The following is a 57,671-nucleotide window of genomic DNA, read 5'->3' as shown; positions in this document are numbered from 1 at the left end:
GAAACAGTAAGTTATTTCAAAGGGTCCTCCAAGAAAGCTTTGAGACCTCTAATTTCCCATAATGAAGGATTACAGGTTGGATTTTTGATTAATGTTTTTAGGGAGTCTAATTGTCGATAAGTTCATTACATGCTAAAGTATTAATTCATAATATTAAATTTTATACTTGAATGAAAATTTACTAAACCATATATTTACGTTGGACCAACTGAAAAAACAGAACAAGAAATATAAAAAAAAGAAGCAAAAAAATTTCCTAAAACTACTTTCAGTTTTTGGATAAACTTATCACAGTTGGGGTTTAGGAAACTTTCCCACCAATTTATGGAAATCAACCAAATTGCAAGTTAATTACTTCATTTATACCTTTTTATCGATTAATTCTAATAAATTTCATTAATTCTTTTCAAATATTTATAAGAAATTGTCATATGGAAACCACAATAACTTGATATTCAGACCTACCTAAGATTTTAACGTATACAACAAGATTAGGTTATTAAGCGGAATAATGCTAAATTTTAAAAACATTTGGCGAAATCAGAATTTACTAAAAAATAGAAAATGAGATCTATCCTAATAAGCTATAATAAATAAATGCAACTTGTTTAACTAAACGTTGCATTTGTTGCATTTGTTCAATAATATAAGAGATTTTAATAGATTACTACTTCAAATGTGCTCTTAACATCCACGCCATTTTTTCGTGGGTTTCAATAAATCCGGTGATGTAATCGCTGGTACCGGCATCGTTATATTTTTCCTGAACCGCATCAATACTACCCCTGATAAAATCGATTATAGTATCATGATCAGCCAAGAGTTCTGTTATAAAACCAGCACTGTCATTTTTTTGGTTAGAGACTTCGCTAAGATGCGTAAGTTCCAAAAATTCTTTTAATGTTCCGGGGGCATAATGACCTATCGTACGGATACGTTCAGCTACACCATCCATCAAGTCTGCCAATTGTTGATACTGACCTTCGAAGAAAATGTGCATAGAATGAAAGTCAGGTCCTTCAACATTCCAGTGTGCATTTCTTGTTTTGGTGTACAATACAAATTCATCTGCCAATAATTTACAAAGAATTTCGGCTACTGCCTGTCTGTTTTCGCTTTTAATTCCAATTTGCGTTTTCATTTCTTGATTTATTTATTTATTAATAATACTTTTTTACATAGTCATCCCACCATCAACAGCTATGGCTTGCCCTGTGATATGGGGAGCAGAAGCGATGAATAAAACCGCATCAGCAATATCCCCTGCACTCTGATCCACACCTTGCGGTATCAGTGTTTTCTTGTTACGTTCCCATGACTGACTTTCGGTTTCTCCGGCTTGTTTCCAGCGGTCTGCGATACCACCTTCACCACGCCACATCCCTGTACCAATGATACCAGGGCAAATAGCATTTACGGTAATTCCCGTTTCGGCAACCTCTTTTGCAATACTATTGGTAAAACCAATCACCGCAAATTTAGAAGCTACATAGTGTGATAAATGTGCCATACCCATTTTGCCGGCTATAGAGGCCGTATTGATAATGGCTCCGCTTTTTTGTGGTTTCATGACTTCTAACACCGCTTTAGTACATATAAAAACACCTTTTGCATTTACCGAAAGTACTCTGTCCCATTCATGTTCGTCTATTTCCTCGATACTTCCTATACCCACTACACCAGCGTTATTTACGGCTACGTCTAAACTTCCAAAGGTATTTATTGTTTCACTTACTGCACTTTTTACGGAAGCATAATCTGTTACGTCTACAGCCAAGGCCAAAGCTTTACCTCCAATTGCTTTGATTTCTTTAGCTACTTTTTCTACGAATTCTTTTTTTACATCTGCCAAAGCTACATGGGCACCTTTCTTAGCAAAAGTCAAAGCAATTGCTTTTCCAATTCCGCCACCTGCTCCGGTTACAAATACTGTTTTATCTTTAAAATTGTCCATATTTCATCTTTCTAAGGTTAGCTATCTGTTCTTTATATTACAAATTTACTTCATTATCAGCCAAGTCTATTTGTAGAACGATGACAAAATGATGTAGAAAAGATTTAATCATTCTAAAATCTGTCAGATAACCAATAACTGCATAATGCTGTTCCAGAATGCTGTAGTAATAAAACCAACTAAAATGCTAACTCCGATAATCAGGTTAATTAACCTCGCATTAAGCCTGAATTGTTCTGCAATAATACTGGAAGTAATAAGGGTGGGCATTGCTGCTTCAAATACGCTTATACGTGCAATATCTCCTTTAATTCCTAACAAAATTGAAGCAATTAAAACCAATGCCGGAGCAATCATTAATTTGTATAACATGGACATTGAAATCTGGGAGATTTCCTGTTTCCATCCCTTAAATTTCAATTGTAACCCTACGGAAAAAAGAGCTAATGGTCCTACCGTAGCTGCCAATTTATCAAAGAAAGGTTCAGCTATGCTCAAATCTGTCACCTTAGATAAGATAAGTGCACCCATACAACCTATAAAGGGCGGAAAAGTCAGCAATCTTTTAACCAAAACTGATGCTTTTATTCCTTCTTTATCTGAACGGTTTCCTTTAATTGCTGAAATTATACCTACAGTGGATAAAAGTACAAACATCACTTGGTCGCAAATGATGGCTATGCTTAAATCTTGTTCGCCATAATATGCCATAATCAATGGAAACCCTATAAAAGACGTATTGCTGTAACCTCCAGCAAGCTCAAGTGTACTTCGGGAGCGTTGACCATACCCTTTGTACCGGGAATAAAATTCCATAAAAATCCAGCATCCAGCCCAAACCAATATAGGAGAAAGAGCAGGAAATAACATTTGGCTGCTCCATTCAATCTTAGGAATATATTTAAAAGAAACAGCAGGGAGTGCCAGATATAAAATCCATGTGTTGATTCCCTTATGTGCATCTTGCGGAATTAATTTTGCTTTTCGAAATATCATTCCGGCAATTATGCAGAATGCTATCATCACAAAATTGACCATAATTTCAATAATATTTTAACTATGCAAAATTAGCAGATTGGAATACCGCCATGTATGTATAAAATAAATAAAGGTTTGTATATTTGTGTTATATTAACCTATCTGAAAAATAATTTGTGAAATTTGAAATTTTTAAAGACCCCCCAGATGCCGGTATTGTTGTAAAAGCTTCTTTACTTACGCTTGTTATCCTAATTTCTTATTTTTTAGGTCTTGGGATTAATAAGTTACTACAACTTTCTGATGATTATTTAAGTGGTATATGGTGTGCCGTATCCGCTATTGTGGTCTTTGATGACCTCCCAAAAAATGCTAAAAGTCTGATGAAAGACCGACTTTTGGGCACATTTGTAGGAGTTTTGCTGACAACAATAATAGTTTACTTTACTACAAATCTTTTTTTGTCAATTGGCATTGCATTGTTCTGTACCTGTATTTTTATTTCTGTTTTTAAATGGACAGGAGCGTTAAAAATTGGATGTATTACTGTTATTATTGTTGGATTGAGCACCCATGACAAAGCTTTTGAAATTGTCTGGCGGTCAGGATTAATGCGTTTTCTTGAATCTGTTGCCGGATGTACTCTCTCTCTTGTCGCTACTATCGTCATAGAGCAAATAAAAATAAAAACGAACAAGTAATTTTTGAGAGAGCAAAGCATGACTAAACTAAAACAGTTTTTCCCGTTAGAAATATTAGATTTTGAAGAAGCTTCGTTTCACCTTACGATTCACGGTCAAAATTATTTTGAGCTGGTGTATATTTATGATGGAATGGGGATTCATCAGATTAATCAAAATCATCTTTCATATTGTTCAGGAGACTTATTTGTGATTTCTCCGGAGGATGAGCATAATTTTAAAATGGATACAAAAACCAGGGTCATCTGCATTAAATTTACAGATGACTATTTTAGCAGTAAAGAGCACTGGAAATTTCAAGATTATATGAATAACAATCCTGAAAGCATTATGAACAACAAAATCTTGAAGGAAGTTAAATTAGAATTTAGCCCGGAAATTCATCAAATACTACGAAATACAATTGATAATATACTTCTTTACAACAACTCGCATAATGTTGTTACATCACCTGTCGTTTTTCATCAGGTGCTTTCTGTTTTCGGCATTATAAAGGAAGCTATGCAGGATATGTCGCTTAACGGAAATGACCATTTTCCAGCAAGGGAACAATTGATTTCATATATCCATCAGCACATTTACATTCCTGACAAAGTAAAAATAAAGAATATTGCTTCACATTTCAACATTGCCACTACGTATTTCAGTGCCTATTTCAAACGTAATTTTGATATAAATTACCGAGAATACCTTAATCATTACCGTTTGATGCTTATTAATAAAAGACTGAAATCTGGACAATTTAACATGAGCCAAATTGCTGAAGAATTTGGATTTAATGATGAAAGCCATTTTTCTCATTTTTATAAGAACAACACAGGTCACAGTCCATCTCTTTATGATCTTTCTAAAAAAAAGAAATGACACAAGGAATTATAAAAAATAATTTTATTACAAAATGAGTTCATTAATCGGTCAAAATCTACTTCTCATAGCCAAACAAACCTGCCAAAAGTATAAGAGTAATTATCCTTATTAAATTCACTGTTCACAGCAAAATGAAGAACAATTATGGAAGTAATTGTAACCCTCCAAAAAAAGACAATCTAGAAAAATTTGTGATAAACTGTATTAGTGTTTTCAGTTCATAAAATAAAGAACTCTGGAAAATATCCTGTGACCATCCATGCTCTAATCAAATGTGCAATAATAATGAATTTCCTTTTGAATTTTATAGCACCGGTATGGTACGTTCGTTTTACATTATCAATGAGGATTTTAATAAAAAAGCGATATGACCCTAAAATAAAATTAGGGATAATCGATAGAGAATGAAAACAAAATAACACACAAAATGAATTGTCAATGTCTACTTGATCTTTTCAACAGCTGCTCGAACCTGCTGAAGATCGGGCTGTCTATCTATGCATTCCTGAACGCCCTCGGGATATCTCTCTAAGATGAATTCATTGAAATCCTTACAGCTCCTGAAAATATTGAACTGCTTGTCGTGGATGTTCCATACGATGCCTTTTCCCTTTATGGCGTTCTGTGCAATGGCAGCTCCACCGACTCCCCCCAGGCCATATCCCAGGCCCTGTTTCCATGAATTTGCCAACTCCAGCTCCATATATAGATAGTTATGGCCTCCAAAGAGCACCTGTCATTATAGACGAGTTACCGACAATTTATTTTAGAGGCTTGGACAATCTTATTGCAACGGCGAGAAGTAATAAGGTAGCGGTTTGCTTAGGCTTTCAGGATTTTTCCCAATTAATTCGTGACTATGGAGATAAGGAAGCTAAGGTAATTCAGAACACGGTCGGTAATATTTTTAGCGGTCAGGTCGTGGGCGAAACGGCAAAGAGCCTGTCAGAACGCTTTGGGAAAGTATTACAGAAACGCCAAAGTATGACGATTAACCGAAATGACAAATCAACTTCAATTTCTACCCAATTAGACAGTCTTATTCCAGCTTCAAAAATCAGTACACTTACACAAGGTATGTTTGTCGGTTCAGTGTCCGATAACTTTGACGAACGTATAGAACAAAAGATATTTCACGCAGAAATTGTAGTAGATAACGAGAAAGTTGCTGCCGAAACAAAAGCGTACCAGAAGATACCGGAAATTTTATCCTTTGTCGATGAAAGCGGAGAAGATAATATGAAACGGGATATTGAGAACAATTATCGTCAGATAAAATTAGACATTGTTCATATCGTGGAAAGTGAAATGGAGCGTATAAAAAACGACCCGAATTTACAGCATTTGATACAGGAGGGATAATATTGAATTTTTAAATCATTTATTTTGAAATATTTTAAATTACAGCGTCTTATAAAAGAGAGCAGACTTTTTTATTAACTTTGTTAAGTGAAAAAAATGTTTTCAATATTATTATTGTCTGTGTATTTAATTTCGACAACTGAATTAGGTCAGTTATTGAAGTTTCCTATACTTATAGAGCATTATTTCGATCACAAAGAAAAAAATCCGGAGGTTACTGTTTTGCAATTTTTGGAAGTTCATTACGCCGGGAGCCATCTGGAAAACCATCCACACGATGACGATTATGAACAAGACAAACAATTACCGTTTATCGTACATATCGATGTTTTGAATATCAGTTTTGTACTTGTCCCCCCTTTTAGTTTTGATATAGAAACCAAAAAACTTGTAGGCAAAGAACCCAAAACCTTGCCTTTGGACGATACATTTTCTGATAACAATTACCGTTCTGCCATCTGGCAACCTCCGAAATTCTGTTAATCTTTTTTGATTTCCACGATGAATCCTTTCATCGTGCATTTGCTGTTTGATAATACTTTCATTCGGGCAGTCGGTGTATTTTGTGTCCGCCTGTAGGATTGATCATGTATTCGAAACGTCAAATCTCTTTATTTATCATTTACGATTAACAGAATAAATTATGCTTACAAAAATCATTGAGTTTTCTGTAAAGAACAAACTCATTATAGCATTATTGGTTCTTGGTTTAATCGGCATTGGCTCTTATCAGGTAAGCAAATTACCGATTGATGCTGTGCCGGACATTACCAATAATCAGGTGCAGGTTATTACAATCGCTCCGTCTTTTGGGGCAACCGATATCGAACGTCTGGTTACTTTCCCAATTGAACAGGCGAACTCCAATATTTTCGGACTCAAAGAAATCCGCAGTTTCTCCCGTTTCGGATTGTCCTTGGTTACCATTGTTTTTGATGATGGTATTGATGTGTATTGGGCAAGACAACAAGTGGCAGAGCGGCTGCAACAGGTTCAGAATGAAATTCCGCAAGGTATCGGAACACCGCAATTAGGGCCGATTTCTACCGGTTTGGGCGAAATCTATCAATATGTCGTTCGTCCTAAAGAAGGTTTTGAACAAAAATACGACGTTACGGAACTCCGTACCATTCAGGATTGGATTGTGCGTCGACAGCTACTTCAGGTCAAAGGCGTAGCGGAAGTCAGCAGTTTTGGCGGTAAATTGAAGCAATACGAGATTGCCGTGAATCCCGACCGACTTAATGCTTACGGCATTACCATCAATGATGTTTTTGATGCACTGAATGCCAATAACCAGAACACCGGCGGTGCTTATATCGAAAAAGGGCCAACCGTTCTCTACATTCGGAGCGAAGGTTTGGTGGGCAATATTGAGGATATTCAAAACATTTCCATTACCAATAAAAACAACGATGTACCGCTGTTTATCCAAGATGTAGCTGATGTCAAAATTGGTTTTGCCACCCGTTACGGAGCGATGACTTACAACGATCAGGGCGAAGTTTCGGGTGCGGTGGTGATGATGCTGAAAGGTGCCAACAGTAGTCAGGTCATCAAAGATGTAAAAGCCAAAGTGGCTCAAATCCAGAAAACCCTGCCCGAAGGCGTGGTGATAGAACCCTTTCTTGACCGTACCAAAATGGTGAATAATGCCATCAGCACGGTAGAGAGAAACCTTATGGAAGGTGCTTTAATCGTGGTATTTGTCCTCGTTTTATTTCTCGGAAATTTCAGAGCCGGCTTACTCGTGGCTTCGGTGATTCCACTAGCAATGCTTTTTGCCATTTGTATGATGAACCTTTTCGGGGTGAGCGGCAATCTGATGAGTTTGGGTGCACTGGATTTTGGATTAATCATCGACGGAGCGGTCATTATTGTAGAAGCCGTCCTGCATCAGTTATCCCTCAATCCTAAGTTCAAGAGCCTGCTGAAAATTCCGTCCAATGATATGGATAGTGTAGTTACAGAATCTGCCGGAAGAATGATGAACAGTGCAGTTTTCGGACAAATTATCATCTTCATTGTGTACATTCCGATCCTAACATTGCAGGGGATTGAAGGGAAAATGTTCCGCCCGATGGCAGAAACGGTGGCGTTTGCATTATTAGGTGCATTTCTGCTTTCCCTAACCTACATTCCGATGATGAGTTCGGTTTTGTTGAAGAAAAGAAGTTTAAAACCTTCGTGGTCGGACAGGGTAATGAAGAAAGTAGAAGCGCTTTATTTGAAAACCTTGCTGAAAGTTTTACGCATTCCGAAAACCATTTTTACCATAATCGGGATATTGTTCATCACGGCAATAATTCTGCTAAGCAGAATGGGCGGCGAATTTATTCCGTCTTTGGAAGAAGGTGATTTTGCGGTGGATACCCGCGTTTTACCGGGCAGCAACCTTACCACCACGATTGAAAGTACGCAAAAAGCAGCCCATATCTTAAAAACCCGTTTCCCCGAAGTGGAAAAAGTGGTCACCAAGATAGGAAGTGGAGAAGTGCCTACCGATCCGATGCCAATGGATGCTTCGGATATGATGGTCATTCTGAAAGACAAAAAAGAATGGACTTCCGCCAAAACGTTTTCCGAATTATCAGAAAAAATGAGCAAAGCACTGGAAGATGTGCCCGGTATTACAGTTGGTTTTCAGTATCCGGTAGCGATGCGTTTTAATGAACTGATGACTGGTGCAAGACAGGATGTGGTCATCAAAATCTTTGGCGATAATCTGGATTCTTTGGTGCAAAATGCCAACCAACTCGGTAAAATCATTGAAACGGTAAAAGGTACACAAAACCTTTATATAGAACCGGTTTCCGGGCTTCCGCAGGTGGTGGTAAAATACAATCGTCCCGTGATTGCTCAGTATCATCTTTCTGTTGCAGATGTCAATCGGGTGATTAATACCGCATTTGCCGGACAGAGTACAGGTTTGGTTTTTGAAGGCGAAAAACGCTTTGATATGGTAGTACGCCTGAATGCCAGTGACCGAAAAAACATCAATGATATTCAAAATCTATTGGTTCCAACACCTGCAGGCAATCAGATCCCGCTCAATCAGCTGGCAACCGTAGATGTGGTGGAAGGTCCCAATCAAATTCAACGTGAAAATGCACAACGCCGTATTGTCGTCGGCTTCAACATCAAAGACCGTGATGTGCAAAGCATTGTGGAAGAATTGCAGGGTAAAGTGGACAAACAGATTAAACTTCCGGCCGGCTATTCTATTACGTATGGCGGTTCTTTTGAAAATCTGAACAACGCCAAACAACGGTTGATGATTGCCGTTCCGCTGGCATTGGCATTGATATTTGTCCTGTTGTTTATGGCGTTCAAGTCGATTAAAGAAAGTCTTCTGATTTACACCGCCATTCCGTTGTCGGTCATCGGAGGTGTATTTATGTTGAATTTACGCGGAATGCCTTTCAGCATCAGTGCTGCCGTTGGTTTTATCGCTCTTTTTGGCGTAGCGGTTTTGAACGGTATTGTATTGATTTCAGAATTTAACCGACTGCATAAAAACGGCATTAGAAATATCGTCAGAATTGTGATTGATGGCGGCGAAAGCCGATTGCGTCCGGTATTGATGACCGCAGCCGTTGCCTCCCTCGGCTTTATCCCGATGGCAATAAGCACAGGTGCTGGAGCAGAAGTGCAGCGACCTTTGGCGACCGTGGTAATTGGCGGACTGATATTGGCCACTTTGCTCACCCTTTTTGTCCTACCGCTTTTATATGTCAATATCGAAAATGGATTTAAAATGAAAAAACCAAAATCCAAACATGTCGCCTCTGTTCTGTTGATTTTTATGCTGTTTTCAGGAATAAAAATGAAGGCACAAACCATAATTTCTTTAGATGAAGCCGTGCAAACAGCGTTGCAAAACAATCGCAACCTGAAAAATGAAAAACTGCGTTCGGATTATGCCAAAGCATTGATTAAAACTTCTAATGCCGATATTCCGCAAACCGCAGTTACAGCAGATTACGGACAAATAAATAGTGCATACAACGATATGAAATTCGGGATTTCACAGAGCATCGCTTTTCCAACTGTGTATCAGAAACAGAAAAATTTGCATTCCGAAGAATGGAAAAAAAGCCAGTTGAATGTTTCGCTTAAAGAATTTGAACTGAAAAAAGCCGTCAGCCAAAGTTATTTCCAGATGGTGTATTGGAAAGATAAGGAAAAATTGCTGAATGAAACGTTGCAACTGTACACCCAATTTTTAGACAAAGCCAGTTTGCGTTTAAAAGCTGGAGAAAGCAATATTCTGGAAAAAACAACGGCTTCCAACCAAAAATCGGCAATTGAGATTCAGTTGAAACAAGTGCAGCAGGAAATAAAAACCTTGCAGTTGCAGTTCAGTTGGTTGCTCAATTCCGAAACGGAATATCTTCCTTTGGAAAATTCCAGACCGGTTCTTTTGCTTCAGGAAAATGCTTCGCATCCCTTGTTACATGTATTGGAACAGCAAAAAACGGTTGCCGGCAAACAAACCGAAGTGGAAAAATCCAGACTTCTTCCGGATTTGCAAATCGGTTATAATCTCAATTCGTTCAAAGGTATGGGACCTGATGATAAACTGTATTCTGCTACACCACAGTTTCAGTCAGTGATGGTAGGTGTTGGCATTCCAATATTTTCAGGCGGACAAAAGGCAAGAATTCACGCTTCTAAAGTGGCGGAAAGCATTGCGGAAAACGATTGGCATAATACGGAATTTGCATTAGAGAAAAAACAGCAACAGCTCAAGCAAATGTATCAAACGAATCTCGAAATCATCAACCGTTACGAAACTGATGAACTGAAAAATGCAGACATCATTACCAAAACAGCACAGCAACAATTCATTAACGGAGAAATCAATTATCTGGAATTTGTAATGCTCGTCAATCAGGCAGTTTTGCTCAAAAGCAATTATGCAGATGCCCTATTGAAACTAAACGAAAGCGTGGTTGAACTGAATTATATCACGATTCAGTAGTTGATGAACAGAATATTTTAAACAGTAAACAGAATTTTTCAAATCAATATATAATTAGACAAGAAAATGAAAATATTAAAATTATACGGTTCTTATTTTTTGGTCTTGATAGTACTGCTTTCCGCAGTTCAATGTCAACAAAAACAAGAAACCACCGCCACCAAAACTGCAAATCCGAAAGACGAAAACACGGTTATTTTCACCGATGCACAGTTACACAATACCCCCATTGAAACCGCGGAACTGTCGATGCAGCATATTTCCACCGTATTGAAACTCAACGGTAAAATTGATGTACCACCGCAAAATCTGGTTTCCGTAAGTACACCGCTGGGCGGCTATCTGAAAAGCACCCGCCTTTTGCCAGGGATGAAAGTAGTTAAAGGTCAGGTAATTGCCGTTATTGAAAATCCGCAGTTTGTACAGTTGCAGCAGGATTATCTGATGGCAAAATCCAAATACCACTTTGCCCAACTGGATTATAACCGACAAACTAAGCTCAACCAAAGCCAGGCAAGTAGTGATAAAGTGATGCAGCAGGCACAATCCATTATGAGCGATCAGAAAATTCTGATGAATTCCATTGCCCAGCAACTGAAGTTGGTCAACATAAATCCGGCTAAGATATCTGCCGGAAATATTCAGCAGAGCGTACCTGTCTATAGTACCATCAACGGTTTTGTGAGCAAGGTGAATGTGAATGTAGGCAAATATGTAACGTCTTCGGATGTGCTGTTTAAACTCATCAATCCTTCTGATATTCACCTCAATTTAAAAGTGTATGAAAAGGATTTAGAAATGCTGAAAACCGGGCAACAGATTGTGGCTTATACCAATGTAGATCCTTCAAAAAAATATGCCGGTGAAATTTTGCTGACGAGTAAAGACGTGGACGGAAGCGGCATGGCTGAGGTTAATTGTCATTTTGAAAAATACGATCCTGCACTCATTCCCGGAATGTATATGAATGCCGAAGTGAAAACAGAAAATTCTTTTGCCAATGCTATTCCGGAAGAAAGCGTGGTGGATTTTGAAGGGAAAAGTTATGTCTTTACAGAAACCGGGAAACAGACCTGGAAGATGGTCCCGGTCACATTGGGAATTTCCGAAAATGGCTTTGTTGAAATCCTCAACTTTGCTGATTTTCAAGGTAAGAAAATCGTGGTCAAAAACGCCTATACCATATTGATGAAGTTGAAAAATACCAGTGAAGATGAAGAATAACAGTCAGATAAAATCTGATATAAAAATTTAAAATAATGAGAAATTCAACAAAAATATTTACCCCGCTTCATCGTGGTTTACACTGGGGCACAGCTCTACTAATGACGGTTTTGTTTATCACCGGATTTCTTCGGATCAACTGGATGGGTAAAAAAGCCATTCTGGGAGCTATTGAAAAAAATATGCAAGGCATTGATTTAACCAATGAACAAACCATCGTAACAGTAAAAAGCATTCTGGACCCTATGTGGCAATGGCACGTATATGCAGCGTATGTATTCTTTGTAATCATTGCGGTTCGCATCATTTATATGTTGGTAAAGGGCATTCGTTTTCCAAATCCTTTTTCGGCAAATACATCAGCAAAAGAAAAATTTCAGGGATTTATTTATCTGCTATTTTACTTGTTTGTGATTGTTTCATCCATCACCGGAGCCTACCTGAAATGGTGGAATGGAGACCTGAAAGATACAATGGAAACCATTCATAAATGGGCAATTTACTGGTTTCCGATTTTTATTATTTTGCATTTTGGCGGGATTTGGCTGGCAGAAAAAACAGCTCAAAAGGGAATTGCTTCCAAAATGATTGGCGGAGATGATTAATAAATTTAAGAATGAGACATTTATTATTGATACTCATATTGTGCGTTTATCAATTGGGAATAGCACAAACGGATAGTTTGGTAACAGGTCAAAAGATGGATCAATCATTTGACCACGCCTATCAATTTAAATATAAAAAGCTGATTGTACCTTCTGTTTTTATCGGATACGGAATCCTAAGCCTGACGTCTGATGATCTGAAACAGCTGAACCGTTCCACCCAATATGAAATTGGGGAGCATCAGCCGGATAAAATAAAACTGGATAATTATACCCAATACGTACCTGCAATATTGGTTTATGGATTAAATGCTATTGGACTTAAAGGAAAACATAATTTGAAAGACCGAAGTATTATTTTAGGCACATCGTTGCTGATTTCAAGTGCTGTCGTATTACCTACCAAGCATTTGGTGAGAGAAGAACGACCAGATGGTTCTAATAATTTGTCGTTTCCTTCGGGACATACTACAACTGCTTTTACAACAGCACATTTTATGTTCCGTGAATATCAGGATGAAAATATTTGGTTAAGTTTGTCTGGTTATCCAATTGCTGTTTTTACGGGAGTTTATCGCATTTTGAATGATAAACATTGGGTGGGTGATGTGGTTGCAGGTGCCGGTATTGGAATTCTCTCCACAGAAGTTGCCTATTGGTTGTTCCCAAAAGTCAGTCAATTATTTTCAAAAGATCATAGCAAAAATAGTGCTCTTGTATATCCGTTTTATCAAAATAAAACAATGGGATTAGGTTTGTCTTTAAACTTTTAAAATTATAAAAATGAAAAATATATATAAATTCATTATCGTTCTCAGCATTGCCTTAGTGGCACTTGTTCTGGAATTTATCCTGAAAGAACCGCATTATGCTAAAATCTTAATTACGGCAACCGGCATTTTGATGTCCATTGTTCTTCTGAAAGGAATGATCGACGTGCTTCGTTCCGGGAATTTTGGCGTGGATATTTTGGCGATTTCTGCCATTGCTGCAACCTTAGCTGTTGGTAATTATTGGGCGGCACTCATTATCCTCATTATGATTACCGGAGGTGATTCGTTGGAAGATTATGCCCAGAAAAAAGCCCGGAAAGATTTAAAATCATTGCTTGATAATACACCCCGAATTGCTCATAAAAAAACAGGAAACGATTTACATGATGTTCCTGTGGAGGATATTAAAATCGGTGACATCATCATCGTAAAACCCAAGGAAATTATTCCCGTGGACGGAATTTTACTGAGTGCAGAGGTGCTGCTGGACGAATCTTCGCTCACGGGCGAATCCAAACCCGTCAACAAAACCAAAGGCAACAGCTTATGGTCGGGTTCGGTGAATGGTTCGGGAGCCATTACCATTCAGGTTTCCAAACTCGCCAAAGACAGCCAGTACCAGCAACTCGTGCAATTGGTGCATAATTCCGAAAAAGAGCCGGCACATTTTGTGCGAATGGCGGATCGGTACGCTTTGCCTTTTACCATCGTTGCTTTTTTAATTGCCGGAATTGCTTATTTGATTACCAAAGATCCCAACCGCATTGCCGAAGTGTTGGTGGTGGCTTCGCCCTGCCCGCTGATTCTGGCGGCTCCCATTGCCCTGATAGCCGGAATGAGCCGTTCCAGCAGAAATGGGGTGGTGATAAAATCCGGGACTGTCATCGAAAAACTGGACAGAATGAAAGCCATCGCCTTCGATAAAACCGGAACCTTAACCAAAGGCGATCTTACTGTGGACGACATCATCCCGGAAAATTCTTATTCGCAAGACGAACTGATTGATTTTGTAGCCAGCGTAGAACAGCAGTCTTCCCACGTTTTGGCGGTTTCGGTGATGAAATATATCGGGGATAAACCGATTCCTCTGGCAACAGATTTAAAGGAAATAGAAGGAAATGGTATTGAAGGAAAAGTAAACGGCAAACTGGTGAAAGTGGGTAAACTGAATTTTGTAACGACCGAACCCATTTCAATTAAAACGGAAAAAACCTCGTTATTTGTTTCGGTGAATGACAAATATGCAGGGGAAATCACCTTTACCGATGAAGTGCGCCCCGAAGCCCGGCAAACCATTGCCCAATTAATAAAAATGGGTATCCAAAAAATTATGATGATTTCCGGCGACAAGCAAAGTATTTCTGAAAACATTGCCAAAGAAATTGGCATTACGGAAGTGCACGGTGGCTGTTTGCCGGAAGACAAACTGAAAATCCTGAAAAGTATGCCCGACGAATTTCGCCCGGTTGTAATGGTGGGTGATGGCGTGAACGATGCACCGTCGTTAACCGTTGCCGATGTAGGCATTGCGATGGGTGCTAAAGGATCGAGTGCCGCCAGCGATTCGGCTGATGTGGTGATTTTAAGAGACAATCTGCAAAAAGTGAGTGATACTATTCTCATTTCCAAAGAAACGATGAAGATTGCCCGTCAATCCGTTTTCATTGGCATTGCCGTTTGTACCGTGCTTATGCTGATTGCAGCCTTCGGTGTTTTACCGGCATTGATTGGTGCAGGATTGCAGGAAGTGGTGGATCTGATTTCCATTACCTCGGCATTAAGGGCTTTGAAGGACAGAACGTAACCACAACATTTGTTAATTGTCAGGAAAACCTTCAAAGGTCGCTGTTCAAGCAAAATAAAAACGTCCATAAAGACCGAAGGGTCGATAATGACCTGTTGAAAGGCATAAAGGGTTGTTAAAAAGAATCGCTTCTAATTAAGCAATTTTAAAAGGGGATTGTCATTCCTTTTTATTCGCCACGCAGCGGAGAGCTGCCCGTATCCGTTCAGGACGGTAATTATATACTAAATTTTCCAGTAGACGAGTACACTGAAGTATCATTGACTGACGAGCTGTTAACAGCTACCGACAAAAAACCTATAGCCGCATTTAAAGGAAAGACAGATTATATGCTGGTATTTGAAAAGGAAGAGGATGTTGCTTCTCTACTCCCTGATTTAGCGAAAATTGCCAAAATAAATGCACGAGGAATTATTGTAACCGCCAAAGGTAATCAATATGATTTCGTTTCCCGCTTTTTTGCTCCGGCATGTGGCGTTAACGAAGATGCCGTATGCGGTTCTGCACATACAACGCTCACTCCTTATTGGGCTGGACAATTAGGCAAAACTGAATTACTCGCTTTTCAACTTTCAGAAAAAACAGGCGAAGTACATTGTAAGATATTGGGTGACAGAGTTGAGCTGGGAGGAACAGCCGTACTGTATTTGAAAGGCGAAATATTCATCTGATAAAAATGGTGGAATGAGTATAGAATCAGCTAAAAAACATTTAAGCAAATGGAATATTTGATATAATAAAAAAGAACTACCATTGAACCAAAAGAATGCCCAAACAAGGTTAATTTGTTTTATCCCGTCTCTATTCTCAGCTGTTCCAGATCCTCGACTAGTACCATAAGATTCAAAGTGTTGGCAATCGAATCGGGCACTCTCGAGAGCAGACTTCCCCTCTGGTCATACAGTAGAAAACTATTCGAATGCGTATTATTTCGAAATGCATCTACAAGATAATAGAAGTTGTTTCCCGGTCCACCATGAAGGGAAACCACGGTATCACCATGTCCAATGGATGTTACGTAAAGTTTTGCTTTTGAATCAGCGGAAGGCAAGTACCAGGAGTTCATATCAAGTACATCAAGGATATCCTCAACAGATCGCTCTTGGCTCTTTAATCCCGGTGTAATCAAAAATAGTACAGTAATTAGAGACAGGATTTTTATTATTTTCATAACGAATTGGAGCATTGGTCAAAATCGAAATCACTAATAGTCAAATTCTCACGTTGAGTGTATAATGCCGCAAGGAATGTGCCATATTGCTTATTCGGAGGATGACTTTTCGAAGTTTACAGAGGATGTTTTGACTTTTTTAACCACACCATCATCATAAAAATCAATGTTTTCTATGGGGTTTTGTTGTAATCCAAAGGAATAAGAACCATACACCAAAAGCTACACTGAATCCGATCCAAGGAGACTTCATGCTGATCGCAGCAAAGAACCCGATTGTTGACAAGAAACACGTTAAAAAGAATAAAAGTAAATTTTTCATGAGTAAAAGTTTAAATATTAAAAAATTAAGTCTGTATCCAACGAATTGTAATCGTTGGATACAAATCAAGTTAAGCAGCTTTACCTGCTTATTTCTTTCTTCCTAATCAGTTCCAAAATTTTAGGCTCTGATTTCCTCAAGAACTGCATTACTTTATTTTGGACGTCATCTATAATTCTCCAATCCTTGGCGATATAAATATCTGTAACACGATTTCCATTATCGACATGGTTGAGTGCTAAAGCAACATCATCTTTACTCATCCTACAGTCATTTCTAGCTGTATTTGCGAAGGTATGGCGCGCACCATAAAGCGTTACTACCTGTACACCCGAAAGTTCTCGGAGTTTCTTCATTCCATGTTTTAATGAGGAATTGAAAGTGGTCCGGCTTGAATATCTTTGTGATAACTTTCCAATATATTTCTCCAATAAAGGTTTAGCTTCATCAATTATCCTTATACTAATAAATGCTCTGTCTTTTCGTTTCCCCTTAGTTTTAGATCGATTGTAGTCAACCCGACCATTTCGAACATTGTCAGTAGATATTTTAAATAAATCAACAGCATTCATCCCGCACAAATAGAATGAGAGCATATATAAGTCCCGAGCGAGTTCAGCCCTAGTGTTAGGTAACACTTTACAATCTCGAATTCTAATAACCTCTTCAAGATTATTATTTCTATTTTCGGTAAGAGGAGCTGAACCTACCTTATATTTTTTGAAGGGATAGTGTTTAATCAATATAATGCCCAGATCTTCATTATTGTAATGGTTCAACGCTTCATTAAATAATGTACGAAGATCTCTCATATAATTATATAAACTAGTATCCGAAACAGGCTTTGAAACAGTAGTAACGGGCTTTCCCAACTGGTTTATTCTTGTTATTGTCCGTTCAGATTTCAAGTAACGTTCAAACTGAACGAGCATATTAAAATGTATTTCATTTATTGAGACAGTTTCCCGATTAAAAAAATCAATGAGGTGGTTACGGACTGATCGATGGTTAGCGGCAGAACCATCACGACCGTCATCCTTCTCTTGTTGAATACAGTTCGCACAGAACTTGATAAAATCAATTTCTTCATCTATATTTTTGAGATAATCCCTTAATGAACCCGCGGTGAAAAAGTCAAGCTTCTCCTCGAGCTCGCTGATCGTTTTACGGTAGTCCTTTAGTTTCTTGTCAACTATTTCAAGGACAAAAGGATCTTTAATACTAAATTCTTTTTTTCCTTTCACCTTGGTGAGTTGTTTTAGGGAAAGGAAATGAGGAGTGTCTATAATTTTTTTTTCCTCTTTGTGATAGACCCTAATTTTCACATTGTAGGTTCCATCTGCTTTTTTGTGGTGTTCATAAACCTTTGCGCTTACGGTTGCCATAATCTTTTCATTACCACGAAAACCTTTGTGACGTATTTGTGACGGTTTTACGTGAAGTTCAACAAAAAACTATGCAAAACACACCGTTTTGAGGTTTTTCAAAACGTGTAGGGAGGATGTTCCAAAACCACCCTAAGGAAAGCAAAAAAGCCGTTTTACGCAAGTAAAAACGGCTTTTTTAGATAGTGACCCCGCTGAGGCTCGAACTCAGGACCCACAGATTAAGAGTCTGTTGCTCTACCAACTGAGCTACGAAGTCATTTGATAAGTCAAAGGTACAAGTCATGACAAAAAAATCAAATAAATTCTACAGTTTTTTGCGATTTTATGACATCTTCTTTATTCTCCGACCACAAACCTTACCTTCCTTACCCAAAACCTTTCACTTCCCAACCATTCCTAAATTGCCTTTTCAAAAACTTATCCGCTTCTGGAGCGTTCGGGAATTTTAAATTCAATGCATCCCATTCCAAGACCTTCCCAGGAACTCTAATCGCTACGGTACCCAATAGGATCGCTTCGGTCATCGGACCGGTCTGTGCAAAATGCGATTCCGTTTTTGCCTTTTTCAGACAGGCATCCACATAATGGTGATAATGGTTCCTTTCCTCCAACTTAGGGTACTGCAGGTCCTTGAACTTGGTCAGTGGCAACAATACCGGGGTTCCACCATGCGGAATCAACAATGCCCCTTCTGTACCGACCAACATTGCAGCCTCTTCCGGATATTCCTCGCCGTTGTTGTAAAGCGCCTGTACCTCCTTTGGTGGATAGAATTCTCCATCAAACCATTCTAAAGGCATGATATCTGACTCCGTTCTCTCATTTCCCGGGAATTTCCAGCTGATATGGTTTCCTTGCGACCAGGTGTCAGCCCGTCGTTCTGGGGAATCTTTCCAAGACTCCTGCACTTTGGCAAATACGGAAAGTGGAGCTTTCAACCCTAGTCCTTTCCAGACCGCATCGAAGATATGGCAACCTATATCTCCGGACCAACCTGTTCCGAAATCCTGCCAGGTACGCCAAATTCCGGGATGATAAACGGTCGGAGCATAAGGGCGCATTGGAGCTGTTCCAATCCATTTATCCCAATCCAGAGTCGATGGAACCTCATAGGTTTCCTTTGGTCTCGGGCCGGCCAATCGATAGCCCGAAATCCCCGAACGGTTCGAACATAAATAGGCATACTTCACCTTTCCGATCAGGCCTTCCTTAATCCATTGCACCGCCGTGCGATCACCAATAGAAGAGGCAATCTGGGTTCCAAGTTGAGTAACCACGCCAGCCTTGACCGCATGCTTGGTCAGAACTCTGACCTCCGCAACATCATGGCACATCGGCTTTTGGCAATACACATGCTTGCCGGTATCAATGGCCGCCATAGCAATAATAAAATGGTTATGATCAGGCACCGTAACATTTACGGAGTCGATATTCTTTTTCTCCTTCTCAAGCATTTCCCTCCAATCGGTATACAATCTAGCCCCTGGAACCTGCTGTGCAGCTTGTTTCAGATGGTTTTCATCCACATCACAAAGGGCCACGATCTGGATGTCGGGATGCGATTTAAATTGCTGCAGATCATGTCCGCCCATTCCGCCGACACCTATACAGGCATGCCTGAGCTTCTTGGCAGGAGTATTCGCGAAAGCTCGATCAAGGAAAAACGGGGCCGAGGCGGCCACCCCCGCAACGGTACGGATAAAATTCCTTCTGGAAGTTAAATTCTTATTGTTCATAATTGTGGGTTTAGGTTCGTATTAATTTGGTAGTACTTTTACACGGATATTCTTGAACATCACTTTGCTTCCCGGATCATGTCCCTGCAAAGCAAAAGTCCCGTGAGAGATAAATTGACCGCGTTCGGAATCCTTCTTCAGATTGGGCTCTATATATTCATAAAGCAATTGACCATTGATCAAGATCCTCACCTTTTTGCCCTTCACGATGATATGCTGGGTATACCATTCATTATCGACAGCTGGAGCCTTGTCCACATTCACCACATTATAAAGGCTACCTGACTTCTTCCAGTCCGTATGGGTCAAGTTCACCTGCACCTCGTGGCCAACAGCAGGAAAGCCCTTGACCTGGAAATCCGTGTGGAAATAAATCCCTGAATTGGATTTCGGAAAAGTCATCACATCAACCTTAAGTTCGAAATTCTTGAAGTCGTGGTTGTTCACGTCGCCCTCATAGAATAGATGGGATACATTTCCATTCACCACAATGGCCCCATCCTTTACGCTAAAGGTCTGCGGATTCTCATTGACCTTCCAACCGTTCAAGGTCTTACCGTCAAACAGAGAAATCCAACCTTCATCCTTTTCACTCTGCGTTTGCGCCAAGACAGTACCGGTTCCAAAAAATCCAACCAATAACAGCAAAACCAATCTTTGAATTGGATTTGCACTAATTCTTAATATGCTCATATAAATTAAATTTTAACTTTTGGGTCTATAATACATTGCGGCGCAAAGCTTTAGCAATCAGGTTTATAGACCTAATTTACAAAATAACTGCCAGATTGTTTATACATGCAAGCTTATTTATTGTAACTAATTTATGGGGAAGGGGATTGCGATGGATTTCGGGTTGGAGTCCGCTACCCAGCCGTGTATTTGAACCAAGATTCAAGAGATATGAGGGTAGACCCTGAACGGATTTTGAACCAGGATTATTGGGATGAGATGATGCGCCAAGATTATCATTTATTAGCCGGTTGGAAGGTATCGCGCTCGTTACGGGAATATTGGATATAACCGCTGAATATGGTCGTTTAAAAACAAAATTAAATCGATCAAAACTCTCAGTCCAACCTTATGCCTCATTTCCAATCCTGAACTGACTGTTCAGGATCAAAATGCGCAAAAGCGGTATTCTTGCTTGTTGCAAAACTACCGCTTTTGTGAGTTTTCTTAAAATTTTGAATTTGTCCCTCCCTGCTTTTATCTTTCAAATCTTGGTCAATCCTCCCATCCCGCGCTCCCCGTGAAACATTTTAATTAAAAAATTGAAAAACAGCTACTTAAATAAAATTTACTCACTCCACAACCTCAATTTCTTTCTTCGAAGAATGCGTCCTTCCGAACATATCTACCCCTTCCACTTCGATCACATGTTTACCAGCTTTAAGCTTAGGAAGTTTCAATTTCCAAAGGTGTGCCGATTGAACTGGATCGCTAGGTCTTCTGCCGGCTACCAAGGTATTGGCACCATCATAAGCCAATAGTTCTTTCATATAAGCGGGGTCTTCACCTTCTACCCTGTCCATAATGATCCAATCTGCATTATCGATCCTATAACGAACCTGATCCCTTGCAGAACCCAGGAAAAAGTTAGCATATACATTATAGCGTCCTACATATTTCGCCTTTACGACTGCCGGACCAAATAGACCGATTGTATAGCTATCATCTTTCCCTACGACCTTATAATCAAATTTATAATGGTTGCCATCTATTGACAGGATTGCATATCCTTTTGGAGTACCATCACGCATGGTCGAAGTAGGGATGCCCTGTTCATTCGGAAGGCCAGAATACCAGTCTCCAGAAGTGGTTCCCACATTGTATTCATGGTAAGGTTTGCTCCCTTTCCAGCCATCATCAGCTGTTAGGAAATTCTGTTGTTGATAATGCGTATGTGCAGATAGACCCAGGGTGTTCGGGTAATCCGCTAGGATATCAAATAATTGATTTCTGTCCTCATTACGGAATGATTTTTCATTCTCTTGAAACAGAGGAATATGATAGGCAAGGACAATCAGTTTATCTTTAGGGACAAACTTCAGGTCATTAGCGACGAAATCAATCTGATCTTGTCTCAATCCACCTTGGTAGCCTTTTCCAGTTTCCGGATGCGGATAGATAATATCATCGAGCACGATAAAGTGCGCATTTCCCACATTGAAAGAGTAATTGGCCGGGCCAAAGGCTTTCTCGAAACCCTCATCGGCGTATTTATCCTCTTTGACATCATAGTTCATATCGTGGTTACCCATTACATTGAACCAAGGGAGACCCATCTGGCCGATAGCCTGTTTATAACTAGGGTGCAAGGAAAGATCATCGCCAACCAAATCACCAAGGCTGATTCCAAAAAGTGGACCTTTTCTGGTTTTCGCTTCACTTACCACCCCATTTTTGAAGAATTCCATTTCCTCCGCGGTATATGCCTGAGGGTCACCAAAAACAAAAGCGCTAAAGTTAGCTGGTTCTTCCTTCACCGTTAAGGCAAAATCAATTGATTTTGGAAGAGCACCTGTAGCAGTTACGCCAGGGTATTTCAAAGCTGGAGAACCGTTTGGCTTGTGGATATAATAAAACTTTGGTTGATTATCGGCACCAACAGGTAAGGCATACCCAGAAGGTTTGATGACGAAGATGATGTTGTCGTTTTCAACCGGAATCTGATATTTTCCGTTCTTATCCGTTTGTACGACCTCTTTGCCATTACTGACGCTCACGCCAGCTAATCCAGCCTCTTTTTTGTCCAGACGACCGTTCGCATTAGCATCAATAAAGACAGTTCCCTTTGCCATTTCCTGACCGAAAGCTGTTCCTGTCAATAAACATGCTAGCAAGGACCAATATAATTTTTTCATGTGTTTATGGTTGTTTGCTCCAAACATAGGGTATGAAGTTAAATAAAAGATTAAGACAATGTTAAGTTAATCTTATATTCATGTGTCTTGCACAATATTATAATAATGATTGGCAAGTAAAGCGCCAGTGGATCTTATTCGAGACATATTCCGTATTTTCACAACATGTCTCGGATATGGGTCGAGCAAGAGTAAGAGCGAATGCGCAAATTTTTCAGGAGCAGAAGAAAATTTTGAGATGTATTTTATGTTAAGAAATGCTGCTTGTCAAAGGATTGGGAAGATGGCCTGGAGAATAGTCCGCTCAGGAATTGGATTTATAGTCTTCGTATCCTGACAATTGTTCTAATACGGCAGAATAAACAGCTAAATAATGTATACCCGAATAATTCACTGTGTGTGAGTTTATTCAACAAGAAAGCCCGAGTTAATGATGAACATTACTCGGGCTTTTTATTATTATACTTTGCTTAATTCAAATCTTTTAAGATTTCCTGTACTGCTCTTTCCAGTTGCGGATCTTTATCCGCAACGCGATCCGCTACGGTATTCTTGATGGCGATATCCGGAGCGACACCGGTCAGTTCCAGATCCTTTCCGTCCAGGGTATAACATCCCCACGACGGCAAACGGTAGAACGAGCCATCGACCAGACCCTTCCCTGAGGTAAAGATGATCCATCTATAGGTTTCCGTACCGATGATCTTCCCTAGTTTCAGCTCCTTGAAACCTGCCGCAGTCATTTCTGCATCTGAAAGCGATTGCTCATTGATCAGGAGCACGATTGGCTTTCCGGCTGGCGCGAAATTACTCTGTGGAGAAAGCTTACCGCCACGGTATTGCCATTTAAGGTATGGTCGTTGTGATAGGAACCTAAGCACCTCGTCATGCACATTACCACCGGTATTGTAGCGAAGGTCCAAAATAATAGCATCCTTGTTGTTCTCTTGTTCCGCCATATCGATCAAGAATGATTGCAGCTGTTCCCCGCTCATGTTCTTCATGTGCAAGTAGGCAATCCTATTCTTGCTCAGTTGATCGACCTTGTTTCGGTTGCCTCTAATCCACTCATCGTACAATAGGTCTTTGAAAGCAGCATTGCTCTGCGGACGGATATTGATGACCTCTTCCTTGCCGCCACGGTTCACCGTCAATTGGACTTCATTGGCTAGCGATGGCCAAGTAAAATAGGAGTCACGATCGCGTGTTTTATCGATCTTGTTTCCGTTCACCGCTACCAGCACATCACCCACTTTTAGATTGACATCTTTCTTGGAAGCAGGTCCTTTGGCTACGATATGTGCAACTTTATAAGGATCATTTGCATCATAGGTGACCCCAAGTTCATTCGTTATGAAATTATACTGCTTTCTTTCATCGGTACCAAAAGTACTGAAGCCCATGTGTGAGGAATTCAATTCGCCCAACATATCGTTCAATAGGATCCTTAAGTCCATTCGGTTGTTGATACCCGAAAGGTAGTTCCCATATTTCTTTTTCATCCCTTCCCAGTCAATGCCATGGAACTTCTCATCATAATAGTTCTCTTCGATATTGGCCCAGGTTTCATAGAACATCTGTTTGAATTCCTTGTCCAGGTCACGATTGAATTTGTAGCTGAGACCTACATTATCGAGTCTGTTCTGGTCGATATTATATTTCTGTATGTTTCCATTCACGATGGCAAAGTATTTTCCATCTACTTCTTGTAGACCTTGCAGAGCTCCGTCCAACACCTTTTCGGTTTTGCTGTTGGCAAATGGTTCAAAGGTAATGCGGTAAGTAGCCCATTTCCCTTCATGGTTCGATTGGTAGAATACATAAGTTTTATCCCCTTTAGCAAACAGCAATGGATTGTATTGCGTCCCTCCTTGCGGACTTACCTGGGTGATACGATCAGAAAGGCCTTGAACATCAATGCTAACGAGAACCTTCTTATCATCTTTCTTCTCTTCCTTTTCGGCAGGCTTTGCTTTTTTGTCCTTGCTGTTCTTATCGTTTTTTGTTGTTGTACTATCTTTCTTTACCGTTTCCTTATCGCTTTCCTTAAACATTTCATCGAATTTGCTGAGGCGATAAGGTTCGTCATAATTCTCAAGTGCCATTCTGTACAGGCTGGCATTTTCCATTCCTGTCGGATAGGCAGGCTTAATTCGGTTGCTGGAGAAGTAAATGTACTTGCCATCGGGCGACCATGCCGGCGAAGCTTCTGAAACCCCTGTATTGGTTAGGTTCAAGGTTTTCTTATCAGCGAGATTGTAAACGAAAATATCCTGTTCAAAATTGCGCATCGCAGTAAAGAGGACATATTTACCATCAGGCGAAAAAGTAGGAGAGGAATTCTGGAAAGCCCAAATCTCGTCCTTAACAATGGTTTCACTTTTCAAGCTGGCCAAATCCATCAGGCGTACTTCATCGCGCCCACTCAGGTATGCCGCTTTGGTATTGTCCTTATTAAAGCTGATGTCGCGATTGTTCCGATTGTCCTGGGTAAGTTGTTTGACCTCGCCTTTACCGTCTGCAGAACGGGAATACCAGTTAAGATACCCGTTCAAGGTCTGGTTAAAGATCAAGGTCTTGTTATCCTTCAGCCACATGACCTCAGAAATGCGTTCACCTTGACTTGGCATCTGGCGGACAAACTTACCGTCAACATCGGATACAAATAGCTCGCCCCGCGACACAAACGCCATTTTCTTGCCATCAGGAGAGACATCAAAATTGCTGATATTGCTCTTGACATCAAACTCCTTGGACTTGCCCAATACCTGGTTACGGCTGAGGCTAATGGCCGGTTGGCTGGTTTTCTTGCTGGCAACGTCATAGACAAAGAGTTGATACCCTTTCTCAAAGACCACCGCAGCACCATTGGCAGCGACCTGAGGACTGCGGATAGACTCAGGAAACTGGGTCAAGCCTTGTTTTTTCCCATTGTTGATGCTGTAAAGATTGTATTCGTTATTGCCTTCATCTGAGGCGAAGTAGATCGTTCCTTTGCTGTCCACTGTTGGCCAAAGGTCCTTCCCTTCATAGCTGGTGTATTCCTTATAGGCTTTAGTTTTAGGATTATAGCCCTTGATATCCGGGTTAAATGCGCCTTTATATCGTTTTCTATTGGCTGCGCTGTAGCTTTCCCAAGAATCGGTGAAAAGCAATTCCCCGCTAGGGGTTTCCACCATATTGTGGATATAGTTGAAGAAATGGGGAAAGATACGCTCTGCGGTACCACCATCCTTACTTACCTTGTAGCTGCTGAGGCGATTCTCGCGTCCTGAGGTAAAATACACCTGTTTGCTATCCCAGCTCCACGAATCGACCTCATCGGTAGCTTCGTGGAAGGTAATCTGTTTGATGTTTCCACCAGCCATCGGCATGATGTATACATCCATATTTCCGTTTTGGTTGGAAGAGAAAGCAAGCCATTGCCCATCTGGAGAGATCCTTGGCATAACTTCATTTCCCTCCATTGCCGTTAGGCGCAGAGCGGGACCGCCAGCAGCTGGAACTTTCCAAAGATCGCCCTCAAAACTGAAGACAATCGTCTGTGCATCGGGGCTAAGCGTTGGATTGGACAAAAAGGTTGGTTGAACCTGAGCCTTCAATTGCATGGATCCCCCTAACAACAAGGCTATGGACAATAATGTTTTATTCATAAATTGGGTCAATTTCGAATTGATTCAGAACAAATGTACAATTCAATTTTAGTATTATTAAAACCTGACCCTGGAAATTCCCGACAATAGCCTTGGAATCAAAAAGCACCCAATAAAAACAGGATATAACGATAAGATTAATAAACAGTTATAATTGTGTATTTTTTACACTTATCTATACTACTTATCTGAAAAATGTGCTATTTTTGTTACAAATTTATCAACGATGACATCATTAGGTGAGGCAGGCAACCATGTCTCTCAATCCATGAAAAGCAGGATCCGGTGGGCGGTAGCCTTATTTTACTTTGGTCAAGGTTTGGGCTTTGCGAGTTGGGCAAGCCGTATCCCGACCATCAAAACGGCATTGGGGCTGTCCGAAGCCCAGTTGGGAACCATCTTATTGATGTTACCGATTGGCCAATTGCTGACCATGCCTATTTCGGCAGCCTTGGTCAACAAATACGGTAGCCATAAAATATTGCCTTGGGCGGCATTCCTCTATGCTTTGGTATTGTTGTTCATCGCTTTTTCAACAAACGCCTGGTTTTTGGGTGCTGCACTTTTCCTTTTTGGGGTAACGGGTAACATCTGTAATATTTCCGTCAATACCCAAGGTGTACTCGCTGAAGAGCTGTACGGCCGATCTATTATGTCATCCTTCCATGGGGCTTGGTCCTTGGCGGGATTCACCGGTGCCTTGATCGGTTTGTTGACCTTGAACTTCAATATCAACACCTATGGCCATTTCATCGGGGTTATCGTCCTTTTGACCATCAATATCCTGTTGAACAAACAGTTTTTGGTTCCGGAAGTCAGTACCGAGAAGAAGGAAAAAGAAAAGACCAAGTTTAAACCTGATGCATTGATCGTACAACTGGGTATCATAGGTTTCTTCAGTATGGCAACGGAAGGCGCCATGTTTGATTGGAGCGGTGTGTACTTCAGTGATGTTGTACATGCCCCAGAGAACTTAGTGATCTTAGGATATGCCTCCTTTATGATCATGATGGCAACCGGCCGATTTATCGGAGATGCCATCATCAGTAAAATTGGTAGGCAAAGGACCCTACAGATCAGTGGAATCCTGATGTTCGTGGGGATGTTATCTTCCGTTGTTTTTCCAAACCTTTGGGTCTGTACACTGGCCTTTATGCTGGTCGGATTAGGCGTTGCCTGCAATGTGCCTACGGTTTACAGTGTAACTGGAAAGCATAAGACCATTCCTGCCGGTGTGGCCTTGGCCATGGTTTCCAGTATCTCCTATCTCGGGTTCTTAATGGGCCCTCCACTAATCGGATATGTGGCAGAAATATTTAATCTACGATATTCATTCGCCCTGTTTTCAATGTTCGGCTTCTTGATGTTCATCATGACCAGCCGACTGAAAATCTTTAGGGAGCAATAAAGGCTTAAGGCTTTACGGCCTTAAGCTTGTCCAATTCTTTTCCTGAAATCTTTAATATGGTGCCATGTCTCAGGTCTTTGGGCAGTTCCAATTGATCGCTGATATCGGTCCAAGTCTTGAGGTCCTTTGATTTGATCAGGCCAAAATGATTGTCCATGTACCGGTCGAAATAAACATAGTATTCCCCGTTTATTTTGGCTACGGTGGGTCCTTCTGCCCAATAATCTCCGGTGATCTTCTCGCTGGCATCGCTGTAAGGACCCTCTAAGCTATCTGCAAAAGCAAGTTTTAGGTTTTTCTCGGCCTTAGGTTCGCGGGTTTCATCCTTGATGACCATCATCCAGTTGTTTCCATTTTTCAGGATTGTGGCATCGATCGAGTTGAAGCCTGGATCATAGAGCAGCATGGTTTCCGAGAATGTCTTGAAATCCTTGGTCAGGGTATAGTACATCCGATGGTTATAGCCATTATCCGCCTCTACCTGTGTTTCGGGAAACTCTCCGGTAATGGTGGATGCCCAATAAATCATGTATTCTTTGCTTTCGGGATCATAGGTGACTTCTGGAGCCCAAGAGTTCCGGGTGCTGTCCTCATGTTCCATGACCGGTATATATTGTTGTTCTGACCAATTGATCAAGTCCTTGGAGGTCGCATGGCCAATACCCTTCTGGGTCCAGCTAACGGTCCAAACCATGTGATAGAGACCATCGCCTCCCTTGATGATACAAGGATCCCGCATCAGTTTGTCAGGGCTCAATTTTGGAGTCAGAAAGGAGGCATCGTTCTTTAAGGCCGTCCATTTCAAACCATCTTCACTATAGGCTAGATGCAAGCCATCTTCACCATTTCCCTTAAAATAGGAAAAGATATACGCGGAATCTTGCTGAGCTGTAGCTGATAATGCAAGGCATAAAAGTGCCAGGAAGGAAATTAGTTTATTATACATGGATTAGGTTTTGTGATTACCCAAATATAGTTAAAATAAGCCTTTTTGCAAGGTGTGAACCCCAGTACGCTAAAGAATCATTTATACCAGGGGTTCTGTTTTTTGTCTTGAATAGAAAAATTTCAATATATTTAAGAAACGGGCTATGCATTATTAAAATTTAAGGCAAGCAGCAGGAATCACCTTTAACACCTATGACCGCATGGAAAAATACCTGAAAAAGATAGTTGAAGAGAAGGATACAATCAAGAAGGTTGATTTATCTGAGAAGTGGCTGGAAGAAGTTCCAGAGGTACTCAGGGAATGCAGGATGGTTGAGGAAATTAAACTGACTGGAAACGATATTTACGAAATACCAGATTGGCTCTTTGAGCTTCCCCATTTAAAGAAACTCGATATTTCCTTAAACGACATGGAGACCTTGCCTTCCGCCATAATAAAAGCGAAGGATTTGGAATTCCTTTCTTTTGATTCACCCATCAAGAAGCCTTTGCCGAAAGAGTTGGCACGTTTGAAAAAACTCAAGAAATTGGTGATCCATGAACAGATCTATGGTTTCCCGGATGAGTTCTTTGAGCTTACTTCCCTGGAGGAAATTGAATTTTATACCCCAAAGATAACCAGTATCCCCGACAGCTTTTCGAAGTTGGTGAACTTAAAATCCTTTACATTGACGCAGCTCCTGTTTGAAGGAAAGGCTAAGCCAATTGATTTTGAAGCTGTAATCGAGGTCCTTTCTACCCTTCCAAAACTGGAGAACTTGAGCTTTTCGCTAAGTGGAATGTTGAGCATTCCTGAAAATATCAATAAACTACAAGGACTAAAGGAACTGAACCTAAGTGGTAATGGCATTAAGGTCCTTCCTAAGGCGATTTTTGAGTTGAGTGGCTTAAGACTGTTGGATCTAGGACAGAACGGAATCAAGACCATCCCAGCCGATATAAAAAACCTGAACCAGTTAAGGACCCTTAAAATAAATTCGAATTTCAATCCTCCGATCGATCTCCAAAACCTGTTCAACAGTGTCAAGGAGCTCGCTAACCTACAGGACCTGCAGCTATGGAGCTGCCAGACCAGTATTAAGCTTCCTGAAAACATTGCCGAATGGACTTCCTTAAGAGAATTCGATATTGATAATAATAAGGTAAAGCACCTTCCGGAATCCATGCAGCAGATGACCTGGCTGAAAAAGTTACGCATCAGTACCAATCCTATTCCGGAGGAGGAGAAAGTGAATCTTGTTAAGGCTTTGAAGGGCACAAAGGTGATTGTGTAATGAGGGGGGGGTGGGTTTTGAACCAGGATGGAATGGATGAGAGGATGGGCCATGATCGTGGCGTGGGAAAAATAAAATAACCCTAGATTGGTATTACGCAGTGGAGGGGCGTATTGAATACGCCCGCAATATCTTAAATGTAGCTTTTACACCGTCAATTCAATATTCACTATGGTTCCCTCTTCTGGCATAACATCATAATCCAAACTTCCTTTCATGATGTCGACACGGTTCTGAATATTGTTAAGTCCCATTCCATTGGAGGCTTTTGCTCTTGAAAGGTCAAATCCTTTGCCGTTATCTTCGACGGTGATCAAGATCTGCTCGTCATTCTGGATGCATTGGACCAGGATATGGTTGGCATCTGCATGGCGAAGGGCATTGCTCAGAAGCTCTTGGATAATGCGATAGATATTGACCTGATAATGCTGGTTTAAGTTGGGGTCTAAGCCTTCGGTTTGCAGCTCTATTTTGGTCCTGCTGCTGGAAAGGGCACTGCAGAGATCCGTTAAGGCAACATCCAGCCCACTTCGCAGGAGATTGGACGGCATCATATTGTGGGCAATTCGTCGCAGTTCTATAATGGATCGGTCAAGTTGATCGACGGAACTGTCTATTTCAGGTTCCTGGAAGTTGTTCTGCACGGCAGATAGCTTCATCTTGATGCCAGAGAGTGCGCCTCCAAGGCCATCATGCAGGTCCTGGGCGATCCTTTGCCGTTCCTTGTCCTCCCCTTCCAAAAAGGCTTTTGTCACTTGCAGTTCCCTTTGCTGTTCCAATTCCTTGAACTTAAATTCATTGGCTCTTTTCTGGTTTTTCAGGATATTGTTCAGGTATAGGAAGGCCAACAATAGCACCGCAGCACCGACTGCAAGGAGCAGCACCCAAAGCCTCTGGTTCTTCTGTACCAGCTCGGCAGCCTGTTTCTCTGCCTGTAACTGGGAAATCTGCTTGGCTTTTTCTGCTGACTGATATTTGTTTTCCATATCCAGCATATCCTTTTTGTAATCTGCGGCATGCAAACTATCATTTACCGTGATGTATTTTTGTGACCATTCATAGGCCTCCTTCATGTTTCCGGTATTGGCATAGGTCTCGGCCAAGAGGTTGGCATAGGAATTACGGTCACTAGGCAATAGGGTTGTACTTTTCAGCAGGTCCTGCATCACATCGATAGCTTCCTCATTCCTGCCTATCTTACGCAATAGGTTGAACTTGGCAAATTTTGAACGGTTTATGTAGAAGTTCTCAGGACCGGATCCTTGAAAAGCAATGGCCTTGTCAAAACTGTTGATCGCCTGTACATATTTACCCATCTTTTCATAATAAACCCCTTCGGGAAAATAATAGAACAGGAAAACATTAGATTCAGGATAGTCCTTCAATACTGCATAAGCGGCATCCAAATAGGCTTTGCTGGAATGCAGGTCATTCAGGTATAGGTTGTTTTCAGCAAGTAAGATGGTTACTTCCAGTATGCCCTCCAACTTCGTGATCTCACTTTCGGCAGGAGCTTCCTTGAAGAGTGCAAGTGCATTTTTGAGGTAGTCATTTCCGCGTACCCGTTCAGTCGCGTTTAAAAGACTGGTGGCCACGAATTTATTGGCATTGGCAATGCTAAATTTATCTTTGGATTCCTTGGCATAGGGAAGCGCATGGTTAATGTAGGACTCTAGACCGCCTTTCTCGTTCCCTTTTAGCTGGCTGAGGACGCCACGCATGATCCATAGGCCGCTCAAGGTCTTCTTGGCTTCTGGATCCTGTATGTCTTTTAGCAGGCTGTCACTACGGTTAAGGTTGTTTTCAATCTTGCTCATTTCCTCCAGACCGATACCAAACAGGGCTTCGTTGTAACTGGCTATCCCTTCCAAAAGGTTATTCCCTTGGGCATACTTTACCCCCTGTTCCAGACGCTGCTTGGCTAGGTCCATGTTCCTATACTTCTTGTACATATAGGATAACCGGAAAGCCGTCATCGCTTTGGCACTATCCGTCTTGGCATCCAGGAGTCTCTTTTCCAATGTTTTCAGGTATTCATGGTCTTCATCAATCCGGATAACCAATTGTGAAAAAGCAGATAGGGTCAGGCAGCATAATAAGCAGAGGGAAACAATATACTTCATAGTCAAGGTTGAAAAAACAGCTAGTGCAGTTAATTATTATCAGCTAAATTATTGAAATTAAGGGAAATGTACAAAATAATTGAATCGAAGGAAAATTTAGACCAAGGGATTGTTTTTTCAATTAATTGAAAAACAAGGAGGTCGGTATTAAAGCATGTCTAAAATGTCGGCCTTACTCAATGTGTTGAAGAATGCGTTTTCTGTTTGGATTAGATCTTGAGCCAGCTTGCTTTTCCGCTTCTGTAACTTCAGGATCTTTTCTTCAATGGTATTTGAGCAGATCAAACGCACGGCCACCACATTTTTGGTCTGCCCAATCCTATAGGATCGGTCGATGGCTTGGTTCTCCGCTGCTGGGTTCCACCAAGGATCGACGAGATAGACATAATCTGCTTCTGTAAGGTTCAAACCAACCCCGCCTGCTTTTAGACTGATCAAAAAGATCCGGACTTCCTCGTTGTTCTGGAAGTTGTGGACCTTCTTGCCTCGCTCCTTACTTTGACCTGTTAAGTACTCAAAGGAGATATTTCTTTTTCCCAATTCAGCTCTGATCAAATCCAGCATCTCTACAAATTGGGAAAAGACCAAGATCTTATGTTCCTTAGATTTATTTAGGATCTGTTCCAAAAGGATTTCGACCTTAACCGCATTCTCTGCGGCATGGCCTTTTTTCAATAGCACTGGTGAATTACAGATCTGCCTGAGCTTGGTAAGCCCTGTAAGGACATGCATGCTGTTTTTCTTGATATCCTCATCCTCATTGGCCGATATAAATTCGCGCAGTTCTGTCTCGTAAGCCTCATAGATCTTCCGCTGTTCATCGTTCATTTCACAGTAGATGAGCATTTCCGTCTTCTCTGGAAGCTCCTTGGCCACCTGCTTCTTTGTTCGGCGAAGGATAAAGGGCCTCACCTTTTCCTGCAGCTCAATGGCTCTTTTGCTATACTGGAATTGGTCTATCGGAATGGCATAGGTATCCTTGAAGAATTGCTTGCTCCCCAATAAACCAGGATTAGCGAAGGATAGCTGCCCATAGAGGTCAAAAGTATTGTTCTCAATTGGGGTTCCCGTCAGTACAATCCTGTTCCTAGCCTGTAATAAGCGGGCGGCTTTATACCTTTCGGAGTTCGGGTTCTTGATCGCTTGGGATTCATCCAAGAATATATAATTGAATTTATAGTTCTTTAGGAACCTGATGTCAGAAAGCAGCATGCCATAGGTCGTCAGGACCACATCATGGCCATCAAGTTGATCTATGCTCTTTTCGCGATCGGGTCCATAATGCTTTATTACTTGCAGCGAAGGTGCAAATTTTGCTATTTCATCCTCCCAATTGAAAAGAAGCGATGTAGGAACCACAATCAGGTTGGTTTTTTGACCATGCTTTTCTTTTTGTGAAAGGATAAAGGCCAGGATCTGTATGGTTTTTCCCAATCCCATATCATCGGCCAAGCAACCTCCAAAGTTGTAAGTGTCAAGGAAATTAAGCCAGTTAAGTCCCTCTTGTTGGTATTCCCTTAATTCGGCCTTCAGGTCTTTCGGGGTTGCGACCGGAGTGATCTTCAGTTCAGATGAAAAGTCGCTTTTTAACAATTCGATTTCATGCTGGACTTCCTTGCTCATGATCTCTCTGTCAAACAGATCGGAAACCTCAGAGTAGTTAATCTTCGGTATGGTAATCATTTCCTGGTCTATTTCTCCGATCTGGAAAAAGGCTGCAATTCGCTCGATCCATTCCTCAGGAAGCAGTCCCAGACTGCCATCATCAAGCTGTACATACTTGCCTTTGTTTCGTATGGTCCGGTGAATCTGCCTCAGGGCTGCCTGTTGGTTTCCAAATCCGACCTTCAACTTGGCATTGAACCAGTCCAAGCCGCTGATAATCTCTATCGAGATTTTGGCTTTATGCGAATTGACCCTATTGTTCTTGATTTCACTGAAGCCTAAAATGGAAATATCCTCCTCACGCCACTCATCAAAGACCTCAATAAACCAATCGTCATCCAAGAACTTATCTTTATGCAGATAGAAATAATTCCTTTCCACGACCTGGCTTTCGAAATCCGGATGCTTTTCCATAATGCTGGAAACTAATTTATCCTCTTCTACATAATCCCTTTCGAGCTGAAATACATTGCCGTTTTGATCGGTATCAAAAAGCTGTTTTTTAGAGGTTGTAGGTACTTCTATTTCCCCATATTTCATGACTGGCACTATGGAAATGTAATTGCCGTCCTGTTCGAGATAGATGAGCTTCTGTTGCTCATAGCTCTTCTCTTTCAGCTGTGCAGGGGTCGCCTGCTTGATGTAGCTGTAATTGACGTGAAGGATGTGCTCTAATGGCGAAAGGATATCCTGGAAGAACTCCTCATACTTGTTTGCATGAAGGACCAGGATTTCATTATTGCCCTTGAAAAATTTGATGACCCGCAATAGGTCTGGATTATCGATAAAATAGAGGGTCTTGCGATAATAAAGCAGATAATCGTTGCGGATGTTCAGCTCTTTGAATCCTAATATGTTGTCCTTGAATAGCAATTCACCTGTAATTTCATAGAAAGGCTCTTTTTTAAGGACCGTTAGCCTGATTTCAGCTTGCAGCTGTTCTAACTTTACTAAGGCTAGGGATTTGGGAGAAAGTGATTCGGATACTTTGCTGTCATGGATGTAAAAGTCTAAACCCAAAGGGTTCTTTATGATCTGTTTTAAGGGTTCGGCATCCAGATCAAGTTCATCATCGTTGTATTTATTCTGAAAGCTATGGATCGCCGTATAAAACTTCAGTAGTTCCGGCTCATCAATCTTCCAAACCTGGGCCATGGGATCCATCGTCTCAATAGGATTTTTGATCTTTCCGGCCTTAGTATGATCGGCTTTCATCAATTGAAAGTTCAATTGGCTGTAATACCGGTGTTTGTCAATCAGGATAAAGGGTTTCTTTGTTAAAATATCCTGAGCTGTGGTTTTTAGTTTGACTTGTTTTGGACTTAGACCCTTTGCCATGGCCTGTTTGTCATAGGGCAACAAACCCTGGATCTTAGGCTCTACCGACAGCTTTCCATCCACATAGTGCAGATCAAAGTAGCGGTCTAGAGCGGGCTCATTATCTAAGCCATAAGGCTTTGCATATTGTTTCAATGTCTTTTCCCGAAGATCGGCATCAAAGAAAACCCGGTATTCTTCCTTTTCCAAGATGGCATGTATGGCCTCGCCCTGATGCTCACACATCTTCTTGGAATAGTTTGCACAGGAACAACTTGTTACAATCCGATCCTGCAACTGAAGGACTGACACACTCGGGTAAACAAGGCCCGGAGCAGCCTTCGTAAAGACTCCACAGTTTAATTCTATGCTGACGGGATATATGTTCCTGTAATCCTTGCTGTCCATAAAGCGTGCCCGCTCGACATGCTTGAGTATTTCAAATACGGAAAGCTTGCTGAAATTGTAGGCTGGAAGAATATGTTCTTTATCTATTCCCATGGAAGCGGATTGAATGCGGAAGTAAGGATACGAAAATTTGATCTTTTACAGGTCGCTTTATTGATATTAATTGCCAAAAGATTCAACAAAATTAAAAATCTATAGAATAATAACATTTGTTTTAATTCATGGATTAATTTTATTTATATTGTGTTTAAAATGAGTAGCTTAAACCACAGACCAAATCCTGCTAAGACTTTCAATGTAGTCTTTGGATTATCCTTTGGGACCATCTTCTTATTATTGATGGCCATTGGCCTTCCGATCCTAATCCATTCACAACAAGGCGATTGGAAATACGATTTAGATAAATCTCCAGCAACCGCTTTCTTTTATTTAGGATTGGGCCTACTCCTCTGGCTTACTGTAATCTATCTGTTTTATAAGAGATCCCTTTCCAACCTTTTAAAAGCTAAAAGAGATTATAAAGACCTAATAAAAGAGGGTAAAAGAATTAAAGGCAAAATAGTCGAGCAAAGGATCTTGCAGCAAACTGCCGATGGAGAAAGCAAAATGATCAAGATCTCTTTTGTGAACCTAGTAAAATCAGAGTTGACATTTAGTTTACCGTTTGTCGATACCAAGCCTGAAATGAACCGTTACCAAGTAGGAAAAGATATTGGATTGTTGGTCAGCACGGATCCAAAAAAACCAAGGATAATGTTGGAAGACGCAAAGGTAAAAATCGATAAAAGCATGTTGATCTACGCTTACTCCGTACTTGCCGTTTTGATATTGACGCCTATAGGGCTATTGATTTATGGAATGCTTTATGAGAGCCAAGATGCTGGATGGCGCTATCTGTCCTTTGGGCATCCCTTTATTCTCTCGCCATTTCTGGCATTGATCTATCTCGGGGTTTTCTCTTTTATCAATCTTTTTTTGCCTAAATCTACTAAATCGGATCGTTTACTTCTCTATGGAAAACCCGCTATCGCGACCATTGTGTCGACTCAAGAAACGAACCTTTCAGTCAATGAAAAGCCTCAAATAATGGTTACAATAGAGTTTCAGGACAAGGGAAAAACCATTGTAGCTTCTTTTAAGAAGTTGTACGGCCTCCTGGACATTTCCGGAATTGCTGTTGGGAACCAAATAAATATCTTATACGATGCGGAAGACCCGCAATCCATTGAAGTTGTCGATTAATCTATGAAAAGGACTTTTTATCATATTATATCCTGCATTGCAATCCTTGCATTGTTTTCTTCCTGTCAGCAGATCAAGAAAAGTTTTGAGGACACCATGAAACCTCGCCAACAAAAGGAAGCAAGTGACCATTCCATGGAAAGGACAAGCAGTTCTTCTTCGGTAACAATTGATGTCACAGCCCCTGATGAAAAAAAGGAGCAAAGCGTATATGCAAGTGCTGAGGAACTGGACAAGATCCAGGCAGAACTGATGAACCTGCCGAAGTTCAAAGGAAAAAAGATCATGATGCACCAGGACCTATATTTCTTTGATTTCCAAGGTGGCCGAATCAGCATCAAGATACAAGATCCCGATAAGCCCGAAAACATCGATACCTATACCTACTCAAAGGGGATGTGGTTGGATCCTACGCCTGTAAAGATTTCAGGAAACTTAAAGATGGTCGATCTTTTGTACCCATTGGATAAAGTTAAGTTTTCTACCGTAAAGAAAATCCACGATACCTTGATTGAAGAAGCCAAGGGTATTGAGGGCGGTACCCCTTCAGACCATGTCTATTTTGTCCACATGAAGGTTGCCAATATGGATGTGACGCATTGGTACTCTTCCATCTCTGGAGCTAGAAAAGATGTTTATCTCTACTTTGACGTGGATGGTAATTTGACCGAGAGAAGGTAGAAGGCCTTTTCTCTCTGCACCCACATATGAAAGGATCATTGCTTAAGCTTAGGTCCTTCCTTCATTAAACTGGAATAGGAAAGGCTGAAAGCAGATAGACTTTGATACCCTACTTTATAGGCAATCTCCGTCAGGGTATATTTTCTTGTATCGAGAAGTTCGATACTCTTTAATATCCGCACTAACTGCAAATATTTCTGCAATGTAATACCTGTTTCTTTCTTAAAGACCCTTTGCAGGGTCCTGACCGATAGGTTTGCCATTTCCGCCAAGGCATGGATATCAAAACTGAACTTATAGTTGCTATTGATGTAATTACATAGCGGGATCAACCTTTCATCAGAAGGAACTGGGATTTCTAGGGCCATGCTCTCTTCGCAAAAGTTAGGCAGGCTGTATAATAAAGCTTTCAAAAAGAGCTTTTGTTCCATGTCGATATCAAGTACCCTATTCCATTTTGATGCATATAGCAACATTTCCTTTAACACTGCTGGCGCTGGAAAAACATGGGTCTTCCTGAAAAAATCCCCTTTTGGAACCTCCTTAAAAAGAACCGACATCAAATTCACCGAACTTGACTCCGTAGTTGTTTTATGAGGTTTTGCGCTGGGAATCCAGATGATATGGTTTTGGGGAACTAAATAGATCTTTTTGTCAATATGGAAATACTGATAGCCCTCAGTCACATAGTTTAACTGAAAACTGAGGTGCTGATGCTCTTTATCATCATGTTTCCATTGCGCATCATACCATACATAGGTATCAGCACTGATATTATCTACGTATTCCCCGATCTGTTTATCCGGATGACCTAGCTTTTCCATGTCGTTGTATATGTAGTAAATGGCAAAGTTAATAAAAACGACAAGCTTATCTTTGTGGCCAAGATCAGATACAAGTAAAATCATGGACGAAAAAATGCAACAAAATCATACGACAAGGAATTCATGGTTGGGAATATTGCTCATCATTTGGGTAGGCAGCAACCTTAGATCGCCTATAACTGCCGTAGGTCCCATCTTGGATGAAATCAAATCGGCAATGGATCTGGATAATATTCAGGCCAGCTTTCTGACCTCCATTCCGCTCATCGTATTTGCATCTTGTTCTATTTTGGTGAGTAAAGCCACTGAAAAACTAAATATCCGGCATGGCCTGATCTATTCCTTAGCGATCTTGATTTTAGGATTGTATTTAAGGGTAGCAGGGAGTGTCACAACCCTTTATTTGGGCTCAGTTTTAATAGGTTTAGGAATATGCGTGGGTAATGTTTTGACTCCTGCCTATATCAAGAATGAGTTCCCTGCAAAGATCGGGCTAATGACCGGTATTTTTTCGGTTTCCATGAACTTGGTGGCAGCCCTGGCATCAGGCTTTAGTATTTCCATCGGAGAATGGACCGGTGCCGGCTGGAAAGGATCCCTGTCGGTCTGGATCGTTATTGCGGTCATAGCTTTATTGATTGTAATTGCTGAATTATTTTGGGGCAAAAAACCAGTAAACCGGCAAGTAAATACCTCGGAAAACATAAAGTTCAATATATTCCGTTCCAAACAAGCTTGGAACATAAGCCTCTTTATGGGCTTGCAATCTTTAGTTTATTATTGCCTGGTCGCTTTTCTACCGACCGTACTGATGGAATATGGAATGAGCAAATCCGCTGCAGGCTGGGTGTTTTCCATCCTTCAGTTGGCGATGCTGCCCGTTATGCTCATCAGTCCAATTGTTGCCAGTAAGATGAAAGATCCTAAATCGATGATCTATTTAATCGGTGTTCTCTACTCTGCCGGTATACTCATGCTGTTGTTATTGAAGGATCAATACATCTATTTTACGGCCATACTATTAGGGGTAGCAGGAGGCCTGGCATTTAGTTTAGCTATTTTGTTTCTGTCCTCAAGGAGCAAAACTATGGTCGGCACCATAAAGATTTCAGGGAAGGCGCAGTCCATTGGCTACCTGATTGCAGCCTTTGGTCCGCCCTTGTTTGGAAAGTTGCATGATTATGCCCTCTCTTGGTCCTATTCATTTTATTTCCTGTTATTGGTGATTGTACTGATGACGGTGTTTGGTAGAAGGTCGGCCAGGCCAAGGTTTGTGGAAGAGCATTAAGCTGGAAAGCAAAAAAGCAACTCAATGAGTTGCTTTTTTTGTAGCCCCGAGCAGAATCGAACTGCTATCAAATGTTTAGGAAACATCTATTCTATCCGTTGAACTACAGGGCCGTGCTGCAAAACTAATATTTTATGGACTTAGAGCAAATTTTATTTTCAACTGATTGTATTTAGGTCTATTAAAAATATACTTAACTGTCAAACCGACCTTTCTGCCCATCAAAATATTTTTCCCTGCCCAGCCGATCAAATAATCCCCTGACAATCAAAAAGAAGGCTATTTGTGATATAAGTCATTCTTATATGTGATACTGGTTTTAAATAGATAAAACCGATAGTTAATAAGTATTATCGATTATTTTTAGGCGTTAAAAAGTGTATCTTTGTACTACAAAAAAGAAAAGAAAATTATTATGAGTTTTACAGGTAAAAATTTCCCGAACATTACAGTAGATGCAATTGACTATTTAGGCGACAATTTCACTTTGAATTTGTTCGAAAAAGCACAACAAGAGAACAAGAAGATCTTATTATTTTGGTATCCAAAAGACTTCACTTTCGTTTGTCCTACAGAGTTACACGCATTCCAAGAGGCTGTTGCTGAATTCGAGAAAAGAAACACTATCGTAATCGGTGCATCATGTGACTCTGCAGAGGTTCACTTTGCATGGTTGAACACTGCAAAAGACAACGGCGGTATCGAAGGTGTTGAATACCCGATCATTGCTGATACTAACCGCAACCTATCTAGCGTATTAGGTATCTTAGAAATGAAAGAGGTTGAACACCCTGAATACGGAACTCTAGTTGAAGGTTCTGCGGTATCTTACCGTGCTACTTACTTGATCGATGAGACTGGTAAAGTATTCCACGAGTCAGTAAATGATATGCCTCTAGGCCGTAATGTAAAAGAATACATCCGTTTGATCGATGCTTATACGCACGTTCAGAAACACGGTGAAGTGTGCCCAGCAAACTGGGAAGAAGGTAAAGAAGCGATGAACGCTACACGTGATGGCGTTGCTTCATACTTGTCACACAATTAATATTCCCCCATACTGAAAGAGGAGGGACAACCTCCTCTTATTTTTTCAGATCAACTCTTAAATCAAAAATCATGTTAGAAGAATTAAGCTCAGACAATCTACAAGAGGTCATCGACAGCAATGATACGGTGATGGTTCAATATGCTGCTTCTTGGTGTGGTAACTGCCGCATTATGAAGCCTAAGTTCAAAAAATTAGCAGGTGAAAACGACAACGTGAAATTTGTAATCGTAGATGCAGAGAAGTTCCCAGAATCAAGGAAACTTGCTAATGTAAACAACTTACCAACTTTCGCTGCTTTTAAAGGCGGAAAGTTGATCAATCAAGTACAAACAAATAAAATCGAAGGATTAACAGAACTATTAAATGAAGTTACCAATAATTAAACATCTTACGGAATTTATAGCCGAAAACGACGCAGACTTCGTATTGGAAACAATCGAAACCTTGGAATCGTTGACCGAAGTCTCTCAATTGAAAGACGAAGAGCTAGATGTAATTGGTGAATTGATCTCCAATATGTACGGCGCCATCGAAGTCAACAAATTGGTTCAAGAAGGAATGCCACAAAAAGAAGCCCTGAACACCTTTATGAAGCGTGTTTTAGGCTCCATTGACAAGTAATTCGCATAAACAATCATAAGGTCAAGCTATTGACCACATTTTTCTTTTCCACAAAAGCCTGTGCATAACTGTGTTTTTGTGGAAAAGTTTTTTATAAATACCGCGACTAATCAAATTGATTTATATTACTTTTATATTTATTAAAGGTTAGACCAAAATAAAGCGCATCATCCTGCTAAAAATTAAACCAACGGAATTAATACCAAGGTTTAAAGTCGAAGATTTTTAATTGTTGGTAAAAGGAATCAAATTATTTTGATTCCTTTTATTTTTTTACACGAATCTTATTACTTTTAAGGATGATTCACAGATTCTTAGGCCTAATCTTCCTATTCCTATCATCTTTTTCGGTTGCTTTTGCACAGCAGAGCAATTCGGCTTCCTTTATTAAGCTCAAGATCGATAAGCTTGGAACACTAGGTACCGCGCTTTATTTCGCGGCCCATCCAGATGATGAAAACACCAGGCTCATTGCCTATTTAGCCAATGACCGTAAATATAGAACTGCATATCTTTCCCTGACCCGTGGTGACGGCGGACAAAACTTGCTAGGGACAGAACAAGGAATTGAACTTGGTCTGATCCGTACTCAGGAATTATTGGCTGCCCGCGCTATCGACAAAGGGGAACAATACTTCAGTGCGGCCTACGATTTTGGCTTTTCCAAAACGCATGAGGAAACCTTCAGCTTCTGGAAAAAGGAGGATATCCTCCGTGAAGCGGTCTATATGATCCGTAAGCTCCAACCGGATGTGATCATAAACCGCTTTCCACCGGATAGCCGTGGCGGCCATGGACATCACCAGGCTTCTGCCATCCTGGCCAAGGAGGCCTACGAAGCAGCGGCAGATCCCAACCGCTTTCCCGAACAGCTGAAAGAACTGAAACCATGGAAAGCCAAGCGTATTGTCTGGAATACCGCCAATTTTGGAGGCATGAACAATACATCGGATGAGCAACTGAAAGTCGTTCTGAATGACTACAACCCTTTATTGGGCTATTCATATGGTGAAATATCTGCCATGAGCAGATCCCAGCACAAAAGCCAAGGTTTTGGTGCTGCCTCCAACCGAGGCAAAACAACCGAGTATTTTGACCATGTCGCTGGCGAAAAAGCAACAAAAGACCTATTTGAAGGCATCAACACAAGTTGGGAGCGCCTAGGCGAACCCGTGAAGAACATCGAGACCAAAATCCAATCTATACAGAGCGCTTATAATATCAACCATCCTGAAAAATCAATCCAGGAATTGGTAGCCCTGCATCAATTGGTTAAAGCATTGAAGCCTTCTGTATACAGGGATCAGAAAATCAAGGATATTGAAGACATTATCCTATCCTCTGTCGGCATAGTTGCAGAATCCATTGCCTCCAAGCCGAATTATGTGGTTAATCAAGCTTTTTCTGTAAACAATGAAATCATCAAGAGAGCCGCAGATGTAGCGGTGAAATTGATTTCCATTGATGGCAAACGGATAGAAGAAACTCTTCCTGCCAATGAAACCAAAAAATACGCTTCTGAAAAGAAGGTTGGCCATTGGACACAGCCCTATTGGTTAGAAAAGCCAAACTCATTAGGCAAGTTTGACATAGAAGACCGTAATTTTGGAAACCCTGAAAACACAAATAATCCGCAGACTAAGTTTGTAATTGAGGTTGATGGCTTGGCCATAACAGTTGACAAGCCCGTGGAATACCGATATGTAGATCCCGTACAAGGCGAAATCTATCAGCCTGTCTCCATATCACCAGTCCTTACCGCAGCGATCAGCTCATCACAAGCCCTGCTGCAAACGGGTGATAAGAAAACCATTAGTTTAACCATCAGCAATAACAGTGAGCAGCCCCAAAAAGCGGAATTAAGCTTTAAGCAGTCTGATGGCTTAAATATTGCTCCTAACAAGGCTTCCATAGACATCCCTGAACATGGTCTGGTCGTTAAGACATTCGAGATCTCTAATCCCAAAAATACAGCTAGCAGTGAGGTCCAGCCCCTACTGAATGGTGAGCCAATCTATGGTTTCAAAAAAATTGCCTACCAGCATATTCCAGATATCACCTGGTTTCCGGCAATCAACCTAAAAGTTAAAGCGCTGGAAATTAACAATCCTTTGAAAAAAATTGGCTATATTCATGGTGCGGGTGATCTGGTTCCCCTGGCATTGGAAAACATTGGCATTCAGGTCGACCTATTGAACAGTGATCTGCTTGCCAGCACTAACTTAAAACAATACGATGCTATCATAGTGGGAATTAGGGCCTATAACGTTAGTCCGAATACCAATCAATGGTTGCCGATCCTATTGGATTATGCAGAACAGGGCGGAACGGTCTTGGCACAATATAACGTGAATTCCAGGATGAGTACCAATAAATTGGGTCCCTATCCATTTGAAATCAATCGCGAAAGGGTAACCGAAGAGGATGCAAAAGTGACCTTTACGGATCCAAATGACCCCATCCTGAATTATCCCAACAAAATTACAGACAAGGATTTTGAAGGTTGGGTACAGGAACGAGGTCTTTATTTTGCAACCAATATATCCCCAGAATACCGCACTCCTTTGAGTATGGCAGACAAAAACGAAGAGCAAAACAAGGGGTCCCTATTGGTAGCGAATTATGGAAAAGGGAAGTTTGTCTATGCACCTTTGGCCTTTTTCAGACAATTGCCGGCAGGAGTTCCCGGAGCTACTAGATTATTTGTAAATTTGCTGGCTAAGAACGAAAAAAATTAATAAATATAATGGAAAATCAAATCGAAAACTCTAACGAAATCAACGTAAAAGGCATCATCTTATTAGTAGGTACTATCTTAGGTGCACTTACTGCTTGGGTTGCAAGTGGTACATTTTTATCCTTAATTGCTGGACTTATCGGTGGTTTTATTTTTGCAATCATCTTCATTTCCGCTTTATTGCCACAAAAATCGCATGACAGATAAAGGACTACCGCCATTCGTACGAAGCTGGAGACAATTCTATTGGATTATTGTCATCTGGTTAGTCGTTTGCATAGTTCTAATGTATATTTTTACTAGATACTTTGGATGAGTAGTATCGATTGGATAGTACTCATCCTTACCTTGCTTTCCATAGTGGTCTATGGGATTTACAAAAGCAAGAACGTCAAAACCATTGACGGCTATATCCTCAGTGACCGCTCCTTACCTTGGTACACCGTAGGACTCTCCGTAATGGCAACCCAGGCAAGTGCCATTACCTTCCTCTCCGCCCCTGGACTTGCTTACTCTTCTGGAATGAGCTTCGCCCAGTTCTACTTTGGACTGCCTTTGGCCATGATTGTCCTCTGTATCACCTTCGTCCCGATCTTCCATAAACTCAAGGTCTATACGGCCTACGAATTCTTGGAAAAAAGATTTGACATCAAGACCCGGGTCCTGACCGCATCCCTTTTCCTTATCCAGAGAGGGATCTCTACAGGTATTACCATCTTCGCACCGGCCATTATCCTCTCCACCATCCTGAATATCGACTTGGTGATGACCACCATCGGCATCGGTACTTTAGTGGTTATATACACGGTATACGGCGGCACAAAAGCGGTATCATACACTCAGCTCTTACAGATGTCCATCATATTCGCCGGCCTGCTATTGGCGGGAGTCTTGGTGGTCCATCTTCTGCCTGAGGACATAGGCTTTAAAGAAGCCCTACACATTGCCGGAAAGTCCGGAAAAGCAAATGCCATTGACTTTAAGTTTGACCTGGACAATCAGTATACCGTCTGGACCGGATTGATCGGTGGTTTCTTTTTGCAGCTATCCTATTTCGGAACTGATCAGAGCCAGGTGGGACGCTATTTGACAGGATCATCGGTAAAAGAGAGTAGATTGGGATTGCTGATGAATGGATTGCTTAAAGTGCCTATGCAGTTCTGTATCCTCTTGATCGGTATCTTGGTCTTTGCGTATTATCAGTACCATACCCCACCCCTATTCTTTAATGAGCAAGTCATTGAAAAACTGGAAAACAGCTCCCATAAACAGGAGTATGAGGATATCAAGCAAAGACATGAACAACTTAGCCAGGAAAAAACCGTTTATATCAATCAGCTGACCAGCGCATTGAAGGAAAAGCAAGATGATAAAATCGACGATGCCAGGATCAACCTACAACAATTCAATGAAAAAGACCAGGGATTGAGAACCGAATTGGTGGACCTGATCAAGAAAAACGATCCAAATGCGGACACCAATGACACGAACTATATCTTTCTAAGGTTTGTTACCGATACTTTCCCTAAAGGCTTGATAGGCCTGTTGATCGCCATTATCTTCCTGGCCTCCATGGGAGCAACGGCCAGTGCCATCAATTCACTTTCTTCAACAACAGTGATCGATATCTATAGACGCTTCGTAAAACGGGATGCCAACGATGCCCATTATTTAAAGGCTTCGCGTATCAGCACCTTATTCTGGGGGATTTTTACCATTGGGATAGCCCTTTACTCCAGTCAATTGGGAAACCTCTTGGAAGCCGTTAATATTTTAGGCTCCCTTTTCTATGGAACCATTCTCGGAATATTCCTAGTGGCTTTTTATATCAGAAGAATCGGTGGAAAAGCAGTTTTTTGGTCTGCGGTAATAACCGAGGTTATCGTTATTGGGATCTGGCAGATGAACGTTGTCGCCTTTCTGTGGTTGAATCTGATCGGTTGTGTACTACTGATCCTCATTGGACTTATCCTGCAGTACTTCATGGGCAGTACTCCGAAAAAGGATATCGAACCTACTCAGGTATAATGCCGTAAACCAGCAATTATCATTTTATAAATATTCTAATAATACTTTCGGTAGAGATCATATAAGATCGCTCGGTCCCGATCATTCAAGATAGGTGAAAGATCAGATTTCACGAACTTTCGTTTAAAGGACTTAATGGCGGCATCTTGGTTGGTCAGGTCATAACCCATGAGCTTAAGGGCATCGATGGGATTAAAGTTTGACGGAGGAGCCATTAAATAATTAGGATTGTACCAAATTCCAAATCCTCGTTCGGCCAAAAGCTGCCACGGGAAGAATACATTGGGGTCATCTTTTCTTCCAGGCGCGAAATCAGCGTGTCCTATGAAGTTTTTTTGAGGAATACTATACTTGGTCTTCAGGGTATCCAATAAGACCAGCAGGGAGTTTATTTGGGCGTCTGGAAAAGGTTCAGAGCCATTGTTGTCAAGTTCAATCCCAATGGACACCGAATTCATGTCCGTAATGCTTCCCCATTTGCCTCTTCCGGCATGCCAACCCCGCAAATAATCATTCAACATCTGCACCACGCGACCATCACGACCGATCACATAATGGCTGCTGACCTTGGTATGTGCCAACTGAAAGGTACGGATCGTTTGGGCCAGATTGGCTTGGGAGGTATGGTGGATCATCACAAAGGATGGTTTCCGGACATCAAAATGGATGGCGTTTGCAAAGTCATACTGTTTGCTGGTCCCTTGCAAAAACATGTTCCAAGCTTGCTGCTCCGGTGTCAATTCCGAATTAACCGAAAGCGTAGGCGCTACTTTTGCCTGTTCAATGACCTCTGCAGGCTTGTTCAGGGTATCCAGCTTCGGCGCAGAATTCTCAACGATTACAGAAGGAGTAATTACAGCTGTATTTGATTGCAAAACCTTCGACTTCTTGGCCGTAGAACAACCAACCAAGAACATTACCCCACACAACGCAGCAATCAGTCTCACTGAAATTTTAATCATCTATCTTATTTTGGTAAATTAAGCATTACCCCCATGGAAAGCATCTGGTTCCACTGAACCTTGCTGTCCAATGCAGAATCATACAAAATAACACCACCCAATGCCACATTGATCAATGAGGTCACTTTAGCCGTTAAGGTTGCGTCCAAACGATGGGTTGGATCGGTAATGTCTTCGTAGTCTGCAAATAGGTTGTAACGCGATTTTAAATGCAAGTTTTTTGTCAGGTTCCTATCTAGGTTTGCGGTTAACTGGAAAGCCAGTTCATTGTTAAAGTTCTTTCCTTCGGCAACCCCAAACATTGGTCCGGTTCCTTTGGTCACGTCGTTAGGGTCGAAGTATCTCCCATGTTTCTGATAATAATCATAGGCATTATAAGGCTTCAAACGGTTATCCAAGATTAAGGTCTGTCTAGCCGTACCTGTACCGAAACGCAATGAGAATGTATCATCTGGCTTATACTCCAAACCGAATGATTCCGTAAAATATCCAGGTGCCATAAATGATGATTTCAAACCGGTAATGACCTCTTCACCATCTTGCATAGCATAATGGAAGGCATTGTCAAATTGGGTTTCATAGGTTAGGGATAAATAGACCGCCCATGATTTGGTCAACTTATACGCCAACTTATTATCCCAGAAAATTCGGTCATTGTTTGGCTTGGCCAACTGTCCCTCATTCTTTACCTTACCATACTTCAGGTCCACCTCGGAAACAAAGTTGAAATTGTTCCTGTTGAACTCCGATTTATGCCAAAGGATACCACCGATGGCAAATGAATTTAAACCACCCAGTTTCCAGTTTTCAGAAAAGGCCGCTTGGTTAAAGTTAACCCCTAGCCTTGTCCAATGTTTCCAGTAATTGACCTGTAGGTCCAACTTAGGGATCGGCACATTGATATTTTTGATACCTAGCGCTTTCCCATCCGTTTCCGGCGAAATGCTGCTGTCCGGTTTTACACGTAGATCGCGCAAATCCTGTGCTTGAATCATACTGATTCCGAAAATAAAAATGAAAACAGGTAATAGGTAAAGTTTTATATTCATGTTAATTTTCTTTTTTTACGTCTAATTGAATATCTGGCAATTCTCGCAAAGGTCGTAAATTTGGGTGTAGTTTGAACACTTCATATTTACTTTTTATATATTTTACCATCTGATAATAGTTGGCGGTAGACACAAACTCGTATGTAGGCCTAAATAACTGCATAAACGCCTTCAGGTCATCACCTTCCAACCCCACCAGACTATGTACTAATTCCGGTGTAAAATTAAAGTCTATAATGTTTTCTTCATGGAGCTTCCCAATAAACTGGGTAAATCTCCTCGCGTCCTTCCCCTCCTTGCTGATCATGCCATAGAGCGAATTAATATTCAATCCTGCTCCTGTCATTCCCACCGAAAACAAATCGCCAGGCTTAGCTAACTCAAAAGCCTTGCCATAATCTCTTTTTATCTCATTTAAAACATCATCCGGGTTCTTGCGACCAATGACCGTAACGGTTTCAATATTGGCTACATTCTCCTTCAAATTGATGATCAGCGCACTCTGGTTATTGACAACCACCGTATCGCTAAAGTAACCCATCTTCTTAAAGACCAAGACATCCCCAGCATGTACAGGCGTCTTAAACTCGCCTCTTGCATCATTATAAATGTATTTCTGTGTGTTTAGGTTTCTAATTTGCACTTCCCCGAGCCTTCGCTTGCTATCCTTGTCATATACGATTCCCTCCAGACTTTGTTGTGCATAGAGCAAAGCCGGAGAAAGCATAAAGCATAAAATAAAGATACGGACAAGAATTTTCACTCCTATAAAACTACGTCTTAGAAGAATAGCTTGCTAATATTTAACATCTTTTAATGGGACTTGTAACTATTTTGATACGACCAATAACTGTCCAACCGTTACAGCATCGCTGCTCAGGCCATTCAATTGTTTGATAGTTTCCACGGTTACATTATATTTTCGGGCAATGGAATACATGGTATCGGTCGCCTTAACCTCATAGATCAGCATGGCTACCGGTTTCTTGATTTCCTCAACAGGAACTTGAGGCTCTTCCACTTCTTTTTCTTCGATCACTTCTTCGACTTTCTCCACGCGGGCAATGACCTCCACCGGAGCTTCGGCACGATCATATTGCTGCAGGTTATATCGCTCGATCAGGTCGATCAATAGTTCTGGGTACCTAGGGTTGGTCGCATATCCTGCTGCCTTTAATCCCTTTGCCCAGCCTTTGTAATCATCCTTTTTTAAGGTGAAAAGGTTCTCATAGCGTTTTCGGAGAAGAAATTGGGAGTGATCACGGAAAGATTGCTCCGGATCATTGTAAACCCTGAAACAGTCATTGTTGCTGTCATCAGGACGGTTTACCGACTTGCCGTTCCAGGTACCGCCACATTTGATTCCAAAGTGGTTGTTGGCACGGGTCGCCAGATAGCTATTGCCATTTCCAGACTCCAACAGGGCTTGGGCCAATTTGATGCTGGCAGGAATACCATATTTGTTCATTTCCTCAATGGCGATCCCTTTGTAGCGATCGATATAGTCCAGACCACTTGTTGAGGTTCCTTTGTTGCTAGATGATGAAGAGCTGGAACTGGCGGAGCTGTTCGGTCTGCCGTTTGGGTTCTTCAGTGTAGTGTTTCTTTTAGTTCCACAGGAAACAAAAAATAAGGCCAATATTAAACTGGCCAATAAAAACTTCTTCATCTTATCTGACAAATTCGCTTAATTAAGATTTATTTTTTCGTCGTACTTCTCAAGGTCATAAGTGTCGATCGTAGAGATTACTTTTCTCGACCAATCACCGGTCTCTGAATATCCAGATCTAGCGATTCCCTTTATCCATCCCTTATAGTCTTCTGAATTGTGTTTGTCGAACAAGGGCTGCGTAGCCTTTCTTCTTTGGAGAAGTCCCACAAAATCACGGTAAGAATCCAACACCGAACCATATCCTTTATAAGCAGAACGGATCTTTTTACTGTTGTTCTTCCCTTTGATACCAAAGTGGTTGTTCAGATAGCGTGCAATTCTACTGTTGCCATAGGCACTTTCGTGAATTGCTACTGCTAAGATGACAGAGGCCGGAACCCCTGTTTCACGCATTAGCGTTTGAGCTGCCGGACTATGTTTCTCAATGTACGACTTCGTCGTATAATCTTGAGCATAAAGCCCTAAAGTTGAAAGAGTGATAAGTATACATATCACAAAAATCTTTCTACAATATTCTAGCATAAAACTTGTTTTAGTTTAACACTACTTTTTGCGTAGCACAAAAAGCCCATCTCTAATCGGCAGAATAAGTTTTTCAACCCGTTTATCCTCTGCCAAGGTTTGATTTAATTCGATTACTTGCTGTGTTTGCTTGTCGGGGTTCTCATCAAAAACCTTGCCTTTCCATAACACATTGTCAACTAAGATCACCCCTCCAGGCCTCACTCGGTCGATCAATGTATTGAAGTAGTACAGGTTCCTTTTTTTATCGGCATCAATGAACACCAGATCAAAAGTCCCTTCAATACTTGGGATCACCTCCGCTGCATCGCCAATATGATACTTGATCTGACTTGCATAGGGCGATTCATCAAAATAAGACTGAACCCGCTCTTGTTGCTCCTCATTGATATCAATGCTATGCAAAACACCCTCATCTTCCAATCCCTCTGCTAAACACAGGGTAGCATATCCTGTAAAAGTTCCTATTTCCAAAGCCAACCTCGGATGTACCATCTTGCTGATCATCGACAGCACTCTTCCTTGGTAATGCCCCGATAACATGTGGGGCATGGTCTCCTTCAGATAGGTCTCTCTATTGACCTTTTTTAACAACGAATTTTCCTCGTCCGTAGTATCTTCCAGATAGCTGTTTAATGGATTAGACTCTTCAAACATACTGCGCAAAGATAAATATTAGCCCCGCATCCAAACAAGAGATATTTTACAAATAAATGATTATCAGCATGTTAGTTCGTAACAGTAAGTGTATCAAACAGCATTTAAAGGCTTTAAACGCAAGTCACAAAAAGTGAAATTTTTAAACTTTTATTTAAATTACGTCATTATTTTGACCATTTTGTATTTTGGGTTTCAACCCTTCCTCAACAACATTCGATAATTTTTTTTGGATGAAGGATATGCTCTAGGTATGGACTTGGTCTCATTCGAGACACATTCGGAAAATTCGGAATGTGTCTCGAATAAGGTCAAGGTAAAGTCAAGCTGTAATCGTGAAAAAATCTCCTATCCTAAATGGAAATTATTGGAAATAGGATGCCTTTTTTGTTCATATAAAAGGCCTGAATTCCGTAAATCCAGGCCTTAATTTTATCTTTTTTATTCTTTTATCCTAAAGAAGCGGTAATTAACCTCAGGAATTCAGATCGGGTAACATCGTTTTGGAAAGCCCCGGTAAATGCTGAAGTGGTGGTTACAGAGTTCTGTTTCTGCACGCCGCGCATCGCCATGCACATATGTTTACACTCAATCACAACGGCAACACCCGCTGGCTTAAGGGTCTCTTGGATACAGTCACGGATTTCATTGGTCAATCTTTCCTGTACCTGTAATCTCCTAGCGAATACATCCACAACACGAGGAATCTTGCTCAAGCCTACGATATGGCCGTTAGGAATATAGGCAATATGGGCTTTTCCAAAGAAAGGAAGCATATGGTGCTCACACATGGAATAGACCTCTATATCTTTTACAACCACCATTTGGCTGTACTCTTCTTCGAACATTGCACTGCGCAATAGCTCAGCAGCATCCACATCATATCCATGGGTTAAAAACTGAAGGGCTTTTGCTACACGTTCAGGTGTTTTGATCAATCCATCACGCTTAGGGTCTTCACCCAGGGCTTGAAGAATATCTGTATAATGTTCTGCAATTCGTTCAACATTCTTTTCGTTGTATTGGTCGATCTTTAAATAACCGTCCTGCTCTTCTTCTTCAAATTGTTGAAATTTGCTCATTCTAAGATTGGTTTTTAGGTGAATTATTCGCCGAAGTACTCGACATAATTATTTTCGGTTTCATGGAGTCTGACTGCATGCAAAAACACTTTCTCTTTTTCGAAGAAAGGCTTTAGGATATTGAATATTTCAATGGCAATCACTTCGGTAGAGGCCATTTTTCCTTGCATGAAATCTACGTCCAGATTGACGTTCTTATGGTCCAATTTGTCAATAACCTCTCTGATAATGATATCCTTCATCAACTTCAGGTCGATCAAAAACCCTGTTTCAGGATTGACCAGGCCTTTTACAGTCACAAATAAGTCATAGTTATGACCGTGCCAGTTTGGGTTTGAGCAATTACCGAAAACACGCTCATTCTCCTCCAGTGACCAGTCTTCACGATAGAGCTTGTGGGCAGCATTAAAGCGTTCGCGTCGTGTTATATAAATCATAATGACAAAGATAAAGTAAATTACCGTAAATTAGTACTTTGAGCCACATATATGAAAACTCTCGTAGTAGCAGCAACGGAACTAGAAATAGCCGCATCCATTCCCACATTTATAGAAACGAAGACAGATTATTTGGTAACTGGCGTTGGTATGGTCGCCACGGCCTTTTCTTTGGGGCAATACCTTCAGGGTAAATCCTATGACCTGCTGATCAACGTGGGTATTGCCGGAACATTTAACCCTTATCATAAACTAGGGGCAATGCTGAAGATCAAGACCGACCAGGTTTTTGAGTTTGGAGCTGAGAACGACCAGGATTTTATCCCGATCGATAGCCTTGGCTTTGGCCAATCTATCTTTGTAGAAAGCTTACCCGAGCAAGCCTTGCCTGCCGAGTTTTATGAAATCCCTTATGTGGATGCCATTACGGTCAATAAGTCCCACGGATCTGAAAACAGCATTGACAGGATCAAAAAGGAGCATGGCTTGAACATATTGGAAAGCATGGAAGGTGCTGCTTTTTTCTATGCAGCGAATAAATTAAGGATTCCTTGTGTCCAAGTACGGTCAATTTCCAACCTAGTGGAAAAGAGAAATGTAGAAAATTGGAACATCCCTTTGGCGCTAAATGAGCTGAATTCTTGGCTACAGCGGTTCCTAATTGCTCTACAAGATCAAAAACCCCTTTTGTAAATCGATTGTGTAGATCCATTTACATCGAAAATAGTACAATGCCACTACGAAAATTCGAGAAATAATAGTATTTTTGCGTATCTAAACAAAATTCACTATCTGTAATACTGATGAGAGAAATACAATTCAGAGAAGCGCTTCGTGAAGCGATGAACGAAGAAATGCGTAAAGACGAAACAATCTTTTTAATGGGCGAGGAAGTCGCTGAATATAATGGTGCATATAAAGTAAGTCAAGGTATGCTTGATGAGTTTGGTGCAAAACGTGTTATTGACACTCCAATTGCAGAGCTTGGTTTTGCAGGTATCGGCGTGGGTGCGGCGATGAACGGTTTAAAGCCGATCATTGAATTCATGACTTTCAACTTCTCACTGGTTGCTATTGACCAAGTTATCAACGCTGCGGCAAAGATCCACCAAATGAGTGGTGGTCAGTTCTCTTGTCCGATCGTATTCAGAGGTCCTACCGGTAATGCTGGTCAATTAGGTGCGCAGCACTCACAAAACTTTGAAAACTGGTATGCGAATACACCAGGATTGAAAGTGGTTGTTCCTTCAAACCCTTACGACGCTAAAGGATTGTTGAAATCAGCGATCATCGATCCAGATCCAGTTATTTTCATGGAATCTGAGCAGATGTACGGTGATAAAGGCGAGGTTCCTGAAGAGGAATACTACTTGCCTATCGGTAAAGCAAATGTAGTAAAAGAAGGTACTGCAGTAACTGTAGTTTCATTCGGTAAGATGGTTCCTCGTGTTGTTATTCCAGCAGTTGAGGAATTGGAGAAAGACGGTGTAAGTGTGGAATTGATCGACTTACGTTCGGTACGTCCAATCGACTTCGCTACCATCATCGAATCTGTTAAGAAAACAAATCGTTTAGTAATCGTAGAAGAAGCTTGGCCTTTGGCTTCAATTTCTTCTGAAATTACTTTCCACGTTCAAAAACATGCATTCGATTACCTAGATGCTCCAGTAATTCGTGTTACTTCAGCTGACGTTCCTCTAGGATATGCACCTACTTTAGTTGAGGCATCATTGCCAAGTATTGCGAAAGTGGTTAAAGCGGTAAAAGAAGTTTCTTATATCAAAAAATAAGAAATACAAGATAATGAAAGCCCTGGTATGAAAATACCGGGGCTTTTTGTTTTAGAGTTTCTGCACTGAAAACTTTGTGTTCTGCAAAAAAATAGTATTTTTAAAGAACTAAATTCAAAAGAATGAAAAAATTACTGATCCTTTTCCTACTTACTTCAGCAGCATTAGTTTCTAAAGCTCAGGAAGTTGATTTTACTATGAAGATGCCTTTGAACAAGCCATTTAAGTCCGTTACCAACATGAAAATGGATATTGAAGGAGAGCAGAGCATGATCATGGATATGGTAATGAAAAGCACCATAAATGTGTCTAAATATGAAAGTCCGAACTATACCATGGAAAACACCACAGACGCCATTAAGGTGGATATGGATGCTGGGATGATGACCATTAGCTATGATTCTGAAAAACCTTCGGATGACCCTACGGCCGCAATCATGGCCGCTCAGTTTGAAAAGTTGCTAGGCAAAAAAATGACCATTATTACGTCAGACAAAGGAAAAATGATCAGTATGGAAGGGGTTGAAGGAACGGATAGCAGTTTTGAAAACTTTGCCATGACCACCACCTACCCTGATAAACCGGTAAAACCGGGTGATACCTGGACCTCGGAGTCGACAAACAAAGGAATCAAGACCAAAGCGATCAATAAATATGTTGGGAAAACTGCAGAAGGATACCAAGTGGAGACAACCGGTGAAATGTTCAATGATTCAGATACTAAAATCGGAACAATGAGCAGTACCTATATTGCAGACACGGAAACTTTGTTTACCAAATCGGCTACCATCAAAATGCAAATGGACGTAGAAGGACAAAAAGTAACTTCGGATATAACGATGACCGTCCTTAAATAAGATATTAATATCATTAAAAAAGGCCATTTAGCATTGCTAAATGGCCTTTTTTATGTTTTATTGCTAGATTAAGCGTTAACTTCAGCTTTGTAGTCATCTGCAGACATCAACCCGTCTACATCAGCAGCATTGTTCAATTTAACACGGATGATCCAACCTTCACCGTAAGGATCAGAGTTAACCAATTCTGGGTTTGCATCAATTGCATCGTTTACTGATAATACAGTAGAAGTAACTGGCATAAATAGATCAGAAACAGTTTTAACCGCCTCTACTGAACCAAACACTTCATTTGCTGCGACCTCATCACCAACGGTGTTGATGTCAACAAATACGATATCACCAAGCTCTCTTTGAGCAAAGTCCGTAATACCAATTACTGCTTCATCACCTTCTACACGAACCCATTCGTGATCTTTGGTGTACTTTAATTCTGAAGGAAAATTCATGTCTTTTCTATTTGTATTTCTCCAAAAATAGGATTAAGAAAGGAGAATACAAAAGTTATTGTATTTTTATCCTATGAACCCTAGCATTGCCAAATTAGCTGAAATAGCGCAGAAAGACCATCGTCTGATCATCGGTTTGATGTCCGGAACATCCTTGGATGGGCTGGATATTGCCCTATGCAAAATTCAAGGAAATGGAAACCATAGTAAAATTGAACTTCTGGCCTTTGAAACGATGGATTATAAGCCTGAATTCAGGACTTGGGTCCGTAAGATATTTGCTCAACGAAACATTGACCAACAGGTCCTTTGTGGGCTTAATCCCTATATCGCCGAGGTACATGCCGCATTGATTTTAGAAGCGCTCCAGAAATGGAAGGTACAAGCCACCGAAATCGATGCCATCGCTAGCCATGGGCAGACGGTATTTCATGCTCCGCAGTCATTGACCCATGATCGTTCATTGCCAAACAGTACCCTGCAATTGGGCGATGGGGACCACATGGCGGTAAGGACTGGGATCATCTGCTTGTCCGATTTTCGGCAAAAACACCTTGCTGCTGGCGGCGAAGGAGCCCCTTTAGCGGCTTATGGTGATTACCTATTGTTCTCTTCGGAAACTGAAAACCGCATCCTATTAAATATCGGCGGCATTTCCAATTTCACTTTTCTTCCGGCTTTAGGTTCAGAACTAAAGGCCTATGCGACAGATCTGGGCCCAGGAAACACGATGATGAACCAATATATGGAGAAGCATTTCGGGGTTGAGATGGATAAAGATGCTGGAACGGCCAAAAAGGGTCACACCAATTTGGATTTACTGCATGAGCTAGAAAACGAACCCTTCTTGAACCTTGACTTCCCCAAAACAACAGGTCCCGAATTATTTAACCTGGCTTACCTGGATAATGCCCTGGAAAAGATCGGTTCACCTCAACTAAGTCATGAGGATATTATGGCCAGCTTAAACCGTTTCTCGGCCAAAACAATGGTAAAGGGCATACAAAAAGCCACAAAAGGCCTGGAGAACTTGAAGATATATGTCAGTGGTGGTGGATTGCACAATCCCTTGCTGATGGAGCAGTTAAAGGAGGAATTCGCTGAGAGTGTTGAATCTTTTGAGGTCCTTGGTTTAGATCCGGATGCAAAAGAAGCTTGTTTGTTTGCCGTTTTGGCGAATGAAACCTTGGCGGGAGATCCTCAATCTGTTTCCAATATCAAGGATTCCCCTGCAGTTTGCATGGGTAAGATCAGTCTACCCTATTGATCGATTGCCTGATGGATGAATTCCTTGAAAGGAATCATACTGGCATAATGCTCAATTACCGTTTCTAAGGCCTTAGGCGCTTCCATTTGTTTTCGGCTCAGATTGGTCGACAAAATGAAGCTTCGGTGCTTCAGAAGATCTATATGCTCGTTGTCGGCGGCATATCCTGCCGGAGGTCTCTGCAACCTATCCTCAGCAGACATATCCTCGGCTTTCCAACATCCTTTTTCCAAAGCTTTGAATAGCTCTTCGGCATTATAGTCAATTTCTTGCCTAACTGCATCCAAATGGTGTTTTTCGGGACGCCAATAGCCTACGGCAATGAAAGTGCCGTTTGGTTCGATATGTATATAATATTCTGGTCCTGCTAATTTTCTGCCATCAACAGATATCCCAGCGGCAAACCATGATTTGTAAGGATCTTTATTCTTCGAAAACCTGACATCCCTGTAGATTCGGAACAGGCACTTCTTTGCAGATATCTCCTGGTTGATATGTGGATCCAGCTCAGAAAGCTTCATGATTATCCCCTCAATAAACTCAGTGACATTTTTCAATGCGGCCTCATATTCAGGCTTGTTTTCTTGAAACCATTCCCTGTTGTTGTTGTCTTTCAGGTTGTTTAGAAAATCGAAGGTTGACTTTTCTATTTTCATGTTTTTCTATAATAAAGTAAGCAGTACGTAGACTAAAGGCGCGGCAATCAACAGCCCATCAAAACGGTCTAAAAAGCCGCCGTGACCAGGTAATATCTGTCCAGAATCCTTGATTCCAAGACTTCTTTTCAGCATGGATTCGACCAAGTCGCCCAATGTTCCAAAGGTTCCGATGATGGCTGCAATGGCAATCCATTCTATTTTGGACAAGCTTCCAAAGAAGTGCTCCAAACTGTAGGCCACCCCCATGGCCAGGATAACCCCACC

The 57,671-nt window shown here is 41.1% G+C and carries 49 protein-coding genes, 2 tRNA genes and 1 pseudogene (1 of these 52 running past the window's edge); 25 read left to right on the top strand and 27 right to left on the bottom strand.

The features are described from left to right. Positions 1–667 precede the first annotated feature (667 nt). The 3 genes from ACWICE_RS04225 to ACWICE_RS04215 all read right to left on the bottom strand — a co-directional run bounded on the left by ACWICE_RS04225 (position 668) and on the right by ACWICE_RS04215 (position 2,992). Positions 668–1,141, bottom strand: coding sequence for a Dps family protein (locus tag ACWICE_RS04225; protein ID WP_093099830.1), 474 nt, complete (start codon positions 1,139–1,141; stop codon positions 668–670). Positions 1,142–1,174: 33 nt separating this feature from the next. Beyond that, the gene (locus ACWICE_RS04220; RefSeq protein ID WP_086946681.1) at positions 1,175–1,954 is read right to left on the bottom strand and encodes an SDR family NAD(P)-dependent oxidoreductase; all 780 of its coding nucleotides are present in this window, start codon (positions 1,952–1,954) and stop codon (positions 1,175–1,177) included. A gap of 123 nt (positions 1,955–2,077) precedes the next feature. Further along, a complete protein-coding gene (locus tag ACWICE_RS04215; protein WP_045754273.1) occupies positions 2,078–2,992 on the bottom strand; it encodes an AEC family transporter in 915 nt (304 codons plus the stop codon). A 116-nt stretch (positions 2,993–3,108) separates the two neighbouring features. Between ACWICE_RS04215 and ACWICE_RS04210 the strand changes: the two genes are divergently transcribed. Both ACWICE_RS04210 and ACWICE_RS04205 read left to right on the top strand, forming a co-directional pair. After that, entirely contained in the window at positions 3,109–3,633 is a 525-nt protein-coding gene (locus tag ACWICE_RS04210) for an FUSC family protein (RefSeq protein WP_045754274.1), read from the top strand. An 18-nt stretch (positions 3,634–3,651) separates the two neighbouring features. Beyond that, entirely contained in the window at positions 3,652–4,497 is an 846-nt protein-coding gene (locus tag ACWICE_RS04205) for an AraC family transcriptional regulator (RefSeq protein ID WP_045754275.1), read from the top strand. A gap of 445 nt (positions 4,498–4,942) precedes the next feature. Here the strand turns inward: ACWICE_RS04205 and ACWICE_RS04200 are convergent, their stop codons facing one another. Next, positions 4,943–5,233, bottom strand: coding sequence for a hypothetical protein (locus ACWICE_RS04200; protein WP_454297722.1), 291 nt, complete (start codon positions 5,231–5,233; stop codon positions 4,943–4,945). On the opposite strand from ACWICE_RS04200, the pseudogene ACWICE_RS04195 reads away from it, so the two are divergent. From ACWICE_RS04195 to ACWICE_RS04160, 8 genes and pseudogenes are all read left to right on the top strand, one after another. Beyond that, a pseudogene (locus tag ACWICE_RS04195) lies at positions 5,233–5,862 on the top strand (TraM recognition domain-containing protein); the annotation flags it as partial. The gene ACWICE_RS04200 and the pseudogene ACWICE_RS04195 overlap by 1 nt on opposite strands. Positions 5,863–5,958: 96 nt before the next feature. Continuing rightward, a complete protein-coding gene (locus tag ACWICE_RS04190; RefSeq protein ID WP_045754278.1) occupies positions 5,959–6,345 on the top strand; it encodes a hypothetical protein in 387 nt (128 codons plus the stop codon). 160 nt (positions 6,346–6,505) lie between these two features. Further along, on the top strand, positions 6,506–10,846 hold the full coding sequence (locus ACWICE_RS04185) for a CusA/CzcA family heavy metal efflux RND transporter (RefSeq protein WP_093099838.1): 4,341 nt from the start codon (positions 6,506–6,508) through the stop codon (positions 10,844–10,846). 66 nt (positions 10,847–10,912) lie between these two features. Further along, positions 10,913–12,070: an efflux RND transporter periplasmic adaptor subunit gene (locus ACWICE_RS04180; RefSeq protein ID WP_086946604.1), complete on the top strand. Its 1,158-nt coding sequence runs from the start codon at positions 10,913–10,915 to the stop codon at positions 12,068–12,070. A 35-nt stretch (positions 12,071–12,105) separates the two neighbouring features. After that, positions 12,106–12,675, top strand: a complete 570-nt coding sequence (locus tag ACWICE_RS04175) for a cytochrome b/b6 domain-containing protein (protein WP_045754281.1) — start codon at positions 12,106–12,108, stop codon at positions 12,673–12,675. Positions 12,676–12,686: 11 nt separating this feature from the next. Next, positions 12,687–13,448 (top strand): phosphatase PAP2 family protein, encoded by a 762-nt coding sequence (locus tag ACWICE_RS04170; protein ID WP_093099842.1) that lies wholly within the window; start codon positions 12,687–12,689, stop codon positions 13,446–13,448. Between the two features lie 10 nt (positions 13,449–13,458). Continuing rightward, positions 13,459–15,252 carry a heavy metal translocating P-type ATPase gene (locus tag ACWICE_RS04165; protein WP_093099843.1) on the top strand — a complete coding sequence of 598 codons (1,794 nt, stop codon included), beginning with the start codon at positions 13,459–13,461 and terminating at the stop codon, positions 15,250–15,252. 155 nt (positions 15,253–15,407) lie between these two features. Further along, the gene (locus ACWICE_RS04160; RefSeq protein ID WP_093099845.1) at positions 15,408–15,923 is read left to right on the top strand and encodes a PhzF family phenazine biosynthesis protein; all 516 of its coding nucleotides are present in this window, start codon (positions 15,408–15,410) and stop codon (positions 15,921–15,923) included. A gap of 119 nt (positions 15,924–16,042) precedes the next feature. On the opposite strand, the gene ACWICE_RS04155 is transcribed toward ACWICE_RS04160, so the two are convergent. From ACWICE_RS04155 to ACWICE_RS04125, 7 genes are all read right to left on the bottom strand, one after another. Continuing rightward, positions 16,043–16,423 carry an alpha/beta hydrolase family protein gene (locus ACWICE_RS04155; protein ID WP_139185509.1) on the bottom strand — a complete coding sequence of 127 codons (381 nt, stop codon included), beginning with the start codon at positions 16,421–16,423 and terminating at the stop codon, positions 16,043–16,045. A gap of 402 nt (positions 16,424–16,825) precedes the next feature. After that, the gene (locus ACWICE_RS04150; protein WP_093099848.1) at positions 16,826–18,130 is read right to left on the bottom strand and encodes a site-specific integrase; all 1,305 of its coding nucleotides are present in this window, start codon (positions 18,128–18,130) and stop codon (positions 16,826–16,828) included. Positions 18,131–18,316: 186 nt separating this feature from the next. Beyond that, positions 18,317–18,389: transfer RNA gene (locus ACWICE_RS04145), tRNA-Lys, on the bottom strand. A 109-nt stretch (positions 18,390–18,498) separates the two neighbouring features. After that, entirely contained in the window at positions 18,499–19,869 is a 1,371-nt protein-coding gene (locus ACWICE_RS04140) for a Gfo/Idh/MocA family oxidoreductase (protein WP_454297711.1), read from the bottom strand. 21 nt (positions 19,870–19,890) lie between these two features. Beyond that, on the bottom strand, positions 19,891–20,562 hold the full coding sequence (locus ACWICE_RS04135; protein ID WP_093099852.1) for a 3-keto-disaccharide hydrolase: 672 nt from the start codon (positions 20,560–20,562) through the stop codon (positions 19,891–19,893). Positions 20,563–21,173: 611 nt separating this feature from the next. Further along, positions 21,174–22,736, bottom strand: a complete 1,563-nt coding sequence (locus tag ACWICE_RS04130; RefSeq protein ID WP_093100181.1) for a calcineurin-like phosphoesterase C-terminal domain-containing protein — start codon at positions 22,734–22,736, stop codon at positions 21,174–21,176. Positions 22,737–23,206: 470 nt separating this feature from the next. Next, complete coding sequence (locus ACWICE_RS04125; protein ID WP_454297710.1) at positions 23,207–26,389, bottom strand: S41 family peptidase; 3,183 nt, start codon at positions 26,387–26,389, stop codon at positions 23,207–23,209. Positions 26,390–26,615: 226 nt separating this feature from the next. On the opposite strand from ACWICE_RS04125, the gene ACWICE_RS04120 reads away from it, so the two are divergent. Then, positions 26,616–27,797: an MFS transporter gene (locus ACWICE_RS04120; RefSeq protein WP_185212711.1), complete on the top strand. Its 1,182-nt coding sequence runs from the start codon at positions 26,616–26,618 to the stop codon at positions 27,795–27,797. Positions 27,798–27,801: 4 nt separating this feature from the next. Here ACWICE_RS04120 and ACWICE_RS04115 read toward each other — a convergent pair whose 3' ends face one another. Beyond that, complete coding sequence (locus ACWICE_RS04115) at positions 27,802–28,743, bottom strand: glycoside hydrolase family 43 protein (RefSeq protein ID WP_454297709.1); 942 nt, start codon at positions 28,741–28,743, stop codon at positions 27,802–27,804. A gap of 202 nt (positions 28,744–28,945) precedes the next feature. Here ACWICE_RS04115 and ACWICE_RS04110 point away from each other — a divergent pair, with 202 nt between their 5' ends. Beyond that, positions 28,946–30,019 carry a leucine-rich repeat domain-containing protein gene (locus ACWICE_RS04110; RefSeq protein WP_454297708.1) on the top strand — a complete coding sequence of 358 codons (1,074 nt, stop codon included), beginning with the start codon at positions 28,946–28,948 and terminating at the stop codon, positions 30,017–30,019. 146 nt (positions 30,020–30,165) lie between these two features. Here ACWICE_RS04110 and ACWICE_RS04105 read toward each other — a convergent pair whose 3' ends face one another. Together ACWICE_RS04105 and ACWICE_RS04100 are read right to left on the bottom strand one after the other, a co-directional pair. Continuing rightward, positions 30,166–32,142 carry a tetratricopeptide repeat-containing sensor histidine kinase gene (locus ACWICE_RS04105; RefSeq protein ID WP_454297707.1) on the bottom strand — a complete coding sequence of 659 codons (1,977 nt, stop codon included), beginning with the start codon at positions 32,140–32,142 and terminating at the stop codon, positions 30,166–30,168. Between the two features lie 147 nt (positions 32,143–32,289). Continuing rightward, entirely contained in the window at positions 32,290–35,625 is a 3,336-nt protein-coding gene (locus tag ACWICE_RS04100) for a DEAD/DEAH box helicase (protein WP_454297706.1), read from the bottom strand. Positions 35,626–35,784: 159 nt separating this feature from the next. Here ACWICE_RS04100 and ACWICE_RS04095 point away from each other — a divergent pair, with 159 nt between their 5' ends. Both ACWICE_RS04095 and ACWICE_RS04090 read left to right on the top strand, forming a co-directional pair. After that, positions 35,785–36,774 (top strand): hypothetical protein, encoded by a 990-nt coding sequence (locus tag ACWICE_RS04095; protein ID WP_454297705.1) that lies wholly within the window; start codon positions 35,785–35,787, stop codon positions 36,772–36,774. Positions 36,775–36,777: 3 nt separating this feature from the next. Next, positions 36,778–37,455: a hypothetical protein gene (locus ACWICE_RS04090; RefSeq protein ID WP_454297704.1), complete on the top strand. Its 678-nt coding sequence runs from the start codon at positions 36,778–36,780 to the stop codon at positions 37,453–37,455. Positions 37,456–37,490: 35 nt separating this feature from the next. On the opposite strand, the gene ACWICE_RS04085 is transcribed toward ACWICE_RS04090, so the two are convergent. After that, positions 37,491–38,363: an AraC family transcriptional regulator gene (locus ACWICE_RS04085; protein ID WP_214648493.1), complete on the bottom strand. Its 873-nt coding sequence runs from the start codon at positions 38,361–38,363 to the stop codon at positions 37,491–37,493. Here ACWICE_RS04085 and ACWICE_RS04080 point away from each other — a divergent pair. Further along, positions 38,362–39,567, top strand: a complete 1,206-nt coding sequence (locus ACWICE_RS04080; RefSeq protein WP_454297703.1) for a CynX/NimT family MFS transporter — start codon at positions 38,362–38,364, stop codon at positions 39,565–39,567. The genes ACWICE_RS04085 and ACWICE_RS04080 overlap by 2 nt on opposite strands. Before the next feature lie 41 nt (positions 39,568–39,608). Here ACWICE_RS04080 and ACWICE_RS04075 read toward each other — a convergent pair. Then, positions 39,609–39,680, bottom strand: a tRNA-Arg gene (locus ACWICE_RS04075). A gap of 302 nt (positions 39,681–39,982) precedes the next feature. On the opposite strand from ACWICE_RS04075, the gene ACWICE_RS04070 reads away from it, so the two are divergent. The 6 genes from ACWICE_RS04070 (at position 39,983) to ACWICE_RS04045 (ending at position 46,004) form a co-directional block, all read left to right on the top strand. Continuing rightward, positions 39,983–40,615 (top strand): peroxiredoxin, encoded by a 633-nt coding sequence (locus ACWICE_RS04070; RefSeq protein WP_185218618.1) that lies wholly within the window; start codon positions 39,983–39,985, stop codon positions 40,613–40,615. Between the two features lie 71 nt (positions 40,616–40,686). After that, a complete protein-coding gene (locus ACWICE_RS04065; protein WP_185212720.1) occupies positions 40,687–41,001 on the top strand; it encodes a thioredoxin family protein in 315 nt (104 codons plus the stop codon). Next, on the top strand, positions 40,982–41,239 hold the full coding sequence (locus ACWICE_RS04060) for a DUF6952 family protein (protein ID WP_099369797.1): 258 nt from the start codon (positions 40,982–40,984) through the stop codon (positions 41,237–41,239). The genes ACWICE_RS04065 and ACWICE_RS04060 overlap by 20 nt, the downstream gene beginning before the upstream one ends. Positions 41,240–41,538: 299 nt before the next feature. After that, positions 41,539–43,977 (top strand): PIG-L family deacetylase, encoded by a 2,439-nt coding sequence (locus ACWICE_RS04055; RefSeq protein ID WP_454297702.1) that lies wholly within the window; start codon positions 41,539–41,541, stop codon positions 43,975–43,977. 8 nt (positions 43,978–43,985) lie between these two features. Continuing rightward, on the top strand, positions 43,986–44,183 hold the full coding sequence (locus ACWICE_RS04050) for a hypothetical protein (RefSeq protein WP_185212722.1): 198 nt from the start codon (positions 43,986–43,988) through the stop codon (positions 44,181–44,183). A gap of 105 nt (positions 44,184–44,288) precedes the next feature. Continuing rightward, positions 44,289–46,004 (top strand): sodium:solute symporter, encoded by a 1,716-nt coding sequence (locus tag ACWICE_RS04045; RefSeq protein ID WP_254526772.1) that lies wholly within the window; start codon positions 44,289–44,291, stop codon positions 46,002–46,004. 35 nt (positions 46,005–46,039) lie between these two features. Here the strand turns inward: ACWICE_RS04045 and ACWICE_RS04040 are convergent, their stop codons facing one another. From ACWICE_RS04040 to ACWICE_RS04005, 8 genes are all read right to left on the bottom strand, one after another. Beyond that, entirely contained in the window at positions 46,040–46,966 is a 927-nt protein-coding gene (locus ACWICE_RS04040) for an N-acetylmuramoyl-L-alanine amidase (RefSeq protein WP_185218615.1), read from the bottom strand. 5 nt (positions 46,967–46,971) lie between these two features. Continuing rightward, complete coding sequence (locus ACWICE_RS04035) at positions 46,972–48,015, bottom strand: DUF3078 domain-containing protein (RefSeq protein ID WP_185218614.1); 1,044 nt, start codon at positions 48,013–48,015, stop codon at positions 46,972–46,974. A gap of 1 nt (position 48,016) precedes the next feature. Continuing rightward, complete coding sequence (locus ACWICE_RS04030) at positions 48,017–48,778, bottom strand: hypothetical protein (RefSeq protein ID WP_454292007.1); 762 nt, start codon at positions 48,776–48,778, stop codon at positions 48,017–48,019. A gap of 66 nt (positions 48,779–48,844) precedes the next feature. Continuing rightward, positions 48,845–49,684, bottom strand: a complete 840-nt coding sequence (locus tag ACWICE_RS04025) for a glucosaminidase domain-containing protein (protein WP_185212727.1) — start codon at positions 49,682–49,684, stop codon at positions 48,845–48,847. 18 nt (positions 49,685–49,702) lie between these two features. Further along, complete coding sequence (locus ACWICE_RS04020; protein WP_185218612.1) at positions 49,703–50,209, bottom strand: glycoside hydrolase family 73 protein; 507 nt, start codon at positions 50,207–50,209, stop codon at positions 49,703–49,705. Between the two features lie 21 nt (positions 50,210–50,230). Beyond that, entirely contained in the window at positions 50,231–50,866 is a 636-nt protein-coding gene (locus tag ACWICE_RS04015) for an O-methyltransferase (RefSeq protein ID WP_185212729.1), read from the bottom strand. 449 nt (positions 50,867–51,315) lie between these two features. Next, the gene (gene folE, locus ACWICE_RS04010) at positions 51,316–51,948 is read right to left on the bottom strand and encodes a GTP cyclohydrolase I FolE (protein ID WP_185212730.1); all 633 of its coding nucleotides are present in this window, start codon (positions 51,946–51,948) and stop codon (positions 51,316–51,318) included. 23 nt (positions 51,949–51,971) lie between these two features. Next, positions 51,972–52,385, bottom strand: coding sequence for a 6-pyruvoyl trahydropterin synthase family protein (locus ACWICE_RS04005; protein ID WP_185212731.1), 414 nt, complete (start codon positions 52,383–52,385; stop codon positions 51,972–51,974). Between the two features lie 51 nt (positions 52,386–52,436). Here ACWICE_RS04005 and mqnB point away from each other — a divergent pair, with 51 nt between their 5' ends. From mqnB to ACWICE_RS03990, 3 genes are all read left to right on the top strand, one after another. Continuing rightward, complete coding sequence (gene mqnB, locus ACWICE_RS04000) at positions 52,437–53,078, top strand: futalosine hydrolase (protein WP_254526769.1); 642 nt, start codon at positions 52,437–52,439, stop codon at positions 53,076–53,078. A gap of 110 nt (positions 53,079–53,188) precedes the next feature. After that, positions 53,189–54,175, top strand: coding sequence for a pyruvate dehydrogenase complex E1 component subunit beta (locus ACWICE_RS03995; RefSeq protein WP_093099909.1), 987 nt, complete (start codon positions 53,189–53,191; stop codon positions 54,173–54,175). Between the two features lie 122 nt (positions 54,176–54,297). Beyond that, on the top strand, positions 54,298–55,032 hold the full coding sequence (locus ACWICE_RS03990; protein ID WP_254526768.1) for a DUF6263 family protein: 735 nt from the start codon (positions 54,298–54,300) through the stop codon (positions 55,030–55,032). Positions 55,033–55,100: 68 nt separating this feature from the next. On the opposite strand, the gene gcvH is transcribed toward ACWICE_RS03990, so the two are convergent. Next, a complete protein-coding gene (gene gcvH / locus ACWICE_RS03985) occupies positions 55,101–55,481 on the bottom strand; it encodes a glycine cleavage system protein GcvH (protein WP_093099913.1) in 381 nt (126 codons plus the stop codon). 73 nt (positions 55,482–55,554) lie between these two features. Here gcvH and ACWICE_RS03980 point away from each other — a divergent pair, with 73 nt between their 5' ends. Next, positions 55,555–56,748, top strand: a complete 1,194-nt coding sequence (locus ACWICE_RS03980; RefSeq protein ID WP_454297701.1) for an anhydro-N-acetylmuramic acid kinase — start codon at positions 55,555–55,557, stop codon at positions 56,746–56,748. Here ACWICE_RS03980 and ACWICE_RS03975 read toward each other — a convergent pair. Together ACWICE_RS03975 and ACWICE_RS03970 are read right to left on the bottom strand one after the other, a co-directional pair. After that, positions 56,742–57,404, bottom strand: coding sequence for a DUF2461 domain-containing protein (locus ACWICE_RS03975; RefSeq protein ID WP_454297700.1), 663 nt, complete (start codon positions 57,402–57,404; stop codon positions 56,742–56,744). The genes ACWICE_RS03980 and ACWICE_RS03975 overlap by 7 nt on opposite strands. Before the next feature lie 6 nt (positions 57,405–57,410). Continuing rightward, on the bottom strand, positions 57,411–57,671 hold the 3' end of the coding sequence (locus ACWICE_RS03970) for a phosphatidate cytidylyltransferase (protein WP_454297699.1). The gene runs 537 nt beyond the window's last position; only the last 261 of its 798 coding nucleotides appear in the window; its start codon lies beyond the right edge, outside the window; its stop codon occupies positions 57,411–57,413.

It is taken from the genome of Sphingobacterium sp. NPDC055346 (assembly GCF_053645235.1).
Note: the sequence above shows the minus strand (reverse complement) of the source record. Positions and strands in the feature narration are given on the sequence as shown.

Excerpts from the sequence above, each read along its gene's own strand:
- ACWICE_RS04225 (WP_093099830.1), bottom strand. The coding sequence starts at position 1,141 with ATGAAAACGCAAATTGGAATTAAAAGCGAAAACAGACAGGCAGTAGCC.
- ACWICE_RS04220 (WP_086946681.1), bottom strand. The coding sequence starts at position 1,954 with ATGGACAATTTTAAAGATAAAACAGTATTTGTAACCGGAGCAGGTGGC.
- ACWICE_RS04215 (WP_045754273.1), bottom strand. The coding sequence starts at position 2,992 with ATGGTCAATTTTGTGATGATAGCATTCTGCATAATTGCCGGAATGATA.
- ACWICE_RS04205 (WP_045754275.1), top strand. The coding sequence starts at position 3,652 with ATGACTAAACTAAAACAGTTTTTCCCGTTAGAAATATTAGATTTTGAA.
- ACWICE_RS04190 (WP_045754278.1), top strand. The coding sequence starts at position 5,959 with ATGTTTTCAATATTATTATTGTCTGTGTATTTAATTTCGACAACTGAA.
- ACWICE_RS04185 (WP_093099838.1), top strand. The coding sequence starts at position 6,506 with ATGCTTACAAAAATCATTGAGTTTTCTGTAAAGAACAAACTCATTATA.
- ACWICE_RS04180 (WP_086946604.1), top strand. The coding sequence starts at position 10,913 with ATGAAAATATTAAAATTATACGGTTCTTATTTTTTGGTCTTGATAGTA.
- ACWICE_RS04175 (WP_045754281.1), top strand. The coding sequence starts at position 12,106 with ATGAGAAATTCAACAAAAATATTTACCCCGCTTCATCGTGGTTTACAC.
- ACWICE_RS04170 (WP_093099842.1), top strand. The coding sequence starts at position 12,687 with ATGAGACATTTATTATTGATACTCATATTGTGCGTTTATCAATTGGGA.
- ACWICE_RS04165 (WP_093099843.1), top strand. The coding sequence starts at position 13,459 with ATGAAAAATATATATAAATTCATTATCGTTCTCAGCATTGCCTTAGTG.
- ACWICE_RS04155 (WP_139185509.1), bottom strand. The coding sequence starts at position 16,423 with ATGAAAATAATAAAAATCCTGTCTCTAATTACTGTACTATTTTTGATT.
- ACWICE_RS04150 (WP_093099848.1), bottom strand. The coding sequence starts at position 18,130 with ATGGCAACCGTAAGCGCAAAGGTTTATGAACACCACAAAAAAGCAGAT.
- ACWICE_RS04140 (WP_454297711.1), bottom strand. The coding sequence starts at position 19,869 with ATGAACAATAAGAATTTAACTTCCAGAAGGAATTTTATCCGTACCGTT.
- ACWICE_RS04135 (WP_093099852.1), bottom strand. The coding sequence starts at position 20,562 with ATGAGCATATTAAGAATTAGTGCAAATCCAATTCAAAGATTGGTTTTG.
- ACWICE_RS04130 (WP_093100181.1), bottom strand. The coding sequence starts at position 22,736 with ATGAAAAAATTATATTGGTCCTTGCTAGCATGTTTATTGACAGGAACA.
- ACWICE_RS04125 (WP_454297710.1), bottom strand. The coding sequence starts at position 26,389 with ATGAATAAAACATTATTGTCCATAGCCTTGTTGTTAGGGGGATCCATG.
- ACWICE_RS04120 (WP_185212711.1), top strand. The coding sequence starts at position 26,616 with ATGACATCATTAGGTGAGGCAGGCAACCATGTCTCTCAATCCATGAAA.
- ACWICE_RS04115 (WP_454297709.1), bottom strand. The coding sequence starts at position 28,743 with ATGTATAATAAACTAATTTCCTTCCTGGCACTTTTATGCCTTGCATTA.
- ACWICE_RS04110 (WP_454297708.1), top strand. The coding sequence starts at position 28,946 with ATGGAAAAATACCTGAAAAAGATAGTTGAAGAGAAGGATACAATCAAG.
- ACWICE_RS04105 (WP_454297707.1), bottom strand. The coding sequence starts at position 32,142 with ATGAAGTATATTGTTTCCCTCTGCTTATTATGCTGCCTGACCCTATCT.
- ACWICE_RS04100 (WP_454297706.1), bottom strand. The coding sequence starts at position 35,625 with ATGGGAATAGATAAAGAACATATTCTTCCAGCCTACAATTTCAGCAAG.
- ACWICE_RS04095 (WP_454297705.1), top strand. The coding sequence starts at position 35,785 with ATGAGTAGCTTAAACCACAGACCAAATCCTGCTAAGACTTTCAATGTA.
- ACWICE_RS04090 (WP_454297704.1), top strand. The coding sequence starts at position 36,778 with ATGAAAAGGACTTTTTATCATATTATATCCTGCATTGCAATCCTTGCA.
- ACWICE_RS04080 (WP_454297703.1), top strand. The coding sequence starts at position 38,362 with ATGGACGAAAAAATGCAACAAAATCATACGACAAGGAATTCATGGTTG.
- ACWICE_RS04085 (WP_214648493.1), bottom strand. The coding sequence starts at position 38,363 with ATGATTTTACTTGTATCTGATCTTGGCCACAAAGATAAGCTTGTCGTT.
- ACWICE_RS04070 (WP_185218618.1), top strand. The coding sequence starts at position 39,983 with ATGAGTTTTACAGGTAAAAATTTCCCGAACATTACAGTAGATGCAATT.
- ACWICE_RS04065 (WP_185212720.1), top strand. The coding sequence starts at position 40,687 with ATGTTAGAAGAATTAAGCTCAGACAATCTACAAGAGGTCATCGACAGC.
- ACWICE_RS04060 (WP_099369797.1), top strand. The coding sequence starts at position 40,982 with ATGAAGTTACCAATAATTAAACATCTTACGGAATTTATAGCCGAAAAC.
- ACWICE_RS04055 (WP_454297702.1), top strand. The coding sequence starts at position 41,539 with ATGATTCACAGATTCTTAGGCCTAATCTTCCTATTCCTATCATCTTTT.
- ACWICE_RS04050 (WP_185212722.1), top strand. The coding sequence starts at position 43,986 with ATGGAAAATCAAATCGAAAACTCTAACGAAATCAACGTAAAAGGCATC.
- ACWICE_RS04045 (WP_254526772.1), top strand. The coding sequence starts at position 44,289 with ATGAGTAGTATCGATTGGATAGTACTCATCCTTACCTTGCTTTCCATA.
- ACWICE_RS04040 (WP_185218615.1), bottom strand. The coding sequence starts at position 46,966 with ATGATTAAAATTTCAGTGAGACTGATTGCTGCGTTGTGTGGGGTAATG.
- ACWICE_RS04035 (WP_185218614.1), bottom strand. The coding sequence starts at position 48,015 with ATGAATATAAAACTTTACCTATTACCTGTTTTCATTTTTATTTTCGGA.
- ACWICE_RS04025 (WP_185212727.1), bottom strand. The coding sequence starts at position 49,684 with ATGAAGAAGTTTTTATTGGCCAGTTTAATATTGGCCTTATTTTTTGTT.
- ACWICE_RS04020 (WP_185218612.1), bottom strand. The coding sequence starts at position 50,209 with ATGCTAGAATATTGTAGAAAGATTTTTGTGATATGTATACTTATCACT.
- ACWICE_RS04015 (WP_185212729.1), bottom strand. The coding sequence starts at position 50,866 with ATGTTTGAAGAGTCTAATCCATTAAACAGCTATCTGGAAGATACTACG.
- folE (WP_185212730.1), bottom strand. The coding sequence starts at position 51,948 with ATGAGCAAATTTCAACAATTTGAAGAAGAAGAGCAGGACGGTTATTTA.
- ACWICE_RS04005 (WP_185212731.1), bottom strand. The coding sequence starts at position 52,385 with ATGATTTATATAACACGACGCGAACGCTTTAATGCTGCCCACAAGCTC.
- mqnB (WP_254526769.1), top strand. The coding sequence starts at position 52,437 with ATGAAAACTCTCGTAGTAGCAGCAACGGAACTAGAAATAGCCGCATCC.
- ACWICE_RS03995 (WP_093099909.1), top strand. The coding sequence starts at position 53,189 with ATGAGAGAAATACAATTCAGAGAAGCGCTTCGTGAAGCGATGAACGAA.
- ACWICE_RS03990 (WP_254526768.1), top strand. The coding sequence starts at position 54,298 with ATGAAAAAATTACTGATCCTTTTCCTACTTACTTCAGCAGCATTAGTT.
- gcvH (WP_093099913.1), bottom strand. The coding sequence starts at position 55,481 with ATGAATTTTCCTTCAGAATTAAAGTACACCAAAGATCACGAATGGGTT.
- ACWICE_RS03980 (WP_454297701.1), top strand. The coding sequence starts at position 55,555 with ATGAACCCTAGCATTGCCAAATTAGCTGAAATAGCGCAGAAAGACCAT.
- ACWICE_RS03975 (WP_454297700.1), bottom strand. The coding sequence starts at position 57,404 with ATGAAAATAGAAAAGTCAACCTTCGATTTTCTAAACAACCTGAAAGAC.